At 60.7% G+C, this 57,671-nt stretch carries 42 protein-coding genes, 1 other RNA gene and 1 pseudogene (1 of these 44 running past the window's edge); 27 read left to right on the forward strand and 17 right to left on the reverse strand.

Annotated features, from left to right (window positions below):
• The 10 genes from ccoP to QMK51_RS18965 form a co-directional block, all read left to right on the forward strand.
• On the forward strand, positions 1-757 hold the 3' portion of the coding sequence (gene ccoP / locus QMK51_RS18920) for a cytochrome-c oxidase, cbb3-type subunit III (RefSeq protein WP_258696741.1). Its footprint begins 227 nt before the window's first position; only the last 757 of its 984 coding nucleotides appear in the window; its start codon lies beyond the left edge, outside the window; the stop codon is at positions 755-757.
• A gap of 178 nt (positions 758-935) precedes the next feature.
• A complete protein-coding gene (locus QMK51_RS18925; RefSeq protein WP_258696742.1) occupies positions 936-1,157 on the forward strand; it encodes a hypothetical protein in 222 nt (73 codons plus the stop codon).
• A gap of 388 nt (positions 1,158-1,545) precedes the next feature.
• Complete coding sequence (gene ccoG, locus QMK51_RS18930; protein WP_258696743.1) at positions 1,546-2,961, forward strand: cytochrome c oxidase accessory protein CcoG; 1,416 nt, start codon at positions 1,546-1,548, stop codon at positions 2,959-2,961.
• Positions 2,962-2,972: 11 nt separating this feature from the next.
• Positions 2,973-3,512 (forward strand): FixH family protein, encoded by a 540-nt coding sequence (locus QMK51_RS18935; protein ID WP_258696744.1) that lies wholly within the window; start codon positions 2,973-2,975, stop codon positions 3,510-3,512.
• A 140-nt stretch (positions 3,513-3,652) separates the two neighbouring features.
• A complete protein-coding gene (locus QMK51_RS18940; RefSeq protein WP_320391227.1) occupies positions 3,653-6,103 on the forward strand; it encodes a heavy metal translocating P-type ATPase in 2,451 nt (816 codons plus the stop codon).
• 22 nt (positions 6,104-6,125) lie between these two features.
• Positions 6,126-6,344 (forward strand): cbb3-type cytochrome oxidase assembly protein CcoS, encoded by a 219-nt coding sequence (gene ccoS / locus QMK51_RS18945; RefSeq protein WP_007905420.1) that lies wholly within the window; start codon positions 6,126-6,128, stop codon positions 6,342-6,344.
• Entirely contained in the window at positions 6,337-7,020 is a 684-nt protein-coding gene (locus QMK51_RS18950; protein ID WP_258696746.1) for a sulfite exporter TauE/SafE family protein, read from the forward strand. Before ccoS ends, QMK51_RS18950 begins: the two co-directional genes overlap by 8 nt.
• Before the next feature lie 200 nt (positions 7,021-7,220).
• Complete coding sequence (gene hemN, locus QMK51_RS18955; RefSeq protein ID WP_320391228.1) at positions 7,221-8,603, forward strand: oxygen-independent coproporphyrinogen III oxidase; 1,383 nt, start codon at positions 7,221-7,223, stop codon at positions 8,601-8,603.
• Between the two features lie 95 nt (positions 8,604-8,698).
• Positions 8,699-9,433 carry a fumarate/nitrate reduction transcriptional regulator Fnr gene (gene fnr / locus QMK51_RS18960; protein ID WP_258696748.1) on the forward strand — a complete coding sequence of 245 codons (735 nt, stop codon included), beginning with the start codon at positions 8,699-8,701 and terminating at the stop codon, positions 9,431-9,433.
• Between the two features lie 79 nt (positions 9,434-9,512).
• Positions 9,513-10,061 (forward strand): adenine phosphoribosyltransferase, encoded by a 549-nt coding sequence (locus tag QMK51_RS18965; protein ID WP_320391229.1) that lies wholly within the window; start codon positions 9,513-9,515, stop codon positions 10,059-10,061.
• A 22-nt stretch (positions 10,062-10,083) separates the two neighbouring features.
• On the opposite strand, the gene recR is transcribed toward QMK51_RS18965, so the two are convergent.
• From recR to dnaX, 3 genes are all read right to left on the reverse strand, one after another.
• The gene (recR, locus tag QMK51_RS18970) at positions 10,084-10,686 is read right to left on the reverse strand and encodes a recombination mediator RecR (RefSeq protein ID WP_320391230.1); all 603 of its coding nucleotides are present in this window, start codon (positions 10,684-10,686) and stop codon (positions 10,084-10,086) included.
• Positions 10,687-11,011: 325 nt separating this feature from the next.
• The gene (locus tag QMK51_RS18975; protein ID WP_008028561.1) at positions 11,012-11,350 is read right to left on the reverse strand and encodes a YbaB/EbfC family nucleoid-associated protein; all 339 of its coding nucleotides are present in this window, start codon (positions 11,348-11,350) and stop codon (positions 11,012-11,014) included.
• 67 nt (positions 11,351-11,417) lie between these two features.
• Complete coding sequence (gene dnaX / locus QMK51_RS18980; protein ID WP_320391231.1) at positions 11,418-13,505, reverse strand: DNA polymerase III subunit gamma/tau; 2,088 nt, start codon at positions 13,503-13,505, stop codon at positions 11,418-11,420.
• 269 nt (positions 13,506-13,774) lie between these two features.
• Between dnaX and QMK51_RS29020 the strand changes: the two are divergent.
• A pseudogene (locus QMK51_RS29020) lies at positions 13,775-13,951 on the forward strand (amino acid ABC transporter substrate-binding protein); the annotation flags it as partial.
• 63 nt (positions 13,952-14,014) lie between these two features.
• Here the strand turns inward: QMK51_RS29020 and QMK51_RS18990 are convergent.
• The gene (locus tag QMK51_RS18990; RefSeq protein WP_320391232.1) at positions 14,015-15,775 is read right to left on the reverse strand and encodes a putative bifunctional diguanylate cyclase/phosphodiesterase; all 1,761 of its coding nucleotides are present in this window, start codon (positions 15,773-15,775) and stop codon (positions 14,015-14,017) included.
• 407 nt (positions 15,776-16,182) lie between these two features.
• Between QMK51_RS18990 and QMK51_RS18995 the strand changes: the two genes are divergently transcribed.
• Complete coding sequence (locus QMK51_RS18995) at positions 16,183-16,497, forward strand: helix-turn-helix domain-containing protein (RefSeq protein WP_258696753.1); 315 nt, start codon at positions 16,183-16,185, stop codon at positions 16,495-16,497.
• Positions 16,498-16,683: 186 nt separating this feature from the next.
• On the opposite strand, the gene ffs is transcribed toward QMK51_RS18995, so the two are convergent.
• From ffs to QMK51_RS19025, 6 genes are all read right to left on the reverse strand, one after another.
• Positions 16,684-16,780, reverse strand: an RNA gene (ffs, locus tag QMK51_RS19000) — signal recognition particle sRNA small type.
• Positions 16,781-16,979: 199 nt separating this feature from the next.
• Complete coding sequence (locus tag QMK51_RS19005) at positions 16,980-18,143, reverse strand: putative zinc-binding metallopeptidase (RefSeq protein WP_320391233.1); 1,164 nt, start codon at positions 18,141-18,143, stop codon at positions 16,980-16,982.
• A 187-nt stretch (positions 18,144-18,330) separates the two neighbouring features.
• Positions 18,331-20,688: an NAD-dependent DNA ligase LigA gene (gene ligA, locus QMK51_RS19010; protein WP_320391234.1), complete on the reverse strand. Its 2,358-nt coding sequence runs from the start codon at positions 20,686-20,688 to the stop codon at positions 18,331-18,333.
• A 155-nt stretch (positions 20,689-20,843) separates the two neighbouring features.
• Positions 20,844-21,695: a cell division protein ZipA gene (gene zipA / locus QMK51_RS19015; protein ID WP_258696756.1), complete on the reverse strand. Its 852-nt coding sequence runs from the start codon at positions 21,693-21,695 to the stop codon at positions 20,844-20,846.
• A 258-nt stretch (positions 21,696-21,953) separates the two neighbouring features.
• Positions 21,954-25,442, reverse strand: coding sequence for a chromosome segregation protein SMC (gene smc, locus QMK51_RS19020; RefSeq protein ID WP_258696757.1), 3,489 nt, complete (start codon positions 25,440-25,442; stop codon positions 21,954-21,956).
• 2 nt (positions 25,443-25,444) lie between these two features.
• Positions 25,445-26,104: a GntR family transcriptional regulator gene (locus QMK51_RS19025; RefSeq protein WP_320391235.1), complete on the reverse strand. Its 660-nt coding sequence runs from the start codon at positions 26,102-26,104 to the stop codon at positions 25,445-25,447.
• A 266-nt stretch (positions 26,105-26,370) separates the two neighbouring features.
• Here QMK51_RS19025 and xdhA point away from each other — a divergent pair, with 266 nt between their 5' ends.
• From xdhA to guaD, 4 genes are all read left to right on the forward strand, one after another.
• A complete protein-coding gene (xdhA, locus tag QMK51_RS19030) occupies positions 26,371-27,825 on the forward strand; it encodes a xanthine dehydrogenase small subunit (RefSeq protein ID WP_320391236.1) in 1,455 nt (484 codons plus the stop codon).
• A complete protein-coding gene (gene xdhB, locus QMK51_RS19035) occupies positions 27,818-30,217 on the forward strand; it encodes a xanthine dehydrogenase molybdopterin binding subunit (protein WP_320391237.1) in 2,400 nt (799 codons plus the stop codon). The genes xdhA and xdhB overlap by 8 nt, the downstream gene beginning before the upstream one ends.
• A 118-nt stretch (positions 30,218-30,335) precedes the next feature.
• Complete coding sequence (gene xdhC, locus QMK51_RS19040) at positions 30,336-31,181, forward strand: xanthine dehydrogenase accessory protein XdhC (RefSeq protein WP_320391238.1); 846 nt, start codon at positions 30,336-30,338, stop codon at positions 31,179-31,181.
• 8 nt (positions 31,182-31,189) lie between these two features.
• A complete protein-coding gene (guaD, locus tag QMK51_RS19045) occupies positions 31,190-32,494 on the forward strand; it encodes a guanine deaminase (RefSeq protein WP_320391239.1) in 1,305 nt (434 codons plus the stop codon).
• A gap of 176 nt (positions 32,495-32,670) precedes the next feature.
• Here guaD and QMK51_RS19050 read toward each other — a convergent pair whose 3' ends face one another.
• Positions 32,671-33,435, reverse strand: coding sequence for a GntR family transcriptional regulator (locus QMK51_RS19050; protein WP_223484660.1), 765 nt, complete (start codon positions 33,433-33,435; stop codon positions 32,671-32,673).
• 269 nt (positions 33,436-33,704) lie between these two features.
• Between QMK51_RS19050 and QMK51_RS19055 the strand changes: the two genes are divergently transcribed.
• Positions 33,705-34,895, forward strand: a complete 1,191-nt coding sequence (locus QMK51_RS19055; RefSeq protein ID WP_320391240.1) for a benzoate/H(+) symporter BenE family transporter — start codon at positions 33,705-33,707, stop codon at positions 34,893-34,895.
• Positions 34,896-34,956: 61 nt separating this feature from the next.
• On the opposite strand, the gene QMK51_RS19060 is transcribed toward QMK51_RS19055, so the two are convergent.
• Positions 34,957-35,301, reverse strand: a complete 345-nt coding sequence (locus tag QMK51_RS19060) for a YggL family protein (protein WP_007896965.1) — start codon at positions 35,299-35,301, stop codon at positions 34,957-34,959.
• Positions 35,302-35,535: 234 nt separating this feature from the next.
• Here QMK51_RS19060 and dacB point away from each other — a divergent pair, with 234 nt between their 5' ends.
• Positions 35,536-36,996 carry a D-alanyl-D-alanine carboxypeptidase/D-alanyl-D-alanine-endopeptidase gene (dacB, locus tag QMK51_RS19065; RefSeq protein ID WP_320391241.1) on the forward strand — a complete coding sequence of 487 codons (1,461 nt, stop codon included), beginning with the start codon at positions 35,536-35,538 and terminating at the stop codon, positions 36,994-36,996.
• A gap of 81 nt (positions 36,997-37,077) precedes the next feature.
• Here the strand turns inward: dacB and QMK51_RS19070 are convergent, their stop codons facing one another.
• Together QMK51_RS19070 and rlmKL are read right to left on the reverse strand one after the other, a co-directional pair.
• Positions 37,078-39,468: a diguanylate cyclase gene (locus QMK51_RS19070; RefSeq protein ID WP_320391242.1), complete on the reverse strand. Its 2,391-nt coding sequence runs from the start codon at positions 39,466-39,468 to the stop codon at positions 37,078-37,080.
• A 144-nt stretch (positions 39,469-39,612) separates the two neighbouring features.
• Complete coding sequence (rlmKL, locus tag QMK51_RS19075) at positions 39,613-41,883, reverse strand: bifunctional 23S rRNA (guanine(2069)-N(7))-methyltransferase RlmK/23S rRNA (guanine(2445)-N(2))-methyltransferase RlmL (protein ID WP_320391243.1); 2,271 nt, start codon at positions 41,881-41,883, stop codon at positions 39,613-39,615.
• 530 nt (positions 41,884-42,413) lie between these two features.
• Between rlmKL and rmf the strand changes: the two genes are divergently transcribed.
• Complete coding sequence (gene rmf / locus QMK51_RS19080; protein ID WP_003223300.1) at positions 42,414-42,629, forward strand: ribosome modulation factor; 216 nt, start codon at positions 42,414-42,416, stop codon at positions 42,627-42,629.
• A 148-nt stretch (positions 42,630-42,777) separates the two neighbouring features.
• Here the strand turns inward: rmf and QMK51_RS19085 are convergent, their stop codons facing one another.
• Positions 42,778-43,806, reverse strand: a complete 1,029-nt coding sequence (locus QMK51_RS19085; protein WP_320391244.1) for a quinone-dependent dihydroorotate dehydrogenase — start codon at positions 43,804-43,806, stop codon at positions 42,778-42,780.
• Positions 43,807-44,035: 229 nt separating this feature from the next.
• Here QMK51_RS19085 and QMK51_RS19090 point away from each other — a divergent pair, with 229 nt between their 5' ends.
• The 8 genes from QMK51_RS19090 to cobA all read left to right on the forward strand — a co-directional run bounded on the left by QMK51_RS19090 (position 44,036) and on the right by cobA (position 55,773).
• Positions 44,036-45,247 carry a CmpA/NrtA family ABC transporter substrate-binding protein gene (locus tag QMK51_RS19090; protein WP_320391245.1) on the forward strand — a complete coding sequence of 404 codons (1,212 nt, stop codon included), beginning with the start codon at positions 44,036-44,038 and terminating at the stop codon, positions 45,245-45,247.
• 15 nt (positions 45,248-45,262) lie between these two features.
• A complete protein-coding gene (locus tag QMK51_RS19095; protein ID WP_007940646.1) occupies positions 45,263-45,838 on the forward strand; it encodes an ANTAR domain-containing response regulator in 576 nt (191 codons plus the stop codon).
• A 392-nt stretch (positions 45,839-46,230) separates the two neighbouring features.
• Entirely contained in the window at positions 46,231-47,442 is a 1,212-nt protein-coding gene (locus QMK51_RS19100) for a nitrate/nitrite transporter (RefSeq protein ID WP_320391246.1), read from the forward strand.
• Between the two features lie 7 nt (positions 47,443-47,449).
• Complete coding sequence (locus tag QMK51_RS19105; protein WP_320391247.1) at positions 47,450-49,120, forward strand: bifunctional protein-serine/threonine kinase/phosphatase; 1,671 nt, start codon at positions 47,450-47,452, stop codon at positions 49,118-49,120.
• A 403-nt stretch (positions 49,121-49,523) separates the two neighbouring features.
• Complete coding sequence (nirB, locus tag QMK51_RS19110) at positions 49,524-51,977, forward strand: nitrite reductase large subunit NirB (RefSeq protein ID WP_320391248.1); 2,454 nt, start codon at positions 49,524-49,526, stop codon at positions 51,975-51,977.
• Positions 51,974-52,291: a nitrite reductase small subunit NirD gene (gene nirD / locus QMK51_RS19115; protein WP_320391249.1), complete on the forward strand. Its 318-nt coding sequence runs from the start codon at positions 51,974-51,976 to the stop codon at positions 52,289-52,291. Before nirB ends, nirD begins: the two co-directional genes overlap by 4 nt.
• Entirely contained in the window at positions 52,291-55,008 is a 2,718-nt protein-coding gene (locus tag QMK51_RS19120) for a molybdopterin-dependent oxidoreductase (protein ID WP_320391250.1), read from the forward strand. Before nirD ends, QMK51_RS19120 begins: the two co-directional genes overlap by 1 nt.
• Before the next feature lie 9 nt (positions 55,009-55,017).
• Positions 55,018-55,773, forward strand: a complete 756-nt coding sequence (gene cobA, locus QMK51_RS19125) for a uroporphyrinogen-III C-methyltransferase (protein WP_320391251.1) — start codon at positions 55,018-55,020, stop codon at positions 55,771-55,773.
• 164 nt (positions 55,774-55,937) lie between these two features.
• Here cobA and QMK51_RS19130 read toward each other — a convergent pair whose 3' ends face one another.
• On the reverse strand, positions 55,938-56,972 hold the full coding sequence (locus QMK51_RS19130; RefSeq protein WP_320391252.1) for an OmpA family protein: 1,035 nt from the start codon (positions 56,970-56,972) through the stop codon (positions 55,938-55,940).
• A gap of 107 nt (positions 56,973-57,079) precedes the next feature.
• Positions 57,080-57,670 carry an RNA polymerase sigma factor SigX gene (sigX, locus tag QMK51_RS19135; protein WP_017337463.1) on the reverse strand — a complete coding sequence of 197 codons (591 nt, stop codon included), beginning with the start codon at positions 57,668-57,670 and terminating at the stop codon, positions 57,080-57,082.
• Between the last annotated feature and the right edge of the window lies 1 nt (position 57,671).

Below are 57,671 nucleotides of genomic sequence, written 5' to 3' on the forward strand. Positions count from 1 at the left end.
TCCGGGCCTGGGTAACTGGAAAGGCCTGCTGCCGGGTTATAACTACCTCGATAACGACAAGCAGACCGCGTTCGCCAACGGCCAGACCGGCTGGACCGGCGTCCACGAGTGGGAAAAGGAAATGCTCAGGTCGGACGCCAAATTCGGCCCGATCTTCGCCAAGTTCGCTTCCATGCCGATCGAAGACGTGGCAAAAGACCCGCAAGCCCTGAAGATGGGTGGCCGCCTGTTCGCCTCCAACTGCTCGGTCTGCCACGGTTCCGACGCCAAAGGCGCCTACGGTTTCCCGAACCTGACCGACGCCGACTGGCGCTGGGGCGGCGAAGCACAAACCATCAAGACCACCATCATGGGCGGTCGTCACGCCGTGATGCCAGCCTGGGCTGAAGTGATCGGCGAACAAGGCGTTAGCGACGTTGCCGCTTACGTGCTGACCACCCTCGATGGCCGCAAGCTGCCGGAAGGCGCCAAGGCTGACCCGGTTGCCGGCCAGAAGCTGTTCGCTGCCAACTGCGTGGCGTGCCACGGTCCGGAAGGCAAAGGCACCCCAGCCATGGGCGCCCCCAACCTGACCCACCCGGCGGCGTTCATCTACGGTTCGAGCTTCGCTCAACTGCAGCAGACCATCCGTTACGGCCGTCAGGGCCAGATGCCTGCGCAAGAACAGCTGCAAGGCAACGACAAGGTTCACCTGCTGGCCGCTTATGTCTACAGCCTGTCTCACGGTGAGAAGGCTTCGGCGGCGGATGCCCAGTAAGACACGCGTTTGATGCAATAAAACGGCCCCGCCCATGAAAATCGGCGGGGCTTTTTTTGTCTCGGCAATGTGCTCATGACTTGAGACAAATGCTCAATAGACTCGAACTTCAGTGCCCTATAGCGTTCATTCCCACCCCGATGACCAACGTCAGGGCCAACTTACATGGAAGAACTACATGTCAAAGAATGACGACAACACTATGCATGACGACTTTGAACCAGCGCTTCAAGACGCTGTAGACGTTGAACCTGAAGACTCAACGACAGGTGCGAGCGCGCAAAATGCTCGAATCAGGTCTTTCACCCACATAACTGACGTAGATGACGCCAATGGCGTAGATAAAAAACGTGGTAACGGCAGTGGTCTGGATAACCTGGGAGGTGGCAGGCTGCCCTGATTCCCGGCACCGACCACCAAACAGTGACCGAAGCCACAAAAACGGCCCCCTCATCTGATGGGGCCGTTTTCGTGCAAGCCGACAGCGTTAAAGGTCGTGATCTCCGAAGCGGGTGACCACAAGCAGGGGTGAGCGATTTTCAGTCCAGCGGTGCTGCACTGATCAATCCATGGGACGAATGAGCTCGCCGCCCCTTCAAAACCGACCATAATTCACAAGTCAATTGATTCAAGTCACTACACTGTCAGTTGATTTCCACCAACGTGACCAAAGGTCGCACCCTTGTGCCAGAGCGACAGGCGTATCATTGCGCCACTGCAACACCTCTTTTTGACCGCGGTTGGCACGTACTGACCGGGGCATTTTTCCACTGCCGTGGGATGCAATGATGAGCAATCAGATTCCGGTACACGACGTCACTCCGCCTGCCAAGAACGCGAACAACAGCGTCGACCTCTACGCCTCTCGAGAAAAGATCTACACCCGCGCCTTCACCGGCCTGTTTCGCAACCTGCGGATGATGGGTGGTGCCGCGCTGTTTCTGCTGTATTTCGGCACGGTGTGGCTGAACTGGGGCGCTCATCAAGCCGTCTGGTGGAACCTGCCAGAACGTAAATTCTTCATTTTTGGCGCGACCTTCTGGCCTCAGGATTTCATCCTGCTCTCGGGCATTCTGATCATCAGTGCCTTTGGCCTGTTCTTCATTACCGTGTATGCCGGTCGTGTCTGGTGCGGCTACACCTGCCCGCAAAGCGTCTGGACCTGGATCTTCATGTGGTGCGAAAAGGTCACCGAAGGCGACCGCAACCAGCGCATCAAGCTCGACAAGGCGCCGATGAGCGCCAACAAATTCCTGCGCAAATTCAGCAAGCACACGATGTGGCTGCTGATCGGTTTCGTGACCGGCATGACCTTCGTCGGCTACTTCTCGCCGATTCGCGAACTGGTGATCGACTTCTTCACAGGCGAAGCCGATGGCTGGTCGTATTTCTGGGTCGGTTTCTTCACCCTCGCCACTTACGGCAACGCCGGTTGGTTGCGCGAGCAGGTGTGCATTTACATGTGCCCGTACGCACGCTTCCAGAGTGTGATGTTCGACAAGGACACGCTGATCGTCTCCTACGACCCGCGTCGTGGCGAGAGCCGTGGCCCGCGCAAGAAAGGCATCGACTACAAGGCTCAGGGCCTGGGCGATTGCATCGACTGCACCATGTGCGTCCAGGTCTGCCCCACCGGCATCGACATCCGCGACGGCCTGCAAATCGAATGCATCGGCTGCGCGGCGTGCATCGATGCCTGCGACAGCATCATGGACAAGATGGATTACCCGCGCGGCCTGATCAGCTACACCACCGAGCACAACCTGTCGGGGCAAAAAACCCATAAACTGCGCCCGCGCCTGATCGGCTATGCCCTGGTGTTGCTGACCATGATCGCGTTGCTGGTGACCGCGTTCTTCATGCGCTCGCTGGTCGGTTTCGATGTCAGCAAAGACCGCGTGTTGTACCGCGAGAATGCCGAAGGCCGGATCGAAAACGTCTACAGCCTGAAGATCATGAACAAGGACCAGCGCGACCACACGTACGTGCTGGAAGCCACCGGCCTGCCGGACCTCAAGCTGCAAGGCAAGCGTGAGATCAAAGTCGCCGCCGGGGAAATTTTCAGCCAGCCGGTCGAGTTGTCCAGTGCACCGGAGCAACTGCCGTCGAGCACCAACGAGGTGAAATTCATCCTCAAGGATGCCGACGACGCCAACGTCCACGTTGAAGCCAAGAGCCGATTCATCGGCCCACAAATTCGTTGAGAGAAATGATCATGCCCGCAGCAACTGCCGCAAGCCCCTGGTACAAGCACCTTTGGCCGTGGATCATCATCGCCATCCTGGCCTGCTCGGTGACCTTGACCCTGTCGATGGTGATCATCGCGGTGAACAACCCGGACAACCTGGTCAACGATAACTATTACGAGGCCGGCAAAGGCATCAACCGCTCCCTGGACCGTGAACTGCTGGCCCAGACCCTGCAACTGCGTGCCAGCGTGCACCTGGATGACGTGACCGGCGAAGTCGATCTGCGCCTGAGCGGCAACAGCCAGCCCAAAACCCTTGAGCTGAACCTGATTTCACCCACCCAGCCGGAGAAAGATCGCAAGATCACCCTGGCCCGCAGCGAAACCGAACAGGGCCGCTACATCGGCCAGTTGAGCGACAAGGTTGAAGGCCGCCGTTTCGTCGAATTACTGGGCGTGCAGGATGACAAGATCTGGCGCATGTTCGAGGAAGAACAGGTCAGCCATGCCAAGGATCTGCTGCTCGGTGATGAGCCGTTGCAAGGCGCAGAAGACCTGAAAAAATAAAGTCGCGCTTCGCGCATCGCGAGCAGGCTCGCTCCCACAGTAGATCTGCGGTGTACATGCATTTTGTGCACGACATAGATCAAATGTGGGAGCGAGCCTGCTCGCGATGAGGCCCTCCCGGACGCTATAGATTCCAGCTCATGAGTACCCCAACCCCCTGCTACCACTGTGCCCTGCCCGTCCCGGCGGGCAGCCGCTTCACGGCCGCCGTCCTCGGGGATACCCGCGAGTTCTGTTGTCCGGGTTGCCAGGCGGTGGCCGAGGCCATCGTGGCCGGTGGGCTGGAAAGCTATTACCAGCATCGCAGCGAAGCCTCGGCCAACCCCGAAGCATTACCGGTGCAATTGGTGGATGAGCTGGAGCTCTATGATCGCGCCGATGTGCAGCAACCCTTTGTTCGTCACGAAGGCGAACTCGCCGAAACCACCCTGTTGATGGAAGGCATCAGTTGCGCCGCCTGCGGCTGGTTGATCGAAAAGCATCTTCGCAGCCTCCCGGCAGTGGCCGAAGCACGCTTGAATTTGTCCAACCATCGTCTGCATGTACGCTGGGCCGATGCGCAATTGCCATTGAGCCAAGTGCTCAGCGAATTGCGCCACATCGGTTACGCCGCCCACCCTTATCAGGCCGACCGCGCCAGCGAACAACTGGCCAGCGAAAACCGCCTGGCCCTGCGTCAACTCGGGGTCGCGGGGCTGCTGTGGTTCCAGGCGATGATGGCGACCATGGCCACCTGGCCGGAATTCAACATCGACCTCAGCCCGCAGCTGCACACCATCTTGCGCTGGGTCGCGCTGTTTCTGACCACCCCGATCGTGTTTTACAGCTGCGCGCCGTTCTTCAAAGGGGCGATGCGCGATCTGCGCACCCGTCACCTGACCATGGACGTTTCGGTGTCGCTGGCGATCGGCAGTGCTTACATCGCAGGGATCTGGACCTCGATCACCGGGGTCGGCGAACTGTATTTCGATGCGGTGGGGATGTTTGCGCTGTTCCTGCTGGCCGGGCGCTATCTGGAACGCCGCGCACGGGAACGCACAGCCGCCGCAACCGCACAACTGGTCAATCTGTTGCCCGCCTCCTGCCTGCGGCTGAGTGCTGACGGCCAGAGCGAGCGAATTCTGCTCAGCGAATTGCGCGTGGGCGATCAGGTGCTGGTGCATCCCGGCGCGACTCTGCCAGCCGACGGCAAGATCCTCGACGGCCAGTCGAGCATCGACGAATCCCTGCTCACCGGCGAATACCTGCCACAACCACGAACCCTGGGCGATGCCGTCACCGCCGGCACCTTGAACGTTGAAGGCGCACTGACCGTGGAGGTCTTGGCGCTGGGTCAGGACACGCGCCTGTCGGCCATCGTCCGCCTGTTGGATCGCGCCCAGGCCGAAAAGCCCCGACTGGCGGAAATCGCCGACCGCGCCGCGCAGTGGTTTTTACTGCTGACGCTTATCGCAGTGGCCGCCATCGGCCTGCTCTGGTGGGAACTGGACTCATCGCGAGCGTTCTGGATTGTCCTGGCGATGCTGGTTGCCACCTGCCCATGCGCTTTGTCCCTGGCCACGCCGACCGCCCTCACCGCCGCCACCGGCACGCTGCACAAACTGGGGCTTTTGCTGACGCGCGGCCATGTACTGGAAGGCCTGAACCAGATCGACACGGTGATTTTCGACAAGACTGGCACCCTCACCGAAGGTCGCCTGGCCTTGCGTTCGATCCGCCCGCTTGGGGCCCTGGCCAGTGATCAATGCCTGAGCCTCGCCGCCGCCCTGGAAAACCGCTCCGAACACCCGATCGCCCGGGCGTTTGGCCGCGCGCCGCTGGCCGCCGAAGAAGTCCACAGTACGCCGGGCCTGGGGCTTGAAGGGTTGGTCGGTTTACAACGCCTGCGCATTGGCCAACCGGGGTTTGTCTGCGAGCTCAGCGGTGCTCAAGTGCCGGTGATGCCCGATGAGCCCGGCCAATGGCTGCTGCTCGGCGACAGCCAAGGGCCGCTGGCGTGGTTCGTGCTCGACGACCGTTTACGCGCCGACGCACCCGCCCTGCTGGCGGCGTGCAAGGCGCGCGGCTGGCGCACACTGCTACTGTCCGGCGACAGCTCGCCGATGGTCGCCAGTGTCGCCGCCGAATTGGGCATCGACGAGGCCCGTGGGGGCTTGCGTCCGGACGATAAATTGCAGGTGCTGCAACAGCTGCACCAGGAAGGTCGCAAGGTGTTGATGCTCGGCGACGGGGTCAACGACGTACCGGTGCTGGCCGCCGCCGACATCAGCGTGGCGATGGGTTCGGCCACCGATCTGGCGAAAACCAGTGCCGACGCGGTGCTGCTGTCGAACCGCCTCGACGCGCTGGTGCAAGCCTTCAGCCTGGCTCGTCGCACCCGCCGGGTCATCATCGAGAACTTGCTGTGGGCAGCGCTGTACAATGGCCTCATGTTGCCGTTCGCCGCCCTCGGCTGGATCACTCCAGTATGGGCCGCAGTCGGCATGTCCATCAGTTCGTTGACCGTGGTGCTGAATGCCTTGCGCCTGACTCGCCTGCCGTGCGCGCCGGCTGCCGGCACCACGCCAGAAACCCGTCCGCTGCCGGCCTGAGCCGCGCGGGCATGGAGTCCAGATGCCAGCTCTCTACGTGATGATCCCGGCCGCGCTGCTGATCGTGGCCATCGCTATCTACATCTTCTTCTGGGCGGTCGATAGCGGTCAGTACGACGACCTCGACGGCCCGGCCCATAGCATCCTCTTCGACGACCAGGACCCGAACCACAAGGCTGCGGTCGACGAGGCCAGCGGCCATCCGGCCAAACCGGACGACAAGGCGCCGCCCCATGCTTGAATTGGCGCCACTGCTGGTGTCGGCGCTAATCCTCGGCCTGCTCGGTGGCGGACATTGCCTGGGCATGTGCGGTGGCTTGATGGGCGCGCTGACCCTGGCGATCCCCAAGGAACAACGTAGCCGACGCTTTCGATTGTTGCTGGCCTACAACCTGGGGCGAATTCTCAGCTATGCCGCTGCCGGCCTGCTGATCGGCCTGGCCGGCTGGGCCGTGGCCAATAGCCCGGCGGCAATGTTCATGCGCATCCTCGCCGGGCTGCTGTTGATCGCCATGGGGCTGTACCTGGCCGGCTGGTGGAGCGGCCTGACCCGCATCGAAAGCCTCGGTCGCGGCCTGTGGCGGCATATCCAGCCGATTGCCAACAGATTGCTGCCCGTATCGAACCTGCCCCGGGCGCTGCTGCTGGGCGCACTGTGGGGCTGGCTGCCGTGCGGGCTGGTTTACAGCACATTGCTGTGGTCGGCGAGTCAGGGCAATGCGCTGGACAGTGCATTGCTGATGCTGGCATTCGGGCTGGGCACCTGGCCGGTGCTGCTCGCCACAGGGCTGGCGGCCGAGCGCGTCACGGCGTTATTGCGCAAACGCAGCGTACGCATGACCGGCGGCTTGCTGGTGATGGTGTTCGGTATCTGGACCTTGCCGGGACCGCATCAGCATTGGCTCATGGGCCACTGACCTGTGGCGAGGGAGCTTGCTCCCGCTGGGGCGCGAAGCGACCCCAAGAAATGGGACTGCTGCGCAGTCCAGCGGGAGCAAGCTCCCTCGCCCCAGAAACCCACCACAACCACCAACCACCGTTGATTCAAATCAAGATGCCTCAACGCCGCCCCCCCTAGACTCGCCCACACTGCCAGCCTATCCGGGGGAATGCCCGCATGCTCGACGCCATTCGTTGGGACACAGATCTGATCCGCCGTTACGACCTGGCGGGACCGCGCTACACCTCGTATCCGACCGCCGTGCAATTCGACAGCCAGGTCGGCACCTTCGACCTGTTTCATGCCCTGCGCGACAGCCGCAAGGCCCTGCGGCCGCTGTCGCTGTATGTGCACGTGCCGTTCTGCGCGAACATCTGCTACTACTGCGCCTGCAACAAAGTCATCACCAAGGACCGCGGCCGCGCCCTGCCCTATTTGCAGCGCCTGGAACAGGAAATCCAGCTGATCGCCTGCCACCTCGACCCCACGCAGAAAGTCGAGCAACTGCATTTCGGCGGCGGCACGCCAACCTTTCTCAGCCACGACGAACTGCGCCAGTTGATGGCTCAGCTGCGCAAGCATTTCAATCTGCTGAATAACGATTCCGGCGACTATGGCATCGAGATCGACCCTCGCGAGGCCGACTGGTCGACCATGGGCCTGCTCCGGGAACTGGGCTTCAACCGGGTCAGCATCGGCCTGCAAGACCTCGACCCGGCGGTGCAACGAGCGGTCAATCGCCTGCAAAGCCTGGAAGAAACCCGCGCCGTGATCGACGCCGCCCGAACCCTGCAATTTCGCTCGATCAACATCGATCTGATCTATGGCCTGCCGAAGCAGACGCCCGAGAACTTCGCCCGTACCGTCGACGAAGTCATCAGCCTGCAACCGGATCGGCTCTCGGTATTCAACTACGCCCATCTGCCGGAACGCTTCATGCCGCAACGGCGAATCAACGGCAACGATCTACCGGCGCCGGCGCAGAAGCTGGAAATGCTCCAGCGCACCATCGAACAGCTGACAACCGCCGGTTACCGCTACATCGGCATGGACCATTTCGCCCTGCCCGACGATGAACTGGCGATTGCTCAGGAAGAATCGACCCTGCAACGTAACTTCCAGGGCTACACCACCCACGGTCATTGCGATCTGATCGGTCTGGGGGTATCGGCCATCAGCCAGATCGGGGATTTGTGCTGCCAGAACAGCAGCGACCTGACCCAGTACCAGAACGCTTTGGCGTCTGCGCAACTGGCCACCAGCCGTGGCCTGGTGTGCAACGCTGACGATCGCTTGCGCAGAGCAGTGATTCAGCAACTGATTTGCCATTTCAGCCTGGAATTCACGGAAATCGAGCAGGCCTTCAATATCGATTTTCGTGGTTATTTCGGTGAACTTTGGCCACAGCTGCAGGACATGGCCGAGGACGGGCTGATTAAGCTGGACAACGATCGAATCACCGTACTCCCCGCAGGCCGGCTGCTGGTGCGCTCGGTGTGCATGGTGTTCGACGCGTATCTGGAACACACCAATCGCCAGCGTTTTTCACGAGTTATCTAGACCCCCCTATGGCTAAATTGTCGCAGGCTGGCCCGAATGTCCTCCCGTAGGGTACCCTTACGGCTTATGTGTGTTTTCCCACAAGGATTAAAGAAATGTCCGAGCCAGTAAAACTGCGCGCTCATAACCAGGCCCATTGCAAGGATTGCAGCCTGGCCCCTCTCTGCCTTCCACTTTCTCTGAATCTGGAAGACATGGATGCGCTGGACGAAATCGTCAAACGTGGCCGACCGCTGAAAAAAGGCGAGTTCCTGTTTCGCCAGGGCGACACGTTCGATTCCGTTTATGCAGTACGCTCCGGCGCCCTGAAGACCTTCAGCCTGAGCGATGGCGGCGAAGAACAGCTCACCGGTTTCCATTTGCCGAGTGAACTGGTCGGCCTGTCAGGCATGGACACCGAAAAACATCCGGTTTCGGCGCAAGCCCTGGAAACCACCTCGGTGTGCGAAATTCCTTTCGAACACCTCGACGAACTGGCCCTGCAATTGCCACAACTGCGCCGTCAGTTGATGCGGGTGATGAGCCGCGAAATTCGTGACGATCAGCAAATGATGTTGCTGCTGTCGAAGAAAACCGCCGACGAGCGCATCGCCACCTTCCTGGTCAACCTGTCGGCACGTTTCCGCGCCCGGGGGTTCTCGGCCAACCAGTTCCGGCTGAGCATGTCGCGCAACGAAATCGGCAATTACCTGGGCCTGGCGGTGGAAACCGTGTCCCGGGTGTTCACTCGCTTCCAGCAAAACGAACTGATCGCCGCCGAGGGCAAGGAAGTGCACATCCTCGACCCGATCCAGCTCTGCGCCCTGGCCGGCGGCTCGATCGACGGCTGATCCTGGCGACGGCGGCTGAGCGAAACGGTTCAGCCGCCGTTATACTGCGACGTTTGCAGCCCGCCAGGACACTTCGACGATGGTCATCGACTCCTTCGACATCAAATCCCTGATCCGCCCCGTGATCGACTTCCCCAAGCCGGGCGTGATCTTTCGCGACATCACCCCACTGTTCCAGTCGCCCACGGCCCTGCGCCTGGTGATGGACAGCTTTGCCCATCGTTACGTCGAGGCCGACTTCACCCACATCGGCGCCATGGATGCCCGTGGCTTTCTGATCGGTTCGATCCTGGCCTACCAGTTGAACAAGCCGCTGGTGCTATTCCGCAAGCAGGGCAAATTGCCCGCCGACGTGCTGGCCGAGGGTTATCAGACCGAGTACGGCGAAGCCTTCCTCGAAGTCCACGCCGACAGCCTGTGCGAGGGCGATTCGGTGGTGATGTTCGATGACCTGATCGCCACCGGCGGCACCCTGATTGCGGCGGCCAACCTGATCCGGCGCATGGGCGCGCGGGTGCATGAAGCGGCGGCGATCATTGACTTGCCGGAGCTGGGTGGCTCACAGCGCCTGGAAGACATGGGGATTCCGACGTTTTGCCTGACGCAGTTTGCGTTGAGCGATAAGTAACGCGAAGGCGTCAGTTCAGGCGCTACAAGGCAATCGGCTTACGCCCGGCAAACGAATGCGCCAATGTCCCGCCATCCACCAGCTCCAGCTCGCCACCCAACGGCACGCCATGGGCGATGCGCGAGGCGATCAGGCCTTTGTTGCTGAGCAACTGGGCGATGTAATGCGCCGTGGCCTCGCCTTCCACCGTCGGGTTGGTGGCGAGGATAACTTCGGTAAACGTGCCCGCCTCTTCGATTCGCGCCATCAGTTGTGGAATGCCGATGGCTTCCGGCCCCAGCCCGTCCAGAGGCGACAAGTGGCCCTTGAGCACGAAGTAGCGACCGCGGAAACCGGTCTGCTCCACCGCATAAACGTCCATTGGACCCTCCACCACACACAGCAAGGTGTCGTCGCGGCGTGAATCAGCGCATTGCGGGCACAGATCGTCTTCGGTCAGCGTGCGGCACAAGCGGCAGTGGCCCACCCCTTCCATGGCCTGGCTCAGCGCCTGGGCCAGTCGCGAACCGCCGCTGCGATCACGCTCAAGCAGTTGCAACGCCATGCGCTGGGCAGTTTTCTGACCCACACCCGGCAAAATTCGCAGGGCATCGATCAGTTGGCGAATCAAAGGGCTGAAGCTCATGGGGAAAAAGTCCGACATAACAACGAGACGCGGTTTATACCCGTGCCTCTGTTTAGCGTCAAATAACAGCGTCTCCTTGATCGACGAATCCGACCGAATAGGGAGCAGACCTTTGTGGGGGTGTCGCGTTCGATGTTTCGTCAGTGGTACCGAGGTGACTTCATCGCGGGCAAGCCACGCTCCCACAGGATTTAGGTGATCCCTGTGGGAGCGGGCTTGCCCGCGAAGGCTGCCTCACAGGCACCACACTTCCAACAGACAGAAACAAAAATGCCAGGCGCGATGCCTGGCATTTTTTGTAACCGATCCAATGCGCGTTGGCGAATCAGAATGGCAGTTTCATACCCGGTGGCAGTTGCATGCCAGCGGTCATGCCGGACATTTTGTCCTGGCTGTTGGCTTCGATCTTGCGCACAGCGTCGTTGACGGCAGCGGCGAATACAGCTTCCAGCATCTCTTTGTCGTCTTCGCTCAGGCCTTCGACCAGGCTTGGGTCGATGGTCACACGCTTGACGTCGTGACGACCGGTCATTACCACGGTGACCATATCGCCACCGGCTTTACCGGTGACTTCGGCGTTGGCCAGCTCTTCCTGCATCTTGGCCATTTTTTCCTGCATCTGCTGCGCCTGCTTCATCAGGCCGGCCATGCCACCTTTCATCATGGGAATCACCTCAAAAGTACTTGGATAAAAACAGCGCCCGGCCGTTGGGGCCAAGCGCCTTCAGTTATTAGCCCTGACTGACCAGAGCCTCGACAGGTTCAATAGTATCGTGACGGACCACCGCCCCGAACTGCTGCATCATTTGCTGGATGAACGGATCGCCATGGATCGACTCCTCGGCCTCGCGCTGACGGTTGGCCCGACGCCGGGACGCGGCCTGGGCCGGGGTTTCCTGCTCTGGCTTGATCAGCTCCATGCTCAGGGTCAGCGTACGCCCATGAAACTGGTTCAGCGCATCATTGAGGCGACGTTGTTGCGTGGCGTTGAACAAGGCGCTGTGGGCCGGGTCCAGGTGCAACAGCCAGTTGTCGCCATCGACGGCGATCAGCGTGCAGTTGGCGGCGATGCTGCCGGTCATGCCGGACACCGGCAATTTCGGGAACAGCTCCAGCCATTGCAGGGCCAGGCCGGTGGCTGGCATCGCGGCCGGTTCAGGCTCGGGTTCCGGCGCAGGTTCGGCGGTGTGCTCACTGGCCAGATCGTCGAGGTAGCTGTAGGCCGAATCCATGTCCGGCTCGATGTAATCCTCGTCCAGCGGCGGCTCGTCGTCCGGGTCCATGCCTGGCGTCGCGGCATCGACTTCGGCCACGGACGGCTCCGGGATCGGCGCAGCGGCCCATTCCGGGGCGTCCGGCACCACGCTGTCCGGCGTCGGCATGGGCATCGGTGGCAATTCGGGTTGTTCGCCGGCCGTTTCCAGCACCGGCTCGACAGCGGGTTGCTGGACAACCTCGGGCTCTACCGGATCGTTCCAGGGCAGATCAACGACTTCTTCGATCGCTACGCGCTCGACCACAGGCTCGGGCTCAGGCACGGCCACGGGCGCGATTGATTCAGGCTCAACTGCCGGGACAGGGGCCAGTGCAACCACGGGCGCCACCGGAGCCGGTGCAACCGCCGCAACGACTACCGGCGCAACGACCGGCGCGGCAGCCACTGAGTTTGCGGAATCAACTGTGGCCTGGCTGATCCCCACTGGCTTTAGCGGTTGCCTCGGCGCGTCCGCGGTGTCTGCCGGCCGGAACGCGAGCATTCGCAGCAGGACCATTTCGAAGCCGCCGCGCGGGTCCGGTGCCAGCGGCAAATCCCGGCGACCAATCAGGCCCATCTGATAATAGAACTGCACGTCTTCGGCCGGCAGCGCCTGGGCCAGTGCCAGCACCCGATCGCGATCGCCATGGCCGTTGTCGACACCTTCAGGCAAGGCCTGGGCGATGGCGACGCGATGCAGCACGTTGAGAATTTCCGAAAGCACGCCGTTCCAGTCCGGGCCTTGTTCGGCCAGATGCCGCACGGCCTCGAGCAACGCCTTGGCGTCGCCTTCGATCAGCGCATGCAGGACGTCGTAGACCTGGCCATGATCGAGGGTGCCAAGCATTGCCCGCACGTCGGCGGCCAGCACCTTGCCTTCACCGAAGGCGATGGCCTGGTCGGTCAGGCTCATGGCGTCACGCATCGAACCGTCGGCAGCGCGGCCCAGCAGCCACAGTGCGTCATCTTCGAACGGCACGTTCTCGACGCTCAGCACGTGGGTCAGATGCTCGACCACCCGTTCCGGGGTCATGTTCTTCAGGGAGAATTGCAGGCACCGCGAGAGAATCGTTGCCGGAAGTTTCTGCGGATCGGTGGTGGCCAGGATGAACTTGACGTAGGGCGGCGGCTCTTCGAGGGTTTTCAACAGCGCATTGAAGGAATGGCTGGAGAGCATGTGCACTTCGTCGATCAGGTAGACCTTGAAGCGCCCGCGACTCGGCGCGTACTGCACGTTGTCGAGCAGCTCGCGGGTGTCTTCGACCTTGGTCCGGCTCGCGGCGTCGATCTCGATCAGGTCGACGAAGCGGCCTTCATCGATCTCGCGGCACACCGAGCACTCGCCACAGGGGGTCGAAGTGATACCTGTTTCACAGTTCAGGCATTTGGCAATGATCCGCGCGATGGTGGTCTTGCCGACCCCGCGCGTACCGGTAAACAGGTACGCGTGGTGCAGCCGCTGGCTGTCCAAGGCATTGATCAGAGCCTTGAGCACATGGGTCTGGCCGACCATTTCGCCGAACGAGCGCGGACGCCATTTACGTGCAAGAACCTGATAACTCATCGAAAACCGTCGCAACGAAGGAACAGAAGCGGCTAATGCTAGCGGAGCAAGGCCAAAATTGCATCCGGTGCGCTCGTCTAATCTGGCTAAGCTGCATGTTGAAGAGCTTTTATCGGCCCAGGATTGAGCCGTTCCGGAGCATTTATGCGTTTTACCTTGGGGGCACTGCTGTGGGTCAGCCTGAGCGTCGCGGCCGCTGAAGCGCCGTTGCGCTTCGTGGTGGCCGACAGTTTGGCCATGCCCATGGCGCAAATCGAGCACGGCCGGCCGACCAGCAACTGCAAAGCCTGGCGCTGGTGCATGAACAAGCCGTCGGTTGTTATGTGCGCAACGACCCCAAGGTGCCTGTACAACGCATTCTGCGTACGTTGCTGCAAATGAAAATGTCCGGGGAGATCGATGACATCATCCGGCTCTATACCGGTATCCCTGATACCAACCCGTAGCAGCTGCCGAAGGCTGCGTTCGGCGGCGTAGCCGTCGTCAGAACAGGCTCTGCGGTCTTTCAGTTAAACCGTGAACTCAGGATTTACGACTGCTGCGCAGCCTTCGGCAGCTGCTACAGGGAGCGCTTGATCGCGGTCGAGTGCCTGCCATTGCAACGGAGCGACAAACCCCGCCACCCAGTCCAGCACTTCCCCGGGCGGCATGGGGCGGGCGATGAAATAGCCTTGAGCAACGTCGCATCCCAGCCGCAACAGCAATACACCGTGCTCAAGGCTTTCCAGCCCCTCGGCAATCACCTGCCGGTCAAACGCCCGGGCCAGGCCAATGACCGCCGTGGTCAGGGCCAGATCGTCACGATCGATCAGAATGTCGCGCACAAACGACTTATCGATCTTGATGGTTTGGGTTCGTAAACGCTTGAGGTAGCTCAGGGACGAGCACCCCGTGCCAAAGTCACCCAAGGAAAACTGCACCCCCAACGCCTGACAGGCCTGCAAACAGGCGCTGACATGCTGAATATTCTCGATCGCCACCGACTCGACGATTTCCAGATCGAGCATCTGCGGAGCGACCTGGGCATGTCGAGCGAGTACGTGCCTGAGCCGGTCGACGAAATCCGCGCGCTGAAAATGTCGCGCCGCAATGTTGATGCTGACCGGCCAGCCCTGCCCCACTTGCTGCCAACGATGCAACTGCGACAGCACCTGGTCCATCACCCATTCGCCGATATCGATGATCAGGTCCGTATCCTCCACCAGCGGCAAAAACTCCCGAGGTGGCACCATGCCGTTTTGCGGATGCTCCCAACGCAGCAATGCCTCGAAACCGACGACCTCGCCACGGCGCATGTTCACCTTGGGCTGAAAATGCAGGCGCAACTCACCGGCGACCAGCGCTTGACGCACCCGCTCGACGGTCTGGTGAGTGGCCTTGACCTCCTGATCCCGGGAAACATCGAACAGATGAAAGCGGTTTCGCCCGCTCTGCTTGGCCACATACATCGCCTGATCGGCGTGCCGCAGAAGGGTTTCGGCATCTTCGTTGTCGTGGGGGAACAGGGTGACGCCGATACTGGCGAACACATTGATGTCCTTGCCGTGCAGCGTGTAAGGCGCCGAGATCGCCCCCAGCACACGGTTCAGCGCCCCGCACAATTCCGGCAGATCACGCACGTAACGCAACACCAGCACAAATTCGTCACCGGCCAGTCGCGCTACCACGTCTTCGCCGCGCACAATGTCGCGCAGACGCTTGGCCACTTCCACCAGCAACATATCGCCACTGGCATGACCGTAACCATCGTTGACCGCCTTGAACCCGTCGAGGTCGAGCATGCACACCGCCAGCGGAATGTTTTCATCCCGAGAGAATTCCAGCGCCTGATCCAGCAAATCCGACAGGAACGCGCGATTGGGTAGCCCGGTCAGCACATCATGCCCGACCCGCCATTGCAGGGATTGCAGCAGTTGGCGTTTCTCGCTGATATCGAAACGAATCGACAGGTATCGGTGAATGCACCCGGTGTCATTATCGAGCACTGGCACCATGGTGCTGTCGACCCAATACAGGCTGCCATCCTTGGCGCGATTACAGATTTCGCCCTTCCAGATATTGCCCAGGGCGATGGTGCGCCACATGGCGGCGAAGAAATCAGCGGAATGCAGGCCGGAGTTCAGCAAGCGATGGTTCTGCCCGAGCAACTCCTCGCGGCTATAGCCGGACACAGCACAGAATTGATCGTTGACGTAGGTAATCCGGCCGTTCAGATCGGTCTCGGAAAAAATGGCGGCAGCATCCACGGCCCTGCGGTATTTCTCATCCATGAGTCAGGCTCACTGTCGCTAGCGGTGGTACCGCTCGACCAGCGCAGGATGCCCGGAAGAGATGTTTTGAGACGTACTGCGCAGAGACACGTTATCACTCCATGAACAGCATTTGATGGCCCCCGGACCAAACAGGCTCAAAGGCCTCGGGCAAGGCAGCAACACCGACTCTGGTAACATTTCGCGAGGATTTCAGATCGCTAACGGCTTCTCCATATACCCGCCAAAGGAGGACAATGCTGGCTGTTTCATATCGCCTAAACTTCAGAAAGCAGCTCATCAAAACCTCCTTCGAAGCGGCGATTCTACGAAATGCATCACATTTTGCAAAGCAAGGTGATGGATCATGCAGTTGCCTAATGCAAAAATCTATCGTTAAGTTCTTGATTCTAAATGGGAATTGAGCGATGCAAATTTCAAGTTTGGGTCTGGCCATCCGACGCTACCGCAAGGTCGCAGGGCTTACTCAGGCTGAACTCGGCGAAAAAACCGGTTTTGACCCCAAAACCATCAGCCGCTTCGAAACCGGCACCTATACCCCCAGCGTGGAAGCACTGTTTTTGCTAGCCGACGTGCTGGGCGTGAAGCTGAAAGCCTTTTTCGCAGATCTGGGCGACGAAGATGAACAGCGGGCGTACCTGTTCAGCGTCATACACAAAGCCACCCCGAAGGATCTGGGAAAGCTGATCGCAGCGGTTGACCAGGCCTTGTCCAAGCCTTAGTGCCAGTAAATGAAAAAAAAAGAGGCCGAGCTGTCGAATGCGACAGATCGGCCTCTTTTTTATATCCCGCTCTTCAATTCGGAAACGACGAAACACCGCCCTGGATGAGCTCCATGGCAGGGGAAACAAAACAGTATTTTTAGATAGAAAACACGAAAGAGGGTTCGTGTTGCCTTATGGAGGCAACCCCACCAGCCACACCCCGGCACACAATGTTCCCGCTGTGGCTGCTGCCTTCCGGCTCTGACCAGGTTCACGGGTAATCGTTGCGGGGGGACCGATGGGGTCACCATAACGACGCTCACCTGACGGCGAGCCGCGCCATTGTACCTATCTGAGACGAAGTTACAACCGTTCGGGCGGATTAAAAAATATGAGCCGCTTCAAGGACATGCGCCGACCTTAAAAGATCGCAGCCTGCGGCAGCTCCTACATGGATCGGCGCACATCAAGGAGCTGCCGAAGGCTGCGAACTTTTGATCCTATTGCGCCAACACCTCATCCGCCCTGCCGCCCTCTTGCTGGATCACCAAGTGAATGAAGTGCAACTTGGCAATCACCGCCGATGACAGGACGAACGGATAGAAATCCGGCTGGCCCATGCTGCGTGACAATTCATTGAGCATGCCGGCCAGTTCGATCCATGCATTGACGAACGACAGGAACGCCGGGGCGCCGGGGTGCTGCGGATCGAATAGCGTGCTGGGCGCAAACGGCTGGTAATCGAAATCCATTTCCCGGGCACTCATGCCGAAACCCAGCGCAGTGTCCACCGCATCCATCATGTGCAGGTAGTGAGCCCAGGTTTCCGCCCAATCTTCCCAGGGGTGCATGGTGGCGTAGGCGCTGACGTAATGTTGCTGCCAGTCGAGCGGCGCGCCTTGCCGGTAATGCCGATCGAGGGCCTCGGCATAACGCTCACGCTCGTCGCCGAACAGGCTGCGGAACGGTTCCAGCCAACCACTGTTGGCGACCAGCCGCTCCCAATAGTAATGCCCTGTTTCATGGCGAAAATGCCCCAGCAGCGTGCGATAGGGTTCGTGCATTTGCACGCGAACCTGCTCGCGGTGGGCGTCGTCGGCCTCTTCGATATCGAGGGTGATCAAACCGTTGGCATGCCCGGTGGTCGGCGTTTTGCCTTTGAGGTCGATACCGATGAAATCGAAGGCCAGACCGGTCTCTTCGTCCACGGCTTTCGGAATGACCTGCAAGCCCAGACTGAGCAACTGCGCCACCAGACGACGCTTGGCGATTTCCACTTTACGCCAGCGCTCGTGATTTTCCGGGACCGACAGATCGGGGATGGTGCGATTCAGGCTACAGGCGATGCACAACCCGTCATGATCATTGGCCGGCAGCAGCCAGTTGCAGGCGGCCGGGGAATCGAGATTGGCGCAACGGCGGAACACACCGGCGTCAGGATCGGCGTCGAGCAACCAGGTATCCACTTGCGGGCCAGATTGCAACGACGACAAGCGACTCTGCTGCGGCTGATAGCCCAGCGCCGCCGAGCAGGCCAGGCATTGGCTGTTGCGAAAGAACAGCGACTGCCCGCAGCGACAATGCCAGACCTTGCCATTGCGCGAATGCTCTCCCATGAAGGGCGCGGCGATGCGCGAGCTGAGCTGTTCGAAGAAGCGGTACATGACGATCTCTCCCTGGGGCCTGCGAAGACTAGATCATCCCCACCCGAAGATCTTGTGGCGAGGGAGCTTGCTCCCGTTGGGCTGCGTAGCGGCCCCAGAACCAACAACCGCGATTTGTCAGACATACGCAGGTCTTGCGACGGCTTCGCCGCCGAACGGGAGCAAGCTCCCTCGCCACAGGTCTCTGTTAGATCGAGATGTTGTATTCCTTCAGACGAGCCACAAACGCTTCTTCATCCAGCACCTTCAACCCCAGCTCATTGGCCTTGGCCAGCTTCGAGCCCGCGCCCGGCCCGGCGACCACGCAATGGGTCTTGGCCGACACGGAACCGGCCACCTTGGCGCCGAGGCTTTCAAGTTTGTCCTTGGCCACATCGCGACTCATCAGCTCCAGCGAACCGGTCAGCACCCAGGTCTGCCCGGCCAGCGGCAACCCTTCGACGACCTTTTTCTCGCTCTGCCAATGCATACCGAAATCACGCAACTGCTTTTCCGCCGCCTCGGCGAGTTGACGATTTTCCGTGCCCGCAAAAAACTCGCGAACCGAAGTCGCTTGTTTCTCCGGTAGCGCCTGACGCATGTCCAGCCAATCAGCACTCATCACCGCCTCGAGCGAGCCGAATTTGTCGGCGAGTTTCTGCGCCCCGCCCGGCCCGACCGAAGGAATGTGCAACTTGTCGAGGAAGCCGCCCAGTGTGGTACTGGCGGCGAACTCCGCACCCAGCTCGCCCTGATCCTGAATCTGCAAGCCGTGCTTGAGCAGATCCTTGATCACTTGCCGGTTATGCGCGTCTTCAAAGAAGCTGTGAATCTCGTGAGCCACTTCCAGCCCGACATCCGGCAAGTACGTGAGCACCTGCGGCAACGCCTGCTGAACCCGCTCCAGCGAGCCGAGAGAACGTGCGAGCACCTTGGCCGTTTCTTCACCGACATCGGGAATGCCCAAGGCGTAGATAAACCGCGCCAGACTTGGTTGCTTGCTGTCTTCGATGGCGCCGAGCAGGTTCTTGCTCGACAGCTCGGCAAAGCCTTCCAGGTCGACGATCTGCTCGAACGTCAGGGCATAGAGATCGGCCGGCGAACTCACCAGGCCCTCGTCCACCAGCTGCTCGACGCTCTTCTCGCCCAGCCCTTCGATGTCCATCGCACGGCGCGATACGAAGTGAATGATCGCTTGCTTGAGTTGCGCACCGCAGGCCAGACGACCCACGCAGCGATACACCGCGCCTTCGCTGATGGTCTCGCGCCCCTTGCTGCGCTTGATCAGTTGCGTGCGTTCGACATGGGAACCGCAGACCGGGCACTGCTCGGGAATCTGTACCGGCCGGGCATTCTCCGGACGGCGCTCGGCGACCACTTGCACCACTTGCGGAATCACGTCACCGGCGCGGCGGATGATCACGGTGTCACCGATCATCAGCCCCAGCCGGGCAACTTCATCCATATTGTGCAACGTCGCATTGGCCACGGTAACACCCGCGACCTTGACCGGCTTCAAACGTGCCACCGGCGTCACGGCACCGGTGCGGCCGACCTGGAATTCCACATCGAGCAATTCGGTGAGTTCTTCCATGGCCGGGAATTTGTGGGCAATCGCCCAGCGCGGTTCGCGAGCGCGAAACCCCAGCTCGCGCTGGGACGCAATGCTGTTGACCTTGAACACCACGCCGTCGATCTCATAGGGCAACGCGATACGACGCTCGCCGATGTCGCGGTAGTAATCCAGGCATTCATCGATGCCATGGGCCAGTTTCAGCTCATGGCTGATCGGCATACCCCAGGCTTTGAGTTGCTGCAGATTGCCAATGTGCGTGTCGGCAATATCCGCCGAAATCTGGCCGATACCGTAGCAGCAGAATTCCAGCGGACGGTTGGCGGTGATCTTCGAATCCAGCTGCCGCAAGCTGCCCGCCGCCGCGTTACGCGGGTTGGCGAAGGTCTTGCCGCCGACTTCCAGTTGCGTGGCGTTGAGCCGCTCGAAACCAGCCTTGGACATGAACACTTCGCCGCGCACTTCCAGGGTCGCCGGCCAGCCGCTGCCATGCAGCTTGAGCGGGATATTGCGCACGGTGCGCACATTGACGCTGATGTCTTCGCCGGTGGTGCCATCGCCGCGAGTGGCGCCACGCACCAGCATACCGTCCTGATACAGCAGGCTGACCGCCAGACCATCGAGCTTGGGTTCGCAGCTGTATTCCACCGCCGCGCCAGCGCCGAACAGGTCACCGACCGGCAGGTCCAGCCCTTCCGTTACCCGACGATCGAATTCGCGCATGTCGGTTTCTTCGAATGCGTTGCCAAGGCTGAGCATCGGCACTTCATGACGCACCTGAGTGAACGCCGACAGCGCCGCACTGCCGACACGCTGGGTTGGCGAGTCGCTGGTGATCAGTTCGGGATGGGCTGCTTCGAGGGCTTTGAGCTCATGGAACAACCGATCGTATTCGGCGTCCGGAATGCTTGGTTCGTCCAGCACGTGGTAACGGTAGTTGTGCTGATCGAGCTCGGCGCGCAGCTCTAGAATGCGGGTTTTGGCGGCGGTCATGGGTGTTCTCTCATAAAGCAAAAGAGCAGCCGAGGCTGCTCTATCTCATTTCATCAAGATCAAGAGATCGCAGCCTCGTTTCACTCGACAGCTCCTACAGAAAATCGCGAACCCTGTAGGAGCTGTCGAGTGAAACGAGGCTGCGATCTTTTGACTCAGCGCTTCTGGGTCAGGGCGCGACGTTCGAACTCGACGATGCGCTGACGGTAGTGCTCAATCGTTTGGGCAGTCAGTACGCTGCGCTGGTCGTCTTTCAGTTCACCATTCAGTTCCTGGGACAGTTTGCGTGCCGCAGCCACCATCACGTCGAAGGCTTGCTTCGGATGACGCGGGCCTGGCAGGCCGAGGAAGAAGCTCACCGCCGGAGTGCTGAAATGGTCGATGTCATCCAGGTCGAAGACACCCGGCTTGACCGCGTTGGCCATGGAGAACAGGACTTCGCCGTTACCGGCCATGCTTTCGTGGCGGTGGAAAATGTCCATCTCGCCGAAACGCAGACCGCTCTCCAGAATGTTCTGCAACAGCGCCGGGCCCTTGAAGCCTGCCGGGTCGCGGCAGATCACGCTGATCACCAGCACTTCTTCGGCTTGCGGCTGATCTTTATCGGCCGGGCCGGCGGATTTGGTGTCATCCGGGAAATCGTTGTCACGGCTGCTGAAGCTCGGGCCGCCATCGAGGTCCAGGTTGAGGTTCAAGTCGCCTTGCGATGGCTCGCCATGGCCACGCTTGCCGCGCTTGGAACCCGACTCGCGAGGTTCACGGGCAGGCATGCTCACCGACGGCAGATCGTGCTCGTCCAGTTGCGGTTCTTTATGGGTATCCAACACCCGGGGCGGGCCCAACAGCTCGGCGCTGGTGTCCTCGTCCGGCAGGTTGGACAGACTTCGGTCAAGACGGAATTTCAGTTTTCCCTTGCCGCCGCGCATGCGACGCCAGCCATCGAAAAGAATACCGGCAATGACAATAATGCCGATGACGATCAGCCACTCGCGCAGACCGATTTCCATGTAATCCCGTGCCTCTATAAAAAATGCTGAAAAATAAGGGGTTTACATTGTGTAAACCGCTTTAAAACGTGGCGCCAACTCTATGTTCTGACAGGCGTTTTGCCCACGTATACGAAAAATTGACATTAAACTAGCACGACCAAAGATAACTTTACACCGTCTGTCACAGTGGCTTGCGCGAATTATGTCGAATGGCCAGCAAGTCAAGGCAAGTAAAAAGCCCTACAACTCAAAATTACTTGCCCTACATGCAATGACTCAAGCGTCCACCATCGCCATCGCCTCCTCCACATCCACTGCCACCAGACGCGAGCAACCCGGTTCGTGCATCGTCACCCCCATCAATTGGTCGGCCATTTCCATGGCGATCTTGTTGTGGGTGATGTAGATGAACTGCACCGTCTGCGACATCTCTTTGACCAGCCGTGCGTAGCGCCCGACGTTAGCGTCATCCAATGGTGCGTCAACCTCATCGAGCATGCAGAACGGCGCCGGGTTCAACTTGAAGATGGCAAATACCAGAGCCAATGCGGTCAGGGCCTTTTCGCCACCGGAGAGCAAATGGATGGTGCTGTTCTTCTTTCCTGGCGGCTGCGCCATGATCGTTACCCCTGTATCGAGTAGATCTTCGCCCGTCAGTTCCAAATACGCGCGTCCTCCACCGAAAACTTTTGGGAAAAGGGCCTGTAAACCGCCATTGATCTGATCAAAGGTATCCTTGAAGCGGTTTCGGGTTTCCTTGTCGATCTTGCGAATTACGTTCTCGAGGGTGTCCAGCGCTTCCACCAGATCGTCGTTCTGCGCATCCAGATAACGTTTACGCTCGGATTGCTGCTGGTATTCGTCGATGGCCGCGAGGTTGATCGCGCCGAGGCGCTGAATCCGCGCGGCAATGCGCTCGATTTCTTCCTCGGCGTCTTTCTCGTTGGCCCCGGCCACCAGCGTGGCGAGCACGCCATTGAGGTCGTAGCCGTCCTCGAGCAATTGATCCTGCAAGGTCTTGCGCCGCACCGTCAGCGCTTGCCATTCCATGCGTTGCTGTTCGAGCTGACTGCGAATCAACTGGGATTGCTGCTCGGCCTGGGTACGGCGCTTTTCCGCATCGCGCAGTTCGCGGTCGGCGTCTTCCATGGCGATTTGCGCGGTCTTGAGTTCTTCGTCGACGGTCATGCGTTTGTCGAGCAACTCTTCGAGCTTCAGCCGCAGCTCTTCCAGCGGCGCCTCGCCCTCTTCCAGGTTGAGGCTCAGCTGCTCGCGCTTCTCGGTCAGGCGCTCGGACTGCATTTCCAGCCGCTCCAGCGCCTGACGCGTCGAGTCGTGTTGCGCCTTCAGCGAACCGAGGCGCACCGCCAATTGATGCGCATGGTCCTTGTGCTGCCGGGCTTCCTGACGCACCCGATCGAGGCGCTCGCGCAGGCTGTCGCGCTGGGCCAGCAGCAACTCGCGCTGCTCGGTATCCAGCGCCATGGCGTCGAGCGCTTCCTGCAATTGCAGGCGCGCTTCGCCGATGTTTTCGTGTTCCAGGGCGCGCTGCTCGCTCAGCTCCGTGAGCTCTTCATCGAGACGGGTGCGGCGCAGGGTCAACTGTTCGACCTTGGCTTTGCCGGCGGACAACTGGGCTTTCAATTCGCCTTGCTGACGGGCTTCGTCTTGCAGCAGACGACGCAAATGTTCGCGGCCGTTTTCCTGCTGACGCTGTTGCGCCCTGAGATTCTGAAGTTGGGTTTCCAGGGTTTCGACCGTGGCTTCGCGCTCTTCGCGCTCAAGGCCCAGCCGCTGGATTTCCTGACCACGGGCGAGCACGCCGCTTTCCGCTTCGCTGGCCCGGCGCACACGCAAGAAGTGTCGGCCGACCCAGTAACCGTCGCGGCTGATCAGGCTTTGCCCGGCGGCCAATTGCCCGCGCAAGGCCAAGGCCTGCTCAAGACTGTCGACCGGCTTGACCTGCCCCAGCCACGGCGACAGATCGATCTGCGCCTCGACCTTGTCGAGCAAACTGCCGGGCACGCGCGCGCCATCGCTGGCCGGGCTGAGCAAACGCAAATCGCCTTGGGCAAACCCGGCCAGATCGAAATCACCGAAGTCATCCACCAGCACCGCCTGCAGGTCGGCGCCGAGCACGGTTTCCACCGCCAGCTCCCAACCGGCCTCGACCTTCAGGCCTTCGGCCAGACGCGGACGATCCGCCAGATGCTGTTCGCGCAGCCATTCGGCGGTGCCGGTACCCGGATCGAGCGCGGCTTGCTGCAAGGCCTCAAGCGATGCGAGACGCCCGTTGAGCCGCTGCAAATCACCCTGCGCCTGCTGCTGCGCCGACAGCGCTTGCTGCAACTCCTGACGCAATTGCTCGAGGCGTTCGACTTGCGCTTCTTCGCTGGCCTGCAAGTCTTCCAGCGTCGCCTCGCTCGCGGCCAGTTGCTCGCTGAGCTCCATGATCGCCGCGTCTTCGGGATCCGCCGACAGCAACGCACGTTCTTCGCCAAGACGCTTCTGGCGATCGGCCAGACGCTCCATGCTGGTTTCCAGCTGCTGGATCCGCGACTGCTGAACTTCGGCCTGACGGCGCGGCTCGGCAGCGGTGAGGTTGAAGGTGTCCCACTGCTCCTGCCAGCCGTGCATGGTGGTTTCGGATTCTTCGAGCGCGGCAGCCGCTTCTTCGGCGGCGGCGCTGGTGACTTCCTGTTCCGGCGTGAGCATGTCCAGCTCTTCGCCCAAGGTCAGCAGCAAGGTGCGGTCGTGGCCCAAGTGAGACTCGGTTTCCAGCCGTGCGCGCTCGGCTTCTTTCAGGTCGTCCTGCAATTGACGCAAGCGCTGCTGACCGTGCTGGATGCTCTGCTCGACCCGGGCGATGTCGCCGCCGACCGAATAGAAACGCCCCTGCACCAGATTGAAGCGTTCGGAGAGGTCGTGATGCCCGTCACGCAGGCGTTCGATGGCCGCGTCGGCATTGCGTTGCTCGGCCACCAGGGCTTCGAAGGTGATTTCCTGGGTGCCGATGATCGACTCGCGCTGGCCGACCTGCTCGTTCAACGCCTGCCAGCGCAAGGCCGACAGCTGGGCCTTGAGCTGACGCTCTTCGCCTTTGTATTCCTGATACTTCTTGGCGGCCTCGGCCTGGCGGTGCAAGCGTTCAAGCTGACGCTCGAGCTCTTCGCGCAGATCGGTCAGGCGGGCAAGGTTTTCGTGGGTGCGACGAATGCGGTTTTCGGTTTCGCGCCGACGCTCCTTGTACTTGGAAATGCCCGCCGCTTCTTCGATAAAGTTACGCAGGTCTTCGGGCTTGGACTCGATCAGCTTGGAGATCATCCCCTGCTCGATAATCGAATAGCTGCGCGGGCCGAGGCCGGTACCCAGAAAGATGTCGGTGATATCGCGGCGGCGGCACTTGGTGCCGTTGAGGTAGTAGGTGGTCTGGCTGTCGCGGGTCACTTTGCGGCGAATGGAAATTTCCGCATAAGCAGCCCATTCGCCGAGCAGGGTGCCGTCGGAGTTATCGAACACCAGCTCGATGCTCGCCTGGCTCACCGGTTTGCGGCTGGTGGAGCCGTTGAAGATGACGTCGGTCATCGACTCGCCGCGCAGGTTCTTGGCCGAGCTCTCGCCCATCACCCAACGCACGGCGTCGATGATGTTCGACTTGCCGCAACCATTGGGCCCGACCACCGCCGCCATGTTACTGGGGAAGTTCACCGTGGTTGGGTCGACGAAGGATTTGAACCCCGCCAGCTTAATGCACTTGAGCCGCACGCTTAAGCGACCGTCAAGGCAGAAACCACCAGATCGCAACTGCGCTGGGCATACGCCGTCAGCACCACACGGATCTGCGCAAAGTCACGGGCCAGCACGGCGGCGAGCAAGCGTTCGAACAGCTCCAGAAACTCGCTCATCGAGGCCTTGCGCTGGTCCAGTGCGAGGAAATACGCGCGGCTCATGGCCGGCTGCAGATTCTCGACGGTTTCCTGCAAGTACGGGTTATTGGCGAACGGATACGCAGCGCGCATCACGCTGAAGCTGTCGTCGACGAAGGTGCGGATATCCTGGCGCTCGTAGCTGGCGGTCAGGCGCTGCTGGATCTGCACGAACGGCGCCATGTCGGCCTGGACTTGCCAGCCGCTGGCCACGGCGTTGCCAAGCAGGATGTACAGCTCGCTCATCAGCGTGCACAGGCTCTGCACCTTGTGCGCCGTCAGCTCGGTCACATGGGCGCCACGTCGCGGCAAAATCGCGATCAAGTGGCGGCGCTCGAGGATCAGCAAGGCCTCACGGACTGAACCGCGGCTGACATTGAGGGCCAGCGTGACCTTCTGTTCCTGGATGCGCTCCCCCGGCTTCATTTCGCCGCGAATGATACGTTCGGCGAGGTGGTGAGCGATTTGCTCGGCGAGGCTGTCCGGCGCCTTGAACGTCATGGTTTTCCTTCAAACTCTTCGATCTGCACAAGCGGCGCAGTGTAGCGCAATTGATGGGTCATGGCGGAGTGCCCACCCAGCGGTTTTTGGCACGATTCACGCAAAAAGCAGGCTATCGCGTGAGGGTCAATAATGAAGGAACGAGTCGTTGATCGACAAAATGCCTTTTCCTGACCTTTAAGTCAGAAAATCATTGACCGAAAAGTCAGACCTGATAAATTCGGCGCATGTCGGTTAACAACAATAATGAGTTTGCGAGGCCTTCCGTGATCCAGTTTTTACTCAACCAGGAACTCCGTAGCGAGCACGCCCTGGACCCGAACCTGACCGTGCTCAATTATCTGCGCGACCATGTGGGCAAACCCGGCACCAAAGAAGGCTGCGCCAGCGGTGACTGTGGCGCGTGCACTGTGGTGGTCGGCGAGCTGCAGACGGATGACGATGGCCGCGAACACATTCGCTATCGCAGCCTCAACTCGTGCCTGACGTTCGTCTCCTCCTTGCACGGCAAACAACTGATCAGCGTCGAAGACCTCAAGCACAAAGGCCAACTGCACAGCGTGCAGAAAGCCATGGTCGAGTGCCACGGCTCGCAATGCGGCTTCTGTACTCCCGGCTTCGTCATGTCGCTGTTCGCGCTGCAAAAGAACAGCGACGCACCGGATCATCACAAGGCCCACGAAGCCCTGGCCGGCAACCTCTGCCGCTGCACCGGCTATCGGCCGATCCTCGCCGCTGCCGAACAAGCTTGCTGTGGCAAACAACCGGACCAGTTCGATGCCCGCGAGGCCGACACCATCGCTCGCCTGAAAGCCATCGCCCCCACCGACATCGGCGAACTCAACAGTGGCGACAAGCGCTGCCTGGTGCCGTTGACCGTGGCCGATCTGGCCGACCTCTACGACGCTTATCCACAGGCTCGCCTGCTGGCTGGCGGCACCGATCTGGCACTGGAAGTCACGCAGTTCCACCGCACCTTGCCGGTGATGATCTACGTCGGCAACGTCGCCGAAATGAAGCGCATCGAACGCTTCGACGATCGCCTGGAAATCGGCGCCGCCACCGCCCTCTCCGACTGTTATGACGCCTTGAAAGCCGAGTACCCGGACTTCGGCGAATTGCTGCAACGCTTCGCTTCGTTGCAGATTCGCAACCAGGGCACCCTCGGCGGCAACATCGGCAACGCTTCGCCGATCGGTGACTCGCCACCGCTGCTGATCGCCCTTGGCGCGCAGGTCGTGCTGTGCAAAGGCGAGACTCGCCGCACCATGGCCCTGGAAGATTACTTCATCGACTACCGGGTCACCGCGCGCCAGGAAAGCGAGTTCATCGAGAAAATCATCGTGCCGCGTGCCAGCGCCGAACAACTGTTCCGCGCCTACAAGGTGTCGAAGCGTCTGGACGATGACATTTCCGCGGTCTGCGCGGCGTTCAACCTGCGTATCGACAATGGCGTGATCGCCGACGCCCGGGTCGCCTTCGGCGGTATGGCGGCGATCCCGAAACGCGCCAAAAGCTGCGAAGCCGCGCTGGTTGGCGCACCGTTCAACAACGCCACCATTGAACGCGCCTGCGCCGCACTGGCCGAAGATTTCACACCGCTCTCAGACTTCCGCGCCAGCAAGGAATACCGCCTGCTCAGCGCACAGAACCTGCTGCGTAAATACTTCATCGAACTGCAAACACCGCACATCGAGACTCGGGTGACCGCTTATGTCTAATCATCATGCCGTAGAGAAGACCCAAGCCGAACTGGCTGAATTGTTCGCCAAGGACCTGACCACCGGTGTCGGCCGCAGCGTCAAGCACGACAGCGCCGACAAGCATGTATCCGGTGAAGCGCAGTACATCGACGATCGGCTGGAATTCCCCAATCAGCTGCACGTTTACGCACGGCTGTCGGACCGCGCCCACGCGAAAATCATCAGCATCGATACCAAGCCCTGCTATGCCTTCGAAGGCGTGCGCATCGCCATCACCCACGAAGATGTGCCGGGCCTGAAAGACATCGGTCCGCTGTTGCCGGGTGATCCGTTGCTGGCCATCGATGACGTGCAGTTCGTCGGTCAACCGGTGCTCGCCGTCGCGGCGAAAGACTTGGAAACCGCGCGCAAGGCGGCCATGGCCGCGATCATCGAATACGAAGATCTCGAACCTGTATTGGACGTGGTCGAAGCCCTGCGCAAACGCCACTTCGTGCTCGACAGCCACACCCACCAGCGCGGCGATTCGGCCACCGCGCTGTCTACTGCAGAGCATCGCATCCAGGGCACGCTGCACATCGGCGGCCAGGAACACTTCTACCTGGAAACCCAGATCTCTTCGGTGATGCCGACCGAAGACGGCGGCATGATCGTTTACTGCTCGACCCAGAACCCCACCGAAGTACAGAAACTGGTGGCGGAAGTGCTGGACGTGTCGATGAACAAAATCGTCGTCGACATGCGCCGCATGGGCGGTGGTTTCGGCGGCAAGGAAACTCAAGCGGCAAGCCCGGCGTGCCTGTGCGCGGTGATTGCGCACCTGACCGGTCAGCCGACCAAAATGCGCCTGCCGCGGGTCGAAGACATGCTGATGACCGGCAAGCGTCACCCGTTTTACGTCGAGTACGACGTGGGCTTCGACAGCACCGGCCGCCTGCACGGCATTGCGCTGGAACTGGCCGGCAACTGCGGTTGTTCTCCGGACTTGTCGGCGTCGATTGTCGACCGCGCGATGTTCCATGCCGACAACTCGTACTACCTGGGCGACGCGACCATCAACGGTCACCGCTGCAAGACCAACACCGCGTCGAACACCGCTTACCGTGGCTTCGGCGGCCCGCAAGGCATGGTCGCCATCGAAGAAGTGATGGACGCCATCGCCCGCCATCTGGGCCTCGATCCACTGGCGGTGCGCAAGGCCAATTACTATGGCAAAACCGAGCGCAACATTACCCATTACTACCAAACCGTCGAGCACAACATGCTCGAGGAAATGACCGCTGAACTGGAAGAAAGCAGCCAGTACGCCGAGCGTCGCGAAGCGATTCGTCGCTACAACGCCAACAGCCCGATCCTGAAAAAAGGCCTGGCGCTGACCCCGGTGAAATTCGGTATTTCCTTCACCGCCAGCTTCCTCAATCAGGCCGGTGCACTGATCCACATCTATACCGACGGCAGCATTCACCTGAACCATGGCGGCACCGAGATGGGCCAGGGCCTGAACACCAAGGTTGCGCAAGTCGTGGCTGAAGTGTTCCAGGTGGAAATGGACCGCGTACAGATCACCGCGACCAACACCGACAAGGTTCCGAACACTTCGCCAACCGCTGCGTCGAGCGGCGCCGACCTCAATGGTAAAGCGGCGCAAAACGCAGCTGAAATCATCAAGAAACGCCTGGTGGAATTCGCCGCGCGGCAATACAAGGTCAGTGAAGAAGATGTGGAATTCCACAACGGTCATGTGCGGGTTCGCGATCACATCCTGACGTTTGAATCGCTGATCCAGCAGGCCTATTTCGCCCAGGTGTCGCTGTCGAGCACCGGGTTCTACAAGACCCCGAAAATCTACTACGACCGCAGTCAGGCCCGGGGTCGGCCGTTCTACTACTACGCCTTCGGTGCGGCCTGCGCCGAGGTGATCGTCGACACCCTGACCGGCGAGTACAAGATGCTGCGCACCGACATCCTTCACGACGTCGGCGACTCGTTGAACCCGGCGATTGATATCGGTCAGGTCGAGGGTGGTTTCATCCAGGGCATGGGTTGGCTGACCATGGAAGAACTGGTGTGGAACAACAAAGGCAAACTGATGACCAACGGCCCGGCCAGCTACAAGATCCCGGCGGTGGCGGACATGCCATTGGACCTGCGGGTGAAGCTGGTGGAAAACCGCAAGAACCCGGAAGACACGGTGTTCCATTCCAAGGCCGTGGGCGAGCCGCCGTTCATGCTCGGTATCGCCGCGTGGTGCGCGATCAAGGACGCCGTGGCCAGTTTGGGCGACTACCAGCATCAACCGAAAATCGACGCACCGGCAACGCCGGAGAGGGTGTTGTGGGGCTGTGAACAGATGCGGCAGTTGACGGCGGTGAAAGCCGTGGAAGCTGAAACCGAGCTGGCTTCGCTATAGACCGAGGTGCGGCCATTCGCGAGCAGGCTCGCTCCCACAGGGGAATGCATTCCAAATGTGGGAGCGAGCCTGCTCGCGATGAGGCCCGAACAGACAACAATGTTGTAGGGGTGAAAACATGTACAACTGGATCGACGCCCTCGCCGACCTGCAAACCCGGGGTGAACCCTGTGTGTTGGTGACCATCATCGAAGAGCTCGGCTCGACGCCGCGTAATGCTGGCTCGAAAATGGTCATCAGCGCCACGCAAACATTCGACACCATCGGTGGCGGGCATCTGGAATACAAGGCCATGCAGATCGGCCGCGAGATGCTTGCCAGCGGCCGGCAGGACACCCATCTGGAGCGCTTCAGCCTCGGCGCCAGCCTGGGCCAGTGCTGCGGTGGCGTGACCGTGTTGCTGTTCGAACCGATGGGCCAGGTCCAGGCGCAAATTGCGGTATTCGGCGCCGGCCACGTCGGCCGGGCACTGGTGCCACTGCTCGCCAGCCTGCCGTGCCGGGTGCGCTGGATCGACTCGCGGGAAGCGGAATTCCCCGAGCAGATCCCCCACGGCGTGCGTAAAATCGTCACCGAAGAACCGCTGGATGAAGTCGATGACCTGCCCACCGGCAGCTACTGCATCGTCATGACCCACAACCACCAGCTCGATCTCGAACTCACCGCCGCGATCCTCAAACGCAACGACTTCGCCTACTTCGGCTTGATCGGTTCGAAGACCAAACGGGTGAAGTTCGAACACCGCCTGCGCGATCGCGGTTTCGACAGCACCGTGCTGCAACGCATGCGCTGCCCGATGGGCCTGGGCGAAGTCAAAGGCAAGTTGCCTGTGGAAATCGCCATCTCCATCGCCGGCGAAATCATCGCTACCTATAACGCCAATTTCGGCCAGCACACTGCCAGCGCCGGATCATCGATTGCCAAATTGCTGCCTGCTTCACGCCGCAGCCAAGCAACCAATTGAGAACCCCCATGCCTCTGACTCGCAAAGCCTACCGCGCCGCCATTCTGCACAGCATCGCCGACCCTGCCGAAGTGGGCATCGAAGCCTCTTACGAGTATTTCGAAGACGGCTTGCTGCTGGTCGAGAACGGCCAGATCAGCGCCATCGGCCACGCCAGCGAATTGCTGCCGACCCTGCCGGCCGACATCGAGATCACTCATTATCAGGACGCGCTGATCACCCCCGGCTTCATCGACACCCACATCCACTTGCCGCAAACCGGCATGGTCGGCGCCTATGGCGAGCAACTGCTGGACTGGCTCAACACCTACACGTTCCCATGCGAAAGCCAGTTCGCCGACAAGGCCCACGCGGATGAAGTCGCCGATATTTTCATCAAGGAACTGCTGCGCAACGGCACCACCACCGCGCTGGTGTTCGGCAGCGTGCATCCACAATCGGTGAATTCTTTTTTCGAGGCCGCCGAACAGCTGGACCTGCGGATGATCGCCGGCAAGGTGATGATGGACCGCAACGCGCCGGACTACCTGACCGACACCGCCGAATCGAGCTACGTCGAAAGCAAGGCGCTGATCGAGCGCTGGCACGGCAAGGGCCGCTTGCACTATGCAGTTACCCCACGCTTCGCCCCGACCAGCACTCCGGAACAACTGACTCTCGCCGGTCAGTTGCTCAGCGAATACCCGGATCTGTACATGCAGACCCACATCAGCGAGAACCTCAAGGAAGTCGAGTGGGTCAAGGCACTGTTCCCGGAGCGCAAGGGCTACCTGGACGTCTACGATCACTACCAATTGCTCGGTGAGCGTTCGGTGTTCGCCCACGGCGTGCACCTGTGCGACGACGAATGCGCGCGCCTGGCGCAAACCGGTTCGGCCATCGCCTTCTGCCCGACCTCCAACTTCTTCCTCGGCAGTGGCTTGTTCAATCTGCCGATGGCCGAGAAGCACAAACTCAATGTCGGCCTCGGTACCGACGTCGGGGGTGGCACCAGTTTCTCGCTGCTGCAAACCCTGAACGAAGCCTACAAAGTCATGCAACTGCAAGGCGCGCGGCTGAGCCCGTTCAAGTCACTGTACCTGGCCACCCTCGGCGGCGCCCGCGCGCTGCGCCTGGAAGACAAGATCGGCACCTTGCAACCGGGTACCGACGCGGACTTCCTGGTGCTGGACTACAACGCCACGCCACTGCTCAGCTATCGCCTGAAACAGGCCAATAACATTGCCGAAACGCTGTTTGTATTGATGACGTTGGGGGATGACCGGACGGTGTTGCAGACGTATGCGGCGGGGAATCTGGTGCATCAGCGCTAAGATCTTCCGGGCTGATCGTTCCCATGCTCCGCGTGGGAATGCCTCTAGGGACGCTCCGCGTCCAGTGACGCGGAGCGTCACGGGCTGCATTCCCACGCAGAGCGTGGGAACGATCTGATACTCAAAAAAATCCCCCGCAACCGGAAGGCTGCGGGGAATTTTTTATCATCGGTACTTCAGAGCTTCGCGACCGGCCGCCCTGGCTTCTTGGTCTGCAACAAATGCGAAAACACCGCATGCAAATCATCCGACGCACTTTCTTCGTCAAGATTGAGCTTGCTGTCGATGTGGTCCATGTGATGCATCATCAGGTCCACCGCCAGGGTCGCGTCCCGCGCTTCGATGGCGTTGATCAACTGGGTGTGTTCATCGTAGGAACAGTGGGAACGGTTGCCGCTCTCGTACTGGGCGATGATCAACGAAGTCTGGGACACCAGGCTGCGCTGGAAGCTGATCAGCGGCGCGTTTTTCGCCGCTTCGGCCAGCTTCAAGTGAAACTCGCCCGACAGACGGATTCCGGCGCCACGATCGCCACGGGAGAAACTGTCGCGCTCGTCGTTGACCATCTGCCGCAAGTCGGCAATCTCCTCGGCAGTGGCATGCTGCACCGCCAGTTCAGTGATCGCCCGCTCCACCAGACGCCGCGCCATAAACACCTGACGGGCCTCTTCGACACTCGGGCTGGCGACGACAGCACCGCGATTCGGTCGCAGCAACACTACGCCTTCATGGGCCAGACGCGACAGCGCACGGCGAATGATGGTGCGGCTGACCCCGAAAATTTCCCCCAGCGCTTCTTCGCTCAACTTGGTGCCGGGCGCCAGACGCTGTTCGAGGATGGCCTCGAAGATATGCGCATAGACAATATCGTCCTGGGTACCGGTGCGGCCGGCTTTGCCTGCTCGCGGTTGTTTCTTGAGGGGTTGCAACTGTTCGTTCATGGGCACTCGAGTCGGGAGAACTGCGGCGAATTGACCGTGACTGTAATACGGCACAGTGGGTCGCTGGCAAGTATCGCGTAAAAAACACTGCAATTGTACACAATGGACGGTGGCAACACGACTGTACGGCTGTTTGTCGCCTTCGCTGTATTGCAACGACCGGTTACTTTTCAGTTTAGGCTTGAACGCAGAATCCGCAGCCTGAACACAATCCCACAGGGTTCAGCGTCGCTTCGGACATCTTCACCCGTATAAGGAACGCCGCTGTCATGACCGACGCCACGCACACGCAGCTTCGCCCCCTGACTGATACGTCACCTTCGGCCATCGTCGCCGGGTTCATCGCCATGATGACCGGTTACACCAGCTCACTGGTGCTGATGTTCCAGGCCGGGCAAGCGGCGGGCCTGAGCAGCGGGCAGATTTCGTCGTGGATCTGGGCGATCTCCATCGGCATGGCGGTGTGCTCGATCGGCCTGTCCCTGCGCTACCGCACCCCGATCACCATCGCCTGGTCGACCCCCGGCGCGGCGTTGCTGATCACCAGCCTGGGCGGTGTCAGCTACGGCGAGGCCATCGGCGCCTACATTACTTGCGCGGTGCTGGTGACCCTTTGTGGTTTGACCGGCAGTTTCGAACGGCTGGTGAAAAAGATTCCGGCCTCATTGGCGGCGGCGTTGCTGGCGGGGATTCTGTTCAAGATCGGTAGCGAGATTTTCGTCGCCGCCCAGCACCGCACCGCGCTGGTCCTGGGGATGTTCTTCACGTATCTGGTGGTCAAGCGCCTGTCACCGCGCTACGCCGTGTTTGCGGCACTGTTGATTGGCACCGCGCTGGCCGGTTTCATGGGGTTGCTGGATTTCAGTGGTTTTCACCTTGAAGTCGCGACGCCGGTCTGGACCACGCCGCATTTCTCCCTGGCCGCGACCATCAGCATCGGTATCCCGCTGTTCGTGGTGGCGATGACCTCGCAGAACATGCCGGGCATCGCCGTATTGCGCGCCGACGGTTACAACGTGCCGGCCTCGCCGCTGATCACCACTACCGGCATTGCCTCGTTGCTGTTGGCGCCGTTCGGTTCCCACGGGATCAACCTGGCCGCCATCAGCGCGGCGATCTGCACCGGGCCGCATGCCCATGAAGATCGCAACAAGCGCTACACGGCAGCGGTCTGGTGCGGCATCTTCTACGGGATTGCCGGGGTGTTCGGTGCGACATTGGCGGCGTTGTTTGCCGCATTGCCTAAGGAACTGGTGCTGTCGATTGCCGCGCTGGCGCTGTTCGGCTCGATCATCAATGGCTTGAGCATTGCCATGGCGCAAGTGCAGGAACGGGAAGCAGCGCTGATTACCTTTATGGTGACGGCATCGGGGCTGACGTTGTTTTCCATCGGTTCGGCGTTTTGGGGGATTGTGGCGGGGGTTCTAACGATGGTGATTCTGAATTGGCGCAAGGCCTGAGGGGCCCTTCGCGGGCAGGCATAAAAAAACGACGACCCTTGGGTCGCCGTTTTTTAGAACATCAAGCTACCGGATTGATCGGCTTTTCCGGGTACCAGACGTCGATCAGCGGGCTGACAGTCGCTTCTGTCAGTTCGCTGCGGCCTTTGAGCCAGGCTTCAACAGCGGCACGCTGCTCTTCGGAGACCGAGCCACGCTTCTGCAGGCAAACCAGACCGAAGTCGTCGCCGCCAACATAGCCCAGACCGTTGGCTTCCATGGCTTCTTTCAGGAACGCGTCGAGGAAAGCATCAATGGCTTCATCAGCCAAATCTTCTTTGAAATCCAGGTTCAGTTCGAAACCCAGCTCTTGAAATTCATCGACGCACAGTTTTTTGCGCAGACGCTGGGAACGGTTAGTCGCCATTGGAACAATCCTCATAAGTAATAACGGGCCGCACTTTAGCAGTTTAAGGCACCGAATGCCCGCCTCAGAACGGTGCGACGCCTACCGTCGGTAAAAAAATACTGGATTAGGCGACCAGGGTACGGCACAAGCCGTTCCACCTTGGGGCATAATGCCGACACTTTCATGACCGCTGAGGGAATTTATCGCCATGCCCTCGTCTTTTTCCCCCTCGGCTGTAGGGTTTTATTTCAGATGATCAAATCTTTGCGTCCATTGTTGCTGGCCAGCCTTCTTCTGCCTCTGGCCCTCCCGGTTTCCGCCGCGCCGATCAACACCGCCCTGTCGCCCAACGTCGAAAAGGCCCTCAAGGCCAGCAAGTTGCAGGACAGTGCCCTGTCGCTGGTGATGATCCCCCTCAACGGCCCGGGCACCCCGACCATTTTCAATGCCGACGTTTCGGTCAATCCGGCCTCGACCATGAAGCTGGTCACCACGTATGCCGCGCTGGAAATGCTTGGCCCCAACCACCAGTGGAAAACCGAGTTCTACACCGATGGCACCCTCAGCGGTGGCATCCTCAACGGCAACCTCTACCTCAAGGGTGGCGGCGATCCGAAGCTGAACATGGAAAAACTCTGGCTGCTGATGCGCGACTTGCGCGCCAATGGCGTGACCCAGGTCACCGGCGACCTGGTGCTGGACCGCGGCTTCTTCGCGCAACCGCAACTGCCCCAATTCAATGACGACGGCAATGACGAGAACAAACCGTTCCTGGTCAAGCCCGACGCGCTGCTGGTCAATCTCAAGGCCCTGCGCTTCGTGGCGCGCAACGACTCGGGCAAGGTCCTGGTGTCGGTCGAGCCGCCGATTGCCAGCATCCGTATCGACAATCAGGTCAAGGCGCTCAACTCCAAGCAATGCACCGGGGGCGTGCGCTACAACCCGGTGACCCAGGCCGATGGCAGCGTCACCGTGACCGTCGGCGGCCAGTTGGGCGAAGGTTGCAGCTCCCAGACCTACCTGTCGCTGCTCGACCATGCGACCTACACCGCCGGTGCTGTGCGGGCGATCTGGAAGGAGCTGGGCGGCAGCATCCAGGGCCAGGACCGTCTGGCACCGACGCCGAGCAGCGCCAAAGTGCTGGCCCGAGCCTACTCGCCAGACCTGGCGGAAATCATTCGCGACATCAACAAATACAGTAACAACACCATGGCTCAGCAGTTGTTCCTGAGCCTGGGCCAGAAGTTCCGCACTGACGCCGACGGTGACGACGCCAAGGCGGCCCAGCGTGTGGTGCGCCAGTGGCTGGCGCAGAAAGGCATCACCGCACCGCACCTGGTGATGGAAAACGGCTCCGGCCTGTCCCGCGCCGAGCGAGTGAGCGCCCGTGAAATGGCCGCGATGCTGCAAGCCGCCTGGCACAGCCCGTATGCCGCCGAGTTCATCAGCTCAATGCCGATTGCCGGCACCGACGGCACCATGCGTAAACGCCTGAAGACCACTGCGATGCGCGGTGAAGCCCACGTCAAGACCGGCACCCTGAATACCGTGCGCGCCATCTCCGGCTTCAGCCGTGACATCAATGGCAATACCTGGGCGGTGGTGGCGATCCTCAACGACAAGGCACCGTTTGGCGCCTCCTCGGTGCTGGATCAGGTACTACTGGACCTGTATCGCCAGCCGAAACTGCCGACCACGGCTTCGGTGTTGTAACAGGATCGTCCAGACACTGGAGATCAAATGTGGGAGCGGGCTTGCTCGCTCCCACATTGATTGGGGTGCATACAACCCGGGTTAGCTCATCTGCCCCTCAACCCGATCCCGGCCCGCCTGCTTCGCCGCATAAACCCCCGAATCCGCCCGCAACAGCAACGCATCCGCGCCCTCTCCGGCCTTCCAGCTGGCAATCCCGAAACTCGCGGTGACGATCCCGACCTCGTCGATCGGCGCACTGCGCAACCCTTGCCACAACTCCACGGCTAATACATGAGCCCGTATGCCGTCGATATCTGGACAGAGCACCATGAACTCTTCGCCCCCCAGGCGGCAGAACACATCGGTGCGTCGCAGGCGACCGCCAATGCGCTGACACACCGCCTGCAACACACGATCGCCCACGGCATGACCGTGCTGGTCATTGATGCGCTTGAAGTGATCGATGTCGAGCATGATCACCGACAACTCGCCCCCACCACGCTCGACTCGAGCCATTTCGGTGGTCAGGCGCTCCTGGAAGTAGCGGCGGTTATGAATCCCGGTCAGGGAGTCGGTCACTGACAGTGCGCGCAATTCCTCTTCCACGCGCTTCAGGTCAGAGATGTCGGAAATGTAGCCATGCCACAGCACGCCACCACCGGGCAGTTCCTCCGGAGTCGCTTCGCCGCGGACCCAGCGCAGGCCACGCTCGGGCAACTGCACGCGGTACTCTTCACGCCAGGGGCTGAGGGTATCAGCCGAGGCCAGGATCGAAGCGCGGACCCGACGTGCGTCCTGAGGATGAATCCGCGCGAACACCGCTTCGGCATTGCGCAGCAGCACATCCGGCTCGAGTTCATAGATATCGCGCATACCGTCGCTGGCGTAGATCACGCTGAAGCGCCCATCGAATTCCATCTTGAACTGGTAAATCCCGCCGGGCACATGGGCGCTGAGCTTCTTCAACAACAGGTCCCGTGCCGCCAGGGCCTCGTGGACGCGCTTGCGTTCGGTGATGTCGATACAGATCGCGAGGTGCCCGACCCACAAGCCTTGCTCGTCGAGAACCGGGGTCGCCAGCATGTTCACCGTCAAATGGCTGCCGTCGCCGCGGACCAGCGTCCACTCCCGGGCTTCGTGACCGCCCTCTTCCCCGCCTTCGACCAGCATCGCCTGACACGTCGGGATCGGCTTGCCATAGCGCGCGCTCAACTCCGCCGACCGCGCCTCGAGTTCCCGGGGCAGGTGCAGGTTTTCCAGGGTCATGTGGCCCACGGCCTGTGCACTGGAGTAACCGAGCATGTGCTCTGCACCGGCGTTGAAGGTGCTGATGATCCCACGCAGGTCGGTGGCGATGATTGCCACCTGAGTTGCGGCATTCAGCACACCGCGTAACTGGCCATGAGTGCCGCGCAACTCTTGCTCCCGGGAGCGTAGTTCCTGGGTCCGCTGTTCCACCACCTGCAGCGCCCGTTGGCGCTGGCTGACCAACACATAGAGCAACACAGTGAGCAGCAGACTGAGCAAACCGCCGAGCACCACCAGGCTGGTCACCGAAGAATGGTTGGCTTGCAGGAACGCGATGCTGGGCCGCATATCCACTTGATATTCGTGGTCCGCCAGACGCAGCAATCGCGTGGAGGACAAGTCACTGGCCCCTGCCGTGTTGCTCGACTCGTACAACACTTCGTGCCGATCATCGGTGGATAAGTCGAGGATGCCCACCGAGAGAAAGTCATGATCGTCTTCCGGCAGCCCATCCGCCAGCAGCTGGCGCATGCTGATCACCGCCATGACATATCCGTCGGATACGGCGCTCGGGGTTTTCTGACGGTTGACCGGCGCCACCAGCAACACGCCTCGCGAATAGGCGGGCTCGATGCCTGCCAGATGCAACGGTTGCGACACGGCCATGCTGCCATTGCGATCGGCCCGTTCCAGGGTCGAACGACGCAGGGGCTGGGCCAGCAGGTCGTAACCCAGCTGCGTGGGCAGTCGGCTCTGGGTTTGGGTATAGAGCACCGGCACGTACTCGCCCCGCTCGCCGGCCTGTTGCAACTGGCCGTCGGCGTTGAGTTCGCGAAAGGTAAAATCGTTGAAGCCTTCTTCACGCACGGCGCGCTCAAGCATTGGCCGTTCGGTGCCGGAAACCCGCGGTGCCCAAGAGTAGGCCTGGGTGCGACGCAAAAGAGGTTTGGCGTACCCGTCGAACTCCTCGCGGGACACCGACTCGGAATTGGCGAAGAACCGCCGCAGGCCGTCGAGGCGCTGCTCCTGATCTTCGAAACGCTCTTCGATACGGCTGTAACGTTCACTGGCGAGCAACTGGAAACGTTGCCGCAATTGCTGGTGAAACTGATTGAGTGTCGCCCAAGCCAGCAAACCCGTGAGAATCCCGCCCACGAGCAATACCAGCAGTGCGACCAGCCAGGCCGAAACATCTTCGCGGATAAAACCCAGGATCTTGGGGCGCACGGCGTGCAACGACATAGAGACAGCTCAAAACGCCAGGTGCCGGAAAAGCCCATTGGCCGTGGGATGAGTTATAGCTATTAGCCACTAATTTGACCAGCACTGAAAGAACCCAAGAGCCTTTAAAAATCAAGGCTCTGTGGATCCAATCGTGCTCAAGTGTCAGCGAGCCGTGATTTTCCAGGCACGGTGGATCTTGCCATTACGGGCGAAATCCGGATCGATGGTCTGGGTGGTGATTTCTTCAACGGCATAACGCTCGGTGAGGTTTTCCTCAAGCGCGAACTTGCGGAAGTTGTTGGAGAAGTACAACACCCCGCCCGGCGCGAGCCGCGCCATGGCCAGGTCGATCAACTGCACCTGGTCACGCTGAACGTCGAAGATCCCTTCCATGCGCTTGGAGTTGGAGAAGGTCGGCGGGTCGATGAAGATCAGGTCGTACTCTTCACGGCAAGCATCGAGCCAGGCCATCACATCGCCCTGCTCCAGACGGTTCTTGTCGGAGAAACCGTTCAGCGACAGGTTGCGCCGCGCCCAGTCCAGGTAGGTTTTCGACAGGTCGACGCTGGTGGTGCTGCGCGCGCCGCCCTTGGCCGCATGCACGCTGGCGGTCGCGGTGTAGCAATACAGGTTGAGGAAGCGCTTGCCGGCCGCCTCTTTCTGAATTCGCATGCGCATCGGCCGGTGGTCGAGGAACAGCCCGGTGTCGAGGTAGTCGGTGAGGTTCACCAGCAGCCTCACGCCGCCTTCATTGACTTCGTTGAACTTGCCCTGAGCGCTCTGGCGTTCGTACTGCTTGGTGCCGCTCTGACGCTCACGACGTTTGACCACCACGCGGCTCTTGTCGATGTTCAACGCTTGCGGGATTGCCGCCAGGGCATCGAACATCCGCGCCGAGGCTTTTTCCGGGTCGATGGATTTCGGCGCGGCGTATTCCTGAACGTGGACCCAGTCGTGATACAGGTCGATGGCCATGGAATATTCCGGCATGTCGGCATCGTAAACGCGGTAGCAGTCGATGCCTTCACGCTTGACCCACTTGCCCAGCGCCTTGACGTTCTTTTGCAGACGGTTGGCAAACATCTGCCCGCCTTCGCTCAGGCGTGGCTGCTCGACCACCACCGGTGCCGGTTTGATCGGGTTGCCGTTCTTGTTGTACTTCTCGTACTTGCCCGGCGCTTCGATGTTCGACGGTGCATCGGACTCAGCCTGTTCACGCTCGATCTGGCGCTGTTCCGGGGTGCGGCGCTCGCCGGTGACGAACTGGTCCGGCGTGACCTTGATCAGCAGCAACTTGCACGGCAAGGCGCCGTTCCAGAACGAATACTGCTTGTGGCTGCGGATGCCCATGCGCTTGCCCAGGTCCGGGGCGCCAGTGAACACCGCTGCTTCCCAGTTCAGGCAGGCCTGACGCAGACGCTCGCCGAGGTTCTGATAGAGGTAAAGCAGGCTCGCCTCGTCGCCCAGACGCTCACCGTACGGAGGGTTGCAGATCACCAGGCCTTTCTGGTTCTGGTCCGGGCGCGGCTCGAAAGTCGCCACTTCGCCCTGGTAGATCTTGATCCACTCGCTCAGACCGGCACGTTCCACGTTGTTGCGGCCCGGTTGAATCAGCCGTGGGTCGGCTTCGTAACCGCGAATCCACAGCGGTGGCTTGGCCAGGCCGGCCGCGGCGCGTTCGGTGGCTTCTTCGTGGAGCTTTTTCCACAGCGCCGGCACGTGACCGAGCCAGGCGGTGAAGCCCCATTGCTCGCGACGCAGGTTCGGCGCCATGTCGGCGGCGATCATGGCGGCTTCTACCAGGAACGTGCCGACACCGCACATCGGGTCAGCCAACGCGCCGCCATCGGCGGCAATCCGTGGCCAGCCGGAACGGATCAGAATCGCCGCCGCGAGGTTTTCCTTCAGCGGCGCCGCGCCTTGCTGCAAGCGGTAACCACGCTGGTGCAGGCTGTGACCGGACAGGTCAAGCGAGAGGATCGCTTCGCCACGGTCCAGACGCAGGTGAATGCGCAGGTCCGGGTTGAGCTTGTCGATGGACGGGCGATCACCTTGTGGAGTGCGCAGTTTGTCGACGATGGCGTCCTTGACCTTCAAGGCGCCGAAATGGGTGTTATCAATGCCCGAACCGTGACCGCTGAATTCGACAGCCAGGGTGCCATCATTGAGCATGTGGTCTTGCCACTCGATGTCCAGCACGCCGTGGTAGAGGTCTTCGGCGTCTTTCATCGGGAAGCGCTTGAGCACCAGCAGCACCCGGTTCGCCAGACGCGACCACAGGCACAGGCGATAAGCGGTTTCCATGGTGGCCATGCCGCGCACAGCCGAGGTGTGCTCGCGTGCGTCTTCAAGGCCAAGCCCGACGGCTTCCTCGATGAGCAGGCCTTCAAGGCCTTTGGGGCAAGTGAGGAAGAGTTCGAAACGATCGGACATGGTAATTCCAGAGCCTTTAGCTAAGTGAACCGGCAACGCATTGCCGATCCGGTTTTCAATCAGGCGCTTTTCTAAAAGAGCGCCCGCGTGGCACGAAGGTGTGCCGTCCCACCCTGACTGCTCGGGTTAAAAGAGCTTAGATGCCAGGGCAGATAAAAAAGTTGATGCAACAAAATGTCATAAGTCGACCCTTCGTCGAATAGTCCCCAAGAGCAACGGGTGTCATTCTCGTTAAAGGCCCAACCCCATCACCCTGCGCAGGGCCGATCATACCGGGGTTTGGCCAATAAACACGGGACAAATATCGTGTTACTTATGGCCATACCATCTTTATGGTTACGTTCTTATGACAAAACGATCATTCCCTCGATGTGACGCATTGGTTAGAACTCAACTCAGGTTGACGTCGCAACGGCGTCAACACCTTGGCTCGCGACGCCGGCAGCGAGCCACCAACGGCAGAGTTTTTCTGCCTGACCTCGATTGAGGTCGACGCGATACATACAGTCAACAAGTGAGGGAAACACCCTATGAGAAGACTTAAGCGTGATCCGTTGGAAAGAGCATTTTTGCGCGGATATCAATATGGCGTTGGTGGTAAATCCCGTGAGCTTTGCCCTTTTACTCTACCGTCGGTACGCCAAGCCTGGATCAATGGCTGGCGAGAAGGACGCGGCGACAATTGGGACGGTATGACCGGCACTGCGGGAATCCACAGACTCAACGAACTTCACGCCGTCGGCTAATACAGGGCACACACTCCGACACGACAATCTGATTACGTAACGACTTAACCACGCACGTCCCATCCGGACGGCGGGCTTCGGCCCAGGGGCTCCTTCGAGGAGCCCTTTTTTATGCCTGCCAGAAACTCAATCTCGAGCTGCAAACACATTATCTGTGGGAGCGCAGGGCGGCGATGGCATCCACCGATTCACGAATCAGCGCCGGGCCTTTATAGATAAAGCCGGAGTAGATCTGCACCAGGCTCGCACCCGCAGCGATTTTTTCAGCCGCGTGATGGCCTTCGGTAATGCCGCCCACGGCGATGATCGGCAAGCGACCGGCCAGTTCCGCGGCCAGCACCTTCACGGTGTGGGTGCTCTTGTCGCGAACCGGCGCACCGGACAACCCGCCCGCCTCATCACCATGTTCCAAGCCTTCGACGCCGACGCGGCTCAGGGTGGTATTGGTGGCGATCACGGCGTCCATCCCGGTTTCGATCAATGCCTGGGCGACTTGAACGGTTTCTTCATCGGTCATGTCCGGCGCGATCTTGATCGCCAGCGGAACATGCTTGCCGTGGCACTGGGCAAGTTCCGCCCGGCGCGTGGCCAGGTCGGCGAGCAATTGCTTGAGCGAGTCGCCGAATTGCAGGCTGCGCAGGCCCGGGGTGTTCGGTGAGCTGACGTTGACCGTCACGTAGCTGGCGTGGGCGTAGACCTTGTCCAGGCAGATCAGGTAATCGTCGACCGCACGTTCAACCGGAGTATCGAAGTTCTTGCCGATGTTGATGCCCAACACGCCCTTGTACTTGGCCGCCGCCACGCGAGCGAGCAAGTGATCGACGCCGAGGTTGTTGAAACCCATGCGGTTGATGATCGCCTCGGCTTGCGGCAAGCGGAAAATCCGTGGTTTCGGGTTGCCCGGTTGCGGGCGCGGGGTAATGGTGCCGATTTCGACGAAACCGAAACCCAATTGGGCAAACCCGTCGATTGCCGCGCCGTTCTTGTCCAGACCGGCCGCCAGCCCCACCGGGTTCGGAAACTCCAGGCCCATGACCGTCACCGGCAGTTTCGCCGGTGCCTTGCACAGCAAGCCGTTGAGGCCCAAACGCCCGCCCGCGCCGATCAGGTCCAGGGACAGATCGTGGGAGGTTTCCGGGGAAAGTTTGAACAGCAGCTGACGGGCCAGGGTGTACATGGGCAGGCTTGACTCGGTTGGCGATGAGAGGCGGCGATTATAGCCGTGCATCGGCTCCACAGGCGAGGCACGCGACAAAATCAGCCAGCGATGGCATATGCCTTGCACCGTTACAGGCATCAGCACTCATGCCAACGACGGAATGAGTGGAAGGACAATGGCGTCGTCACCCGGCTTTGCTCACGCAAGGGCCTTGGGACGACGCTTTTTTTTGGAAGGTGCGAAATCGATGAACGAACCATCAGCTGGCCCACTGGCCTGGGTCAACGGCAGCGATGCCCCGGAAAAAACCGAAATCAACCTCGGCTTCATGGCCCTGAGCGACTGCGCCTCAGTGGTGGTCGCCGCCACCCAGGGCTTCGCCCAACCCTATGGCCTGACCCTGAACCTCAAGCGCCAGTCGTCGTGGGCCAACCTGCGGGACAAACTGGTCAGCGGCGAACTCGACGCCGCCCACAGCCTGTACGGCCTGATCTACGCCGTGCACCTGGGCATCGGCGGCGTAGCGTCCACCGACATGGCCGTGCTCATGGGCCTGAACCAGAACGGCCAGAGCATCAACCTCTCCCACGGCTTGCAGGCCCTGGGCGTGACCAGTCCTGAAGCACTGGATCGGCACGTGCACCAAAGTCGCCCAAAACTGACCTTCGCCCAGACATTTCCCACGGGCACCCACGCCATGTGGCTGTATTACTGGTTGGCGAGCCAGGGCATTCATCCGTTGCAGGATGTCGACAGCGTGGTGGTGCCGCCGCCGCAAATGGTCGCGCACCTGCAAGCCGGGCGCATTGACGGCTTCTGCGTCGGTGAGCCATGGGCCGCCAGCGCAGTGCAGCAGAACCTCGGGTTTACGATGGCCACCACCCAGACCCTCTGGCCCGATCACCCGGAAAAAGTCCTCGGCTGCACCCGCGCCTTCGTCGAACAATACCCCAACACCGCCCGGGCCTTGGTGATGGCGATCCTCGAAGCGAGCCGGTTCATCGAAGCCAGCCGCGAAAATCGCTGCAGCACCGCGCAACTGTTGAGCGCCCCTGAATACCTGGATGCCCCGTTCGACTGCATCGAACCACGCTTGCTCGGTGACTACGCAGACGGTTTGGGCAATCGCTGGCAAGACCCGCACGCGATGCGTTTCCATGGCGGTGGCGAGGTCAACCTGCCGTATTTGTCCGACGGCATGTGGTTCATGACCCAGTTCCGTCGCTGGGGGTTGCTGCGTGACGACCCGGATTACCTCGGCGTGGCCCGTCAGGTCCAGCAACTAGACTTATACCGTGAGGCCGCCACCGCTATCGGTGTGCCCGCCCGGAGTCAGGAAATGCGCAGCAGTCAACTGATCGACGGCAAAGTCTGGGACGGCTCGGACCCGGCCGGCTATGCCCGCAGCTTCACGCTGCACGCCATGAGCGACAGCGCTCCCCTTCTCGCCAGCCGCTGACAGGAGCCTGCGAATATGTTGCGTATCCTGCTGATCAACGACACCGCGAAGAAAGTCGGACGCCTGAAAGCGGCCCTGATCGAGGCCGGGTTCGAGGTCATCGATGAATCCGGCTTGACCATTGACCTGCCCGCGCGCGTCGAAACGGTGCGCCCGGACGTAATCCTGATCGATACCGAGTCACCGAGCCGCGACGTGATGGAGCAAGTGGTGCTGGTCACCCGCGACCAACCACGGCCGATCGTGATGTTTACCGACGAGCACGACCCCGGCGTGATGCGCCAGGCGATCAAGTCTGGCGTCAGTGCCTACATCGTCGAAGGCATTCACGCACAACGCTTGCAGCCGATTCTCGACGTGGCCATGGCGCGCTTTGAAAGCGACCAGGCCCTGCGGGCGCAACTGCACGCCCGCGACCAGCAACTGGCCGAGCGCAAGCGCATCGAGCTGGCCAAGGGGCTGCTGATGAAGATGAAGGACTGCAACGAAGAAGAGGCCTACACCCTGATGCGCCGCCAGGCCATGAGCCGCCAGCAGAAGCTGATACAGGTGGCGGAGCAGATCATTGCCATGAGTGAGTTGCTTGGCTGAAGCCTTACCTCTGTGGCGAGGGAGCTTGCTCCCGCTGGGCTGCGAAGCGGCCCCAAAACCAGCCAACCCGGTAAATCAAACACAACACGGGGGCAGGATTTACGACTGCTTCGCAGCCGAGCGGGAGCAAGCTCCCTCGCCACAACGACCTCTATAGCCACAACCACCGATTGTTGGCACAAATCTCGCTAAGTAAATCACTGCAAGGTAACCAACGGCGGTTGCCCCACCTACGACAAAGACGTCGCTCACCTCATTCGCCCCCTGGCGGATCGGGTAGCGGCGTTTTTCCGTTTTGGCCCCAGAGACCGGGGCTGGTGGTGCGGCCGTTGCGGCGCCCCACCTGCAAGCTCATGACTCCTTCTTGATACGCCTGACAGCTGAGGTGCGCGATGAATTCAAGCTTCTGGAAATCCGGCCATACCCCGACTCTGTTCGCGGCCTTCCTCTATTTCGATCTGAGTTTCATGGTCTGGTACCTGCTCGGCCCTTTGGCGGTGCAGATCGCCGCTGACCTGCACCTGACCACCCAACAGCGCGGGCTGGTAGTGGCCACGCCGATTCTGGCCGGGGCCGTATTGCGCTTTGCGATGGGCATGCTGGCTGATCGCCTGTCGCCAAAAACCGCCGGAATCATCGGCCAGGTGATCGTCATCTGCGCCCTGTTCGTCGCCTGGAAAGTCGGCATTCACAGCTACGAGCAGGCGCTGCTGCTGGGCCTGTTCCTCGGCATGGCCGGTGCGTCCTTCGCCGTCGCCCTGCCGTTGGCCTCGCAATGGTATCCTCCGCAGCACCAAGGCAAAGCCATGGGCATCGCCGGTGCCGGTAACTCGGGCACCGTGCTCGCCGCCCTGATCGCCCCGATGCTGGCCGCCGCGTTTGGCTGGAGCAACGTGTTCGGCTTCGCCCTGATCCCGCTGATCCTGACCCTGATCGTCTTCGCCTGGCTGGCCAAAAACGCCCCTGAACGGCCGAAAACCAAGTCCATGTCCGACTACTTCAAGGCCCTGGGTGACCGCGACAGCTGGTGGTTCATGTTTTTCTACAGCGTGACCTTCGGTGGCTTCATCGGTCTGGCCAGTGCCCTGCCCGGCTACTTCAACGACCAGTACGGCCTGAGCCCGGTGACCGCCGGCTACTACACTGCAGCTTGCGTGTTCGGTGGCAGCCTGATGCGTCCGCTGGGCGGCGCGCTGGCGGATCGCTTCGGCGGCATTCGTACCCTGCTGGCGATGTACACCGTGGCGGCGATCTGCATTGCGACAGTGGGTTTCAATCTGCCGAGTTCCTACGCCGCGTTGGCGCTTTTCGTCTGCACCATGCTCGGTTTGGGTGCAGGCAACGGTGCGGTATTCCAATTGGTTCCGCAGCGTTTTCGTCGTGAGATCGGTGTGATGACCGGTTTGATCGGCATGGCCGGGGGTATCGGTGGCTTCGCACTGGCAGCTGGCATGGGCGCGATCAAGCAAAGCACCGGCAGTTATCAACTGGCCTTGTGGTTGTTCGCCAGCCTCGGTGTACTCGCCTGGTTCGGTCTGCACGGGGTGAAACGTCGCTGGAGAACCACTTGGGGTTCGGCAGCCGTCACCGCGGCTCGAGTGTGAGGGCTGAATGAGCCTGCAACTGAGTTTTGCCGAAGCCAGCGCCACCGGGCCTCGCGAAGAGAACCAGGATGCTCTGCGCCTGGTCACTCCGGCCCCGGCGCTGGCGGCGAGCAAGGGTTACCTGTTCGCCATCGCCGATGGCGTCAGCCAATGCGCCGATGGCGGCCTCGCGGCCCGTTCGACCTTGCAGGCGCTGGCACTGGACTACTACGCCACCCCGGAAACCTGGGGTGTCGCCCAGGCACTCGATCGCCTGCTACTGGCGCAAAACCGCTGGTTGCAGGCCAATGGCGGCGGGCAACCGCTGCTGACCACGGTCAGTGCCTTGGTGATGCGCGGCAGACGCTTCACCCTGGCGCATGTCGGCGATTGCCGGGTTTACCGCTGGCACGCCGACACGCTGCAACGGGTGAGCGAGGATCACGTCTGGGACCAGCCGGGCATGCAGCATGTGCTCAAGCGGGCCCTGGGGCTGGATCAACACCTGGTGCTGGATTTTCTGGACGGCGAACTGCGCCTGAACGAGAGTTTCGTGCTGCTCAGCGACGGCATCTGGGCCGTGCTGGGCGACACCGCCATTGCGGCGATTCTGCGCGATCAACCTGACCTGGACAGTGCCGCGCAGACACTGGTCAGCGCGGCGCACCTGGCCGGCAGTCAGGACAACGCCAGCGCCCTGCTCGTGCGGGTCGATGCCTTGGGTGAAACCAGCATTGGCGACGCGCTGATTCACTTGCAGCAATGGCCACTCCCGCCTGCGCTGAAACCGGGCCAGACCTTCGAAGGCTGGCAGGTCGAAGGGATCCTCGGCCAGAGCCAGCAATCGCTGCTCTACCGGGTGCGCGACGCACAACAACAGCGTTGGCTGCTGAAAACCTTGCCCGGCACTCTACGTGACGATCACCGGGCCGGGCAGGCATTGTTGTCGGAGGAATGGTTTCTCAAGCGTGTGGCCGGGCGGCATTTCCCTGAAGTCCATGCCGCCAGTCAGCGTCAGCATTTGTACTACGTGATGCGCGAACATTCCGGGTCGACCCTGGCTGAGCTGCATGAGCGTGTCGCAACGCTGCCACTGGCTCAATGGCAGGACCTGGCCGAACGCCTGCTGCGGGCGGTCGGCATGCTGCATCGACGGCAGATTCTGCATCGCGATATCAAACCGGAGAATCTGCTGCTGGGGGACGACGGCGAGCTGCGCCTGCTGGACTTCGGCCTCGCCTACTGCCCCGGACTGTCCGAGGATCAAGCCTTCGCCCTGCCCGGAACGCCCAGCTATATCGCGCCGGAAGCCTTTCGCGGAGACACGCCGACACCGCAACAGGATCTGTATGCGGTCGGCGTGACCTTGTATTACCTGCTCACCGGGCATTATCCCTACGGCGAAATCGAAGCGTTCCAGCGTCCACGCTTTGGTGTGCCGGTCAGCGCCAGTCGCTACCGGCCCGACCTGCCGGAATGGATCGCACAAAGCCTGGAGCGCGCGGTGGCGGCGGCTCCGGATCAGCGCTTTGAAACGGCGGAAGAATGGTTGCTGGTGCTGGAACAAGGGGAACGACGCAGCTTGAGCGTGCGCCCCAGACCGTTACTGGAGCGCGAGCCATTGAAGGTCTGGCGGACGTTGGCGCTGGTGTCGTTGCTGGTGAATCTGGTGCTGTTGTTTTTGCTGTTTCATGGTTGAGTTTTTCACTGCCCCCAAAAGATCAAAAGATCGCAGCCTTCGGCAGCGCCTACAGGTGCCCACGATCTCCCGTAGGAGCTGCCGCAGGCTGCGATCTTTTGACTTTTCTGCTTCAAAACCGTGCATGGCGCATTGAACCGGTGCATGCAAACACCCTCCTCCCGCGCTGAGAGCCCATAAATTCGACATTTGTGCGACTTGGCACAACCACTGCATTACCTTTCCCAACATACATAAAGCCCGGCCTTCAACGTAGAAGGCTGCGCTGCCCGAGAGAACGGGACAAGGACAAAGGCGTCCTCGCTAGTTAGCTAGCGGGACGCCTTTTTTTGTTTGCGCAAAATTTTGTCGAGCAAGGCCTGAATGCCCTGATGAGGCCAGCCCGAGCTCCCCGGAGAACCTGATGAAAAAACTAAAACTGGTGATGATCGGCAACGGCATGGCCGGGGTTCGCACCCTGGAAGAACTGCTCAAACTGAGTAATGAGCTGTACGACATCACGGTCTTCGGCGCCGAACCCCATACCAACTACAACCGCATCCTGCTGTCGCCCGTATTGGCCGGCGAACAGACATTCGAAGAGATCGTGCTCAACGATCTGGACTGGTACCTGGACAACAACATCAAGCTGCTGCTCAACCGCAAAGTGGTGGAGATCGACCGGGTCAAACGCCGGGTCATCGCCGAAGACGGCACCGAGGCCGAATACGACCGCCTGCTGATCGCTACCGGCTCGACCCCGTTCATCCTGCCGATCCCCGGCAATACCTTGCAGGGCGTAATCGGCTACCGCGACATTGCCGACACCCAGGCGATGATCGACACCGCCAAGACCCACAAGCACGCCGTGGTCATCGGCGGCGGCCTGCTGGGCCTTGAAGCCGCCAACGGCCTGATGCTGCGCGGCATGCACGTCACCGTGGTGCACATCGGCGAATGGCTGCTGGAGCGGCAACTGGACAAAACCAGCGGCCAACTCCTGCAAACCGCCCTGGAAGCCCGCGGCCTGCATTTTCGCCTGCGCGAACAGACCCAGGCCCTGCACGATGCCGGCAATGGCCGGGTCGGCTCGGTGCAGTTCAAGAACGGCGACATCATCCCCGCCGACCTGGTGGTGATGGCCGCCGGTATTCGCCCCAATACCGAACTCGCGGAAAAATCCGGCATCCCGTGCAGTCGCGGGATTCTGGTCAACGACACGATGCAAACCTACGACCCTCGGGTTTATGCCATCGGCGAATGCGCCAGCCACCGTGGAATCGCCTACGGCCTGGTCGCGCCACTGTTCGAACAGGCCAAGGTGTGCGCCAACCACCTCGCCCAACTGGGCTTCGCCACCTACAAGGGCTCGGTGACGTCGACCAAATTGAAAGTCACCGGCATCGACCTGTTTTCCGCCGGCGACTTCATGGGCGGCGAAGGCACCGAAACCATCACCCTCTCCGACCCGATCGGTGGGGTCTACAAAAAACTGGTGATCAAGGATGACGTGCTGGTCGGGGCCTGTCTGTACGGCGATACGGCAGATGGCGGTTGGTATTTCCGGCAGATCCGTGAGAACCATGGCATCGGCGAGATCCGCGATCACCTGATATTCGGTGAAAACGCCCTCGGCGACGTAGGACACCAAGGCCAGGACAAGGCCATGAGTATGGCCGACACCGCCGAAGTCTGCGGCTGCAACGGCGTGTGCAAAGGCACCATCGTCAAGGCCATCCAGGAACACGGCCTGTTCAGCGTCGACGACGTGAAGAAACACACCAAGGCCGCCAGTTCTTGTGGCTCATGCGCCGGCCTCGTCGAGCAGATCCTGATCAACACCGTGGGCGGCGCGGCGGACGTCAAACCGAAAAGCGAAAAAGCCATCTGCGGTTGCAGCGACCTCAACCACGGGCAAATCCGCCAGGCCATCCGCGACCAGCACCTGCTGACCCTCTTCGGCACCATGACTTATTTAAACTGGCGCACCCCGAACGGTTGCGCCACGTGCCGGCCGGCGCTCAACTACTACCTGATTTCCACCTGGCCGGGCGAGGCCAAGGACGATCCACAATCGCGCCTGATCAACGAACGCGCACACGCCAACATTCAGAAAGACGGCACTTACTCTGTAGTCCCGCGGATGTGGGGCGGTGTGACCAATCCTTCAGAGCTGCGGCGCATTGCCGATGTGGCCGACAAGTACAACGTGCCGATGGTCAAGGTCACCGGCGGCCAGCGCATCGACTTGCTGGGGATTAAAAAGCAGGACTTGCCAGGGGTCTGGAAGGATCTGGACATGCCGTCCGGCCACGCCTACGGCAAATCCATCCGCACCGTTAAAACCTGCGTCGGCAGCGAGTTCTGCCGCTTCGGCACCCAGAACTCCACGCAACTGGGCATCGAGCTTGAGCACGACCTGTTCAACATGTGGTCGCCGCACAAAGTGAAACTGGCCGTCTCCGGTTGCCCACGCAACTGCTCGGAAGCGGGAATCAAGGACGTCGGAATTATCGGCGTGGACTCCGGCTGGGAGATGTACATCGGTGGTAATGGCGGGATCAAAACCGAAGTCGCGGAGTTCTTCGTCAAGCTGAAAACCGCCGAAGAAGTGCGCGAATACAACGGCGCGTTCCTGCAGTTGTATCGCGAAGAAGCCTTCTACCTCGAGCGCACCGTGCATTACCTGCAACGGGTCGGCATGGAACACATCAAGAAAGCCGTGCTGGAAGACCCGGTACGGCGCAAGGCACTCAACGAACGCCTGCAATTCTTCCTGTCGTTTGAACAGGACCCGTGGAAAGAACGCCTCGAACAGCCGCTGCTGAAAAAAGAATTCGAGGTCATTCCCGCGAAGAACCTGGAGGTGTCGGTATGAACTGGCTGGATATCTGCGCACTGGAAGAGATCAACACCCTTGGCTCGCGAATCATCGTGGGCCCGAAAGGCGACATCGCGATTTTTCGTACGAGCGATGATGAGGTTTTCGCCCTCGACGACCGCTGCCCGCACAAGGGCGGGCCGCTGTCCCAGGGTTTGATCTACGGCAAACGGGTGGCCTGCCCGCTGCACAACTGGCAGATCGACCTGGAAACCGGCGAGGCCCAGGCTCCGGATATCGGCTGCGCCCACCATCACTCGGCACGGGTCGAGAATGGCCGGGTGCTGCTGGCCCTGCGGGAAGCAAGCTGATGGACCGTCAAATCACCGCCTCCACCTGCTGCTATTGCGGAGTCGGCTGCGGCGTGCTGATCGAGCACGACGGCGAGCGCATCCTCGGCGTCAGCGGCGATCCGGCGCACCCGGCCAACTTCGGCAAGTTGTGCAGTAAAGGTTCGACTCTGCACCTGACCGGCGACCTGACGGCACGGGCGTTATACCCGGAACTGCGCTTGGGCAAAGGCCTGGCCCGCAGCCGTACCGACTGGGACACGGCTCTCGATCACGCCGCCAGCGTATTCGCCCAAACAATTGCCGAGCACGGCCCGGACAGCGTCGCGTTCTACATCTCCGGGCAATTGCTGACCGAGGATTACTACGCCTTCAACAAACTGGCGCGGGCGCTGGTGGGCACCAACAACATCGACAGCAATTCACGGCTGTGCATGTCTTCGGCGGTGGTCGGCTACAAGCGCAGCCTCGGTGCCGATGCGCCGCCCTGCAACTACGAAGACCTGGAATTGAGCGACTGTGTGATGATCGTCGGCAGCAACATGGCCTACGCCCACCCGATCCTGTTTCGTCGCCTGGAAGAAGCAAAATCCCGCCGGCCGCAGATGAAAGTCATCGTCATCGACCCACGGCGCACCGACACTTGCGATCTGGCTGACCTGCACCTGGCGATTCTACCCGGTACCGATGTCGCCTTGTTCCATGGGATTTTGCACTTGCTGCTGTGGGAAGACTGGATTGACCGCGACTTCATCAAGGCTCACACCGAAGGCCTGGCCGAGCTGAAAAGCCTGGTGCGCGATTACACCCCGGCAATGGTTTCGCAGCTCTGTGGCATCAGCGTCGAGCAATTGCAGCAATGCGCGGAATGGGTTGGCACGTCACCGAGTTTTCTGTCGCTGTGGTGCATGGGGCTGAATCAGTCCACCGCCGGCAGCGCGAAGAATAGCGCGCTGATCAACCTGCACCTGGCTACCGGGCAAATTGGCCGGCCCGGTGCAGGACCTTTCTCACTGACGGGTCAGCCGAATGCCATGGGTGGCCGGGAAACTGGCAGTTTGTCGAACCTGCTGCCAGGCCATCGCGAAGCGGCCAATGCCGAACACCGCGCAGAAGTAGCTGCCTACTGGGGTGTCGATCAACTGCCCGAGCACGCCGGGCTCACGGCCATCGAACTGTTCGAGCAGATGCGCAGCGGCAAGATCAAAGCCCTGTGGATCGCCTGCACCAACCCTGCCCAGTCAATGCCGGACCAGACCGCTGTGCGCGAGGCACTGCAAGCCTGCCCGTTCGTGGTGTTGCAGGAAGCCTTCCACACCACCGAAACCGCCGCGTTCGCCGACCTGCTGCTGCCCGCCGCCAGTTGGGGCGAAAAGGACGGCACGGTCACCAACTCCGAGCGGCGCATTTCCCACGTCCGTCGGGCCATCGGCGCACCCGGTGAAGCGCGTTCCGACTGGGCGATCACCGTGGACTTCGCACAGCGTCTGGAAAAACATCTGCGCCCTGGAGCCACCAGCCTGTTTGCCTTTGAAACCCCGGCGCAAGTCTTCGACGAATACAAACACCTGACTCGCGGCCGCGACCTCGATCTGTCCGGGATCAGCCATGAGTTGATCGACCGGCTCGGTCCGCAGCAGTGGCCCTTCCCCGCCGGTGCCCGCGAAGGCACGGCGCGGCTGTACCTCGACGGGGTTTTCCCGACCGCCAGCGGGCGTGCACAGTTCGTGACCGACCCGTATCGCGCCGCCAAGGAGCAGCGCGATGCGCGGTTCCCACTGACCCTGATCACAGGACGCCTGCGCGATCAATGGCACGGCATGAGCCGCACCGGCACCGCCGCGCGGTTATTCGGCCATGTCAGCGAAGCTGTGTTGAGCCTGCACCCGGATGAGCTGCGCCGGCATCGCCTGCAACCTGGCGATCTGATCAATCTGAAGAGTCGCCGGGGCTCGGTCATCGTGCCGGTCAGCAGCGACGACAGCGTACGTCCGGGCCAGGCCTTTCTGCCGATGCATTGGGGTGATCGCTTTCTCAAGGGCGGTGTGAATACCCTCACTCTTCCCGCCTTCGATCCGTTGTCGAAACAACCGGAACTCAAACACAGCGGTGTGCGCCTCGAGCCAGTGCAATTGCCTTGGCAGCTTTTCGCCCTGATAGAGGGTGATGTTCAACAGCATTTAGAGACGCTACGACCGCTCTGCGAGGCGTTTTCCTACGCCAGCCTCAGCCTAGCCGGTCGTGAACGTCCTGCGCTGCTGATACGCGCCGCCAGCGCCACCGCACCCGATCCGCAACTGCTACGTGATATCGATCAATGCCTGGGCCTCAACGAGGGCCCGGTATTGGCCTACGACGATCCCCGGCGTTCGATCGGCAAACGGGTGCGCATCGAGAACGGTCGGATCACCGCGATTCGCCTGGCCGGTGAAACCCTCGCCCAGCACTGGCTGCAAAGCCTGTGGCTCGAAGGTCGCGCCGACGAACAACTGCGCCGTTGGCTGCTGGCGCCCTTGAGCGCGCCACCGGGCAACGCTGGCGGTCCGACATCCGGCACCAAAACCCTGTGCAACTGCATGAACGTCAGCCAGAGCGCAGTCTGTGCCGGCATTGGCCGTGGCCTGGACTTGCAGGGTTTAAAACAAGAATTGGGCTGCGGCACGCAATGCGGTTCCTGCGTTCCGGAAATCAAGCGTTTGCTGGCCGCCACCGTGCAGCCAGTCGCCATCATCTCGTGAGGAAACACTATGAGCGCAAAAGTCTGGCTGGTGGGTGCGGGTCCCGGCGACCCTGAATTGCTGACCCTCAAGGCGGTTCGAGCGTTGCGCGAAGCGGACGTTGTGCTGATCGACGATCTGGTCAATGACGCGGTACTGGAGCATTGCCCGAGCGCGCGAATTATTCCTGTGGGTAAGCGCGGCGGCTGTCGCTCCACGCCTCAGGCATTCATTCATCGCCTGATGTTGCGCTATACCCGCCACGGCAAATGCGTGGTGCGCCTCAAGGGCGGCGATCCGTGCATCTTCGGGCGTGGCGGTGAAGAAGCGCAGTGGCTACGCGAGCGCGGTGTCGAGGTTGAGCTGGTCAATGGCATCACGGCGGGTCTTGCCGGCGCGACCCAATGCGATATTCCCCTGACGCTGAGGGGCGTCGCGCGCGGCGTGACACTGGTCACGGCGCACACTCAGGATGACAGCACCCTGAATTGGCAGGCCCTGGCTCAAGGGGGCACCACGCTGGTGATCTACATGGGCGTGGCGAAGCTCAGTGAAATTCGCGAGCAACTGCTGGCCGGTGGTATGGCAGCCGATACACCCGTGGCGATGATCGAAAATGCTTCCCTGCCGCACCAACGGGAATGTCGGAGCGACCTGACAGCCATGGAGGACGATGCCCATAGCTTCCAGTTGAAAAGCCCGGCGATCCTGGTAATCGGCGCTGTGGCGGCCTGTGATGAGATCAAAAGATCGCAGCCTGCATTGGTTCGGTTCTCATCCCTGTAGAAGCTAAAAGATCGCAGCCTTCGGCAGCTCCCATATTTGCAATGCGATCCCTGGAGCTGCGAAGGCTGCGATCTTTACGAAACACCGAAAACCCTCGCTGAAACCCAAATCGCAGACAAAGAAAAGCCCGGCCTGAGCCGGGCTTTTCCAGAGCTGCGAGCTAATTACTTAGCGTTAGCTTCAACCTTCGCTTCTACGCGACGGTTTACAGCACGGCCAGCTTCAGTGGCGTTGTCAGCTACTGGGCGGGATTCGCCGTAGCCAACAGACTGAACGCGGGACGATTGAACACCGTACTGGTTGGTCAGAACTTGCTTAACGGCGTTTGCACGGCGCTCGGACAGTTTCTGGTTGTAAGCGTCAGGACCGACGGAGTCAGTGTGACCTTCAACAACAGTAGTGGTGGATGGGTACTGCTTCATGAAGTCAGCCAGGTTCTTGATGTCGCCGTAGCTGTTAGGCTTGACTACCGACTTGTTGAAGTCGAATTTCACGTCCAGCTCAACACGAACAACTTCAGCAACTGCTGGGCAGCCATCAGCGTCAACAGTTACGTTGGCCGGGGTGTCCGGGCACTTGTCAACGTTGTCGCAAACGCCATCGTTGTCGCTGTCGGAGCAAACTTCAGCTGGTGCTGGAACTGGAGCAGCAGCAGGCTTGGAGCCGCCACCGAAGTTCACACCGATACCGACGCTTGGAGCCCACTCGGTGTCGCCCTGGTCGATGTTGTACTGAGCTTCAACGCCGGCACGGGCGTAGAAGTTCTCGGTGAAGTACAACTTGGCACCGCCGCCAACGTTGGCGAAAGTGGAACGGTTACGACCGCCACCGCCGTTCTGGCCAATGCTCTGGTCCGAGAAACCTGCGGAAACGTAAGGACGGATCATGTCGCCCGGGTTGTTGAAGTGGTACAAAGCATCCAGAGCGGTGTCCGCGCCCTTGATGTTACGACCGTCGTCGGAGCGCACGTTGTGCACTTCGTCGTAGGCCAGACGCACTTCAACGTCGTCAGTAATGAAGTAGCCGACGGAAGCGCCGAACAGGTTGCCGTTGTTCTTGAAGTCACGATCGCTGTCGTACTGTTCTTTCTTAGCGAAGCCTTCGATTTCAACTGCGCCTTGGCCTTGTGCCAGAGCGCCGAACGAAGTGGCGGCAATGAGAGTACCAATGGCCAAGCCCAAGGTGTTTTTCAGTTTCATCCGTTAAATCCCCATCTGGTGATTGTGAAGCAGTCCCGCAAACCGGGGGACAACTCGGCGGCAAGTCTATCAGAACTTGCCTACACGCAAGAGAAATTTGCGCCGAACTAAGTTTCAGCAATGCCTGCAAATTTCTCACGCAATTTGTCGAGAGCGCGCTTGTACCGCATTTTTGTCGCACTCAAACCCATGTGCATTATGTCTGCGATCTCCTGAAACTCCAGCTCTGCGACAAATCGTAGCACCAGAATTTCACGGTCAATCGGGTTCACATACACCAGCCAGCGATCAAGTCCGCCCTTCTCCTCGGGTTTCGGCGCCTTTTCTTCAGACGCTTCCTCGAGGGGGTCCAGACTCAAAGCGTCCATCAAGCGACGCTTTCGCCGTTCTTTCCGATACTGCGTGATGCACTCGTTGTACGTGATGCTGTAGAGCCACGTCTTGAACTTCGATTTGCCCTCGAAGTTCTTCAGGCCGTACAGCACCTTCAACATCACTTCCTGACAGACATCGTCTGCATCACGATCGTTCCCCAGATATCGTGCACAAACGTTAAATAATGTTCGCTGGTAACGCCGCATCAGTTCTTCATAGGCGCGCGTTACGTGAAACAGCTCGGTGTGCGAGCGCGCGACCAACTCCTCATCAGAGAGCTCGCGGGGGTCGTAGCGCGTGGAGAGCGATTGAGCTTTATTCAAA

Origin of the sequence: Pseudomonas sp. P9_31 (assembly GCF_034008235.1) — a bacterium.
In the GTDB taxonomy this organism is placed as follows: Bacteria; Pseudomonadota; Gammaproteobacteria; order Pseudomonadales; family Pseudomonadaceae; genus Aquipseudomonas.

Excerpts from the sequence above, each read along its gene's own strand:
- QMK51_RS19120 (WP_320391250.1), top strand. The coding sequence starts at position 52,291 with ATGGACCGTCAAATCACCGCCTCCACCTGCTGCTATTGCGGAGTCGGC.
- QMK51_RS18950 (WP_258696746.1), top strand. The coding sequence starts at position 6,337 with ATGCTTGAATTGGCGCCACTGCTGGTGTCGGCGCTAATCCTCGGCCTG.
- QMK51_RS18935 (WP_258696744.1), top strand. The coding sequence starts at position 2,973 with ATGCCCGCAGCAACTGCCGCAAGCCCCTGGTACAAGCACCTTTGGCCG.
- recR (WP_320391230.1), bottom strand. The coding sequence starts at position 10,686 with ATGAGCTTCAGCCCTTTGATTCGCCAACTGATCGATGCCCTGCGAATT.
- QMK51_RS19105 (WP_320391247.1), top strand. The coding sequence starts at position 47,450 with ATGAGCCTGCAACTGAGTTTTGCCGAAGCCAGCGCCACCGGGCCTCGC.
- ligA (WP_320391234.1), bottom strand. The coding sequence starts at position 20,688 with ATGACCGCCGCCAAAACCCGCATTCTAGAGCTGCGCGCCGAGCTCGAT.
- QMK51_RS19060 (WP_007896965.1), bottom strand. The coding sequence starts at position 35,301 with ATGGCGACTAACCGTTCCCAGCGTCTGCGCAAAAAACTGTGCGTCGAT.
- QMK51_RS18975 (WP_008028561.1), bottom strand. The coding sequence starts at position 11,350 with ATGATGAAAGGTGGCATGGCCGGCCTGATGAAGCAGGCGCAGCAGATG.
- ccoS (WP_007905420.1), top strand. The coding sequence starts at position 6,126 with ATGCCAGCTCTCTACGTGATGATCCCGGCCGCGCTGCTGATCGTGGCC.
- QMK51_RS18990 (WP_320391232.1), bottom strand. The coding sequence starts at position 15,775 with ATGGATGAGAAATACCGCAGGGCCGTGGATGCTGCCGCCATTTTTTCC.
- QMK51_RS19005 (WP_320391233.1), bottom strand. The coding sequence starts at position 18,143 with ATGTACCGCTTCTTCGAACAGCTCAGCTCGCGCATCGCCGCGCCCTTC.
- QMK51_RS19055 (WP_320391240.1), top strand. The coding sequence starts at position 33,705 with ATGACCGACGCCACGCACACGCAGCTTCGCCCCCTGACTGATACGTCA.
- nirB (WP_320391248.1), top strand. The coding sequence starts at position 49,524 with ATGAAAAAACTAAAACTGGTGATGATCGGCAACGGCATGGCCGGGGTT.
- hemN (WP_320391228.1), top strand. The coding sequence starts at position 7,221 with ATGCTCGACGCCATTCGTTGGGACACAGATCTGATCCGCCGTTACGAC.
- QMK51_RS19085 (WP_320391244.1), bottom strand. The coding sequence starts at position 43,806 with ATGTACACCCTGGCCCGTCAGCTGCTGTTCAAACTTTCCCCGGAAACC.
- guaD (WP_320391239.1), top strand. The coding sequence starts at position 31,190 with ATGCCTCTGACTCGCAAAGCCTACCGCGCCGCCATTCTGCACAGCATC.
- QMK51_RS19100 (WP_320391246.1), top strand. The coding sequence starts at position 46,231 with ATGAATTCAAGCTTCTGGAAATCCGGCCATACCCCGACTCTGTTCGCG.
- dnaX (WP_320391231.1), bottom strand. The coding sequence starts at position 13,505 with ATGAGTTATCAGGTTCTTGCACGTAAATGGCGTCCGCGCTCGTTCGGC.
- QMK51_RS19050 (WP_223484660.1), bottom strand. The coding sequence starts at position 33,435 with ATGAACGAACAGTTGCAACCCCTCAAGAAACAACCGCGAGCAGGCAAA.
- cobA (WP_320391251.1), top strand. The coding sequence starts at position 55,018 with ATGAGCGCAAAAGTCTGGCTGGTGGGTGCGGGTCCCGGCGACCCTGAA.
- QMK51_RS19025 (WP_320391235.1), bottom strand. The coding sequence starts at position 26,104 with ATGACGTTCAAGGCGCCGGACAGCCTCGCCGAGCAAATCGCTCACCAC.
- ccoG (WP_258696743.1), top strand. The coding sequence starts at position 1,546 with ATGAGCAATCAGATTCCGGTACACGACGTCACTCCGCCTGCCAAGAAC.
- rlmKL (WP_320391243.1), bottom strand. The coding sequence starts at position 41,883 with ATGTCCGATCGTTTCGAACTCTTCCTCACTTGCCCCAAAGGCCTTGAA.
- QMK51_RS18965 (WP_320391229.1), top strand. The coding sequence starts at position 9,513 with ATGGTCATCGACTCCTTCGACATCAAATCCCTGATCCGCCCCGTGATC.
- nirD (WP_320391249.1), top strand. The coding sequence starts at position 51,974 with ATGAACTGGCTGGATATCTGCGCACTGGAAGAGATCAACACCCTTGGC.
- xdhB (WP_320391237.1), top strand. The coding sequence starts at position 27,818 with ATGTCTAATCATCATGCCGTAGAGAAGACCCAAGCCGAACTGGCTGAA.
- fnr (WP_258696748.1), top strand. The coding sequence starts at position 8,699 with ATGTCCGAGCCAGTAAAACTGCGCGCTCATAACCAGGCCCATTGCAAG.
- xdhC (WP_320391238.1), top strand. The coding sequence starts at position 30,336 with ATGTACAACTGGATCGACGCCCTCGCCGACCTGCAAACCCGGGGTGAA.
- rmf (WP_003223300.1), top strand. The coding sequence starts at position 42,414 with ATGAGAAGACTTAAGCGTGATCCGTTGGAAAGAGCATTTTTGCGCGGA.
- QMK51_RS19070 (WP_320391242.1), bottom strand. The coding sequence starts at position 39,468 with ATGTCGTTGCACGCCGTGCGCCCCAAGATCCTGGGTTTTATCCGCGAA.
- dacB (WP_320391241.1), top strand. The coding sequence starts at position 35,536 with ATGATCAAATCTTTGCGTCCATTGTTGCTGGCCAGCCTTCTTCTGCCT.
- QMK51_RS18995 (WP_258696753.1), top strand. The coding sequence starts at position 16,183 with ATGCAAATTTCAAGTTTGGGTCTGGCCATCCGACGCTACCGCAAGGTC.
- QMK51_RS19130 (WP_320391252.1), bottom strand. The coding sequence starts at position 56,972 with ATGAAACTGAAAAACACCTTGGGCTTGGCCATTGGTACTCTCATTGCC.
- zipA (WP_258696756.1), bottom strand. The coding sequence starts at position 21,695 with ATGGAAATCGGTCTGCGCGAGTGGCTGATCGTCATCGGCATTATTGTC.
- QMK51_RS18925 (WP_258696742.1), top strand. The coding sequence starts at position 936 with ATGTCAAAGAATGACGACAACACTATGCATGACGACTTTGAACCAGCG.
- QMK51_RS18940 (WP_320391227.1), top strand. The coding sequence starts at position 3,653 with ATGAGTACCCCAACCCCCTGCTACCACTGTGCCCTGCCCGTCCCGGCG.
- QMK51_RS19090 (WP_320391245.1), top strand. The coding sequence starts at position 44,036 with ATGAACGAACCATCAGCTGGCCCACTGGCCTGGGTCAACGGCAGCGAT.
- QMK51_RS19095 (WP_007940646.1), top strand. The coding sequence starts at position 45,263 with ATGTTGCGTATCCTGCTGATCAACGACACCGCGAAGAAAGTCGGACGC.